The 56,285-nt window shown below is 66.2% G+C and carries 55 protein-coding genes (2 of these 55 cut by a window edge); 45 read left to right on the top strand and 10 right to left on the bottom strand.

Translation table 11 applies throughout. The features are described 5' to 3' along the window. A protein-coding gene (locus AC3FMM_RS00270) for a dihydrodipicolinate synthase family protein (RefSeq protein WP_115712000.1) crosses the window boundary here: on the bottom strand, window positions 1–162 show its beginning. Its footprint begins 771 nt before the window's first position; 162 of the gene's 933 nt are visible here — the first part of the coding sequence; the start codon lies at window positions 160–162; the stop codon falls past the left edge of the window. A gap of 115 nt (window positions 163–277) precedes the next feature. On the opposite strand from AC3FMM_RS00270, the gene AC3FMM_RS00275 reads away from it, so the two are divergent. The 5 genes from AC3FMM_RS00275 to AC3FMM_RS00295 all read left to right on the top strand — a co-directional run bounded on the left by AC3FMM_RS00275 (window position 278) and on the right by AC3FMM_RS00295 (window position 5,290). Beyond that, a complete protein-coding gene (locus AC3FMM_RS00275; RefSeq protein WP_488685932.1) occupies window positions 278–1,234 on the top strand; it encodes a LysR substrate-binding domain-containing protein in 957 nt (318 codons plus the stop codon). A 108-nt stretch (window positions 1,235–1,342) separates the two neighbouring features. Then, window positions 1,343–2,311, top strand: coding sequence for a Bug family tripartite tricarboxylate transporter substrate binding protein (locus AC3FMM_RS00280; protein ID WP_488685933.1), 969 nt, complete (start codon window positions 1,343–1,345; stop codon window positions 2,309–2,311). 15 nt (window positions 2,312–2,326) lie between these two features. Continuing rightward, window positions 2,327–3,349: a 4-hydroxythreonine-4-phosphate dehydrogenase PdxA gene (locus tag AC3FMM_RS00285; RefSeq protein WP_488685934.1), complete on the top strand. Its 1,023-nt coding sequence runs from the start codon at window positions 2,327–2,329 to the stop codon at window positions 3,347–3,349. Between the two features lie 90 nt (window positions 3,350–3,439). After that, complete coding sequence (locus AC3FMM_RS00290; protein ID WP_488685935.1) at window positions 3,440–4,615, top strand: L-rhamnonate dehydratase; 1,176 nt, start codon at window positions 3,440–3,442, stop codon at window positions 4,613–4,615. A 138-nt stretch (window positions 4,616–4,753) separates the two neighbouring features. Beyond that, on the top strand, window positions 4,754–5,290 hold the full coding sequence (locus AC3FMM_RS00295) for a DUF3016 domain-containing protein (RefSeq protein ID WP_488685936.1): 537 nt from the start codon (window positions 4,754–4,756) through the stop codon (window positions 5,288–5,290). A 40-nt stretch (window positions 5,291–5,330) separates the two neighbouring features. On the opposite strand, the gene AC3FMM_RS00300 is transcribed toward AC3FMM_RS00295, so the two are convergent. Further along, window positions 5,331–5,567 carry a hypothetical protein gene (locus AC3FMM_RS00300; protein ID WP_018004736.1) on the bottom strand — a complete coding sequence of 79 codons (237 nt, stop codon included), beginning with the start codon at window positions 5,565–5,567 and terminating at the stop codon, window positions 5,331–5,333. Between the two features lie 207 nt (window positions 5,568–5,774). On the opposite strand from AC3FMM_RS00300, the gene AC3FMM_RS00305 reads away from it, so the two are divergent. After that, a complete protein-coding gene (locus AC3FMM_RS00305; protein WP_326347720.1) occupies window positions 5,775–6,320 on the top strand; it encodes a GNAT family N-acetyltransferase in 546 nt (181 codons plus the stop codon). Between the two features lie 84 nt (window positions 6,321–6,404). Then, the gene (locus AC3FMM_RS00310) at window positions 6,405–7,544 is read left to right on the top strand and encodes an alpha/beta hydrolase family protein (RefSeq protein ID WP_473704687.1); all 1,140 of its coding nucleotides are present in this window, start codon (window positions 6,405–6,407) and stop codon (window positions 7,542–7,544) included. A gap of 118 nt (window positions 7,545–7,662) precedes the next feature. Here the strand turns inward: AC3FMM_RS00310 and AC3FMM_RS00315 are convergent, their stop codons facing one another. Beyond that, window positions 7,663–7,884, bottom strand: a complete 222-nt coding sequence (locus tag AC3FMM_RS00315; RefSeq protein ID WP_018004733.1) for a hypothetical protein — start codon at window positions 7,882–7,884, stop codon at window positions 7,663–7,665. A 313-nt stretch (window positions 7,885–8,197) separates the two neighbouring features. On the opposite strand from AC3FMM_RS00315, the gene AC3FMM_RS00320 reads away from it, so the two are divergent. After that, window positions 8,198–8,743 carry a PadR family transcriptional regulator gene (locus tag AC3FMM_RS00320; RefSeq protein WP_115712013.1) on the top strand — a complete coding sequence of 182 codons (546 nt, stop codon included), beginning with the start codon at window positions 8,198–8,200 and terminating at the stop codon, window positions 8,741–8,743. A gap of 19 nt (window positions 8,744–8,762) precedes the next feature. Here the strand turns inward: AC3FMM_RS00320 and AC3FMM_RS00325 are convergent, their stop codons facing one another. Then, a complete protein-coding gene (locus tag AC3FMM_RS00325) occupies window positions 8,763–9,758 on the bottom strand; it encodes an NAD(P)H-dependent flavin oxidoreductase (RefSeq protein ID WP_115682242.1) in 996 nt (331 codons plus the stop codon). A gap of 69 nt (window positions 9,759–9,827) precedes the next feature. Then, complete coding sequence (locus tag AC3FMM_RS00330) at window positions 9,828–10,259, bottom strand: nuclear transport factor 2 family protein (RefSeq protein ID WP_115682243.1); 432 nt, start codon at window positions 10,257–10,259, stop codon at window positions 9,828–9,830. Between the two features lie 204 nt (window positions 10,260–10,463). Here AC3FMM_RS00330 and AC3FMM_RS00335 point away from each other — a divergent pair, with 204 nt between their 5' ends. Beyond that, the gene (locus AC3FMM_RS00335; RefSeq protein ID WP_115712015.1) at window positions 10,464–11,486 is read left to right on the top strand and encodes a tyrosine-type recombinase/integrase; all 1,023 of its coding nucleotides are present in this window, start codon (window positions 10,464–10,466) and stop codon (window positions 11,484–11,486) included. A 156-nt stretch (window positions 11,487–11,642) separates the two neighbouring features. Further along, window positions 11,643–12,662 (top strand): UDP-glucose 4-epimerase GalE, encoded by a 1,020-nt coding sequence (gene galE / locus AC3FMM_RS00340; protein WP_111521519.1) that lies wholly within the window; start codon window positions 11,643–11,645, stop codon window positions 12,660–12,662. 80 nt (window positions 12,663–12,742) lie between these two features. On the opposite strand, the gene AC3FMM_RS00345 is transcribed toward galE, so the two are convergent. Beyond that, window positions 12,743–13,051 (bottom strand): H-NS histone family protein, encoded by a 309-nt coding sequence (locus AC3FMM_RS00345; protein ID WP_062802319.1) that lies wholly within the window; start codon window positions 13,049–13,051, stop codon window positions 12,743–12,745. Window positions 13,052–13,598: 547 nt separating this feature from the next. Between AC3FMM_RS00345 and AC3FMM_RS00350 the strand changes: the two genes are divergently transcribed. From AC3FMM_RS00350 to AC3FMM_RS00455, 22 genes are all read left to right on the top strand, one after another. Beyond that, window positions 13,599–15,422, top strand: coding sequence for a methyl-accepting chemotaxis protein (locus tag AC3FMM_RS00350; protein WP_116313340.1), 1,824 nt, complete (start codon window positions 13,599–13,601; stop codon window positions 15,420–15,422). A gap of 114 nt (window positions 15,423–15,536) precedes the next feature. Continuing rightward, on the top strand, window positions 15,537–17,510 hold the full coding sequence (locus tag AC3FMM_RS00355; RefSeq protein WP_488685937.1) for a putative bifunctional diguanylate cyclase/phosphodiesterase: 1,974 nt from the start codon (window positions 15,537–15,539) through the stop codon (window positions 17,508–17,510). A gap of 156 nt (window positions 17,511–17,666) precedes the next feature. Next, window positions 17,667–18,059 carry a response regulator gene (locus tag AC3FMM_RS00360; protein ID WP_115682248.1) on the top strand — a complete coding sequence of 131 codons (393 nt, stop codon included), beginning with the start codon at window positions 17,667–17,669 and terminating at the stop codon, window positions 18,057–18,059. Between the two features lie 143 nt (window positions 18,060–18,202). After that, window positions 18,203–18,679 (top strand): chemotaxis protein CheW, encoded by a 477-nt coding sequence (locus AC3FMM_RS00365; protein ID WP_115712022.1) that lies wholly within the window; start codon window positions 18,203–18,205, stop codon window positions 18,677–18,679. 118 nt (window positions 18,680–18,797) lie between these two features. Beyond that, window positions 18,798–20,441, top strand: a complete 1,644-nt coding sequence (locus AC3FMM_RS00370) for a methyl-accepting chemotaxis protein (RefSeq protein ID WP_488685938.1) — start codon at window positions 18,798–18,800, stop codon at window positions 20,439–20,441. A gap of 127 nt (window positions 20,442–20,568) precedes the next feature. After that, a complete protein-coding gene (locus AC3FMM_RS00375) occupies window positions 20,569–22,401 on the top strand; it encodes a methyl-accepting chemotaxis protein (protein WP_488685939.1) in 1,833 nt (610 codons plus the stop codon). 8 nt (window positions 22,402–22,409) lie between these two features. Continuing rightward, complete coding sequence (locus AC3FMM_RS00380) at window positions 22,410–23,144, top strand: DUF4088 family protein (protein WP_488685940.1); 735 nt, start codon at window positions 22,410–22,412, stop codon at window positions 23,142–23,144. 491 nt (window positions 23,145–23,635) lie between these two features. After that, window positions 23,636–23,953 carry a flagellar transcriptional regulator FlhD gene (gene flhD / locus AC3FMM_RS00385; RefSeq protein ID WP_010812713.1) on the top strand — a complete coding sequence of 106 codons (318 nt, stop codon included), beginning with the start codon at window positions 23,636–23,638 and terminating at the stop codon, window positions 23,951–23,953. Beyond that, window positions 23,950–24,555: a flagellar transcriptional regulator FlhC gene (gene flhC, locus AC3FMM_RS00390; RefSeq protein ID WP_018004719.1), complete on the top strand. Its 606-nt coding sequence runs from the start codon at window positions 23,950–23,952 to the stop codon at window positions 24,553–24,555. Before flhD ends, flhC begins: the two co-directional genes overlap by 4 nt. A gap of 119 nt (window positions 24,556–24,674) precedes the next feature. Further along, on the top strand, window positions 24,675–25,538 hold the full coding sequence (gene motA / locus AC3FMM_RS00395) for a flagellar motor stator protein MotA (protein WP_012355101.1): 864 nt from the start codon (window positions 24,675–24,677) through the stop codon (window positions 25,536–25,538). Window positions 25,539–25,571: 33 nt separating this feature from the next. Further along, entirely contained in the window at window positions 25,572–26,546 is a 975-nt protein-coding gene (motB, locus tag AC3FMM_RS00400) for a flagellar motor protein MotB (RefSeq protein ID WP_115712029.1), read from the top strand. 55 nt (window positions 26,547–26,601) lie between these two features. Further along, a complete protein-coding gene (gene cheA / locus AC3FMM_RS00405) occupies window positions 26,602–28,602 on the top strand; it encodes a chemotaxis protein CheA (RefSeq protein WP_488685941.1) in 2,001 nt (666 codons plus the stop codon). A 24-nt stretch (window positions 28,603–28,626) separates the two neighbouring features. Further along, on the top strand, window positions 28,627–29,121 hold the full coding sequence (locus tag AC3FMM_RS00410) for a chemotaxis protein CheW (protein ID WP_111521529.1): 495 nt from the start codon (window positions 28,627–28,629) through the stop codon (window positions 29,119–29,121). A 26-nt stretch (window positions 29,122–29,147) separates the two neighbouring features. Beyond that, the gene (locus AC3FMM_RS00415; RefSeq protein ID WP_488685942.1) at window positions 29,148–30,062 is read left to right on the top strand and encodes a CheR family methyltransferase; all 915 of its coding nucleotides are present in this window, start codon (window positions 29,148–29,150) and stop codon (window positions 30,060–30,062) included. Beyond that, window positions 30,062–30,712: a chemoreceptor glutamine deamidase CheD gene (gene cheD, locus AC3FMM_RS00420; RefSeq protein WP_115712033.1), complete on the top strand. Its 651-nt coding sequence runs from the start codon at window positions 30,062–30,064 to the stop codon at window positions 30,710–30,712. Before AC3FMM_RS00415 ends, cheD begins: the two co-directional genes overlap by 1 nt. 22 nt (window positions 30,713–30,734) lie before the next feature. Continuing rightward, the gene (locus AC3FMM_RS00425; protein WP_488685943.1) at window positions 30,735–31,817 is read left to right on the top strand and encodes a protein-glutamate methylesterase/protein-glutamine glutaminase; all 1,083 of its coding nucleotides are present in this window, start codon (window positions 30,735–30,737) and stop codon (window positions 31,815–31,817) included. 70 nt (window positions 31,818–31,887) lie between these two features. After that, window positions 31,888–32,274, top strand: a complete 387-nt coding sequence (gene cheY / locus AC3FMM_RS00430; RefSeq protein WP_018004712.1) for a chemotaxis response regulator CheY — start codon at window positions 31,888–31,890, stop codon at window positions 32,272–32,274. An 18-nt stretch (window positions 32,275–32,292) separates the two neighbouring features. After that, complete coding sequence (gene cheZ, locus AC3FMM_RS00435; RefSeq protein ID WP_010812703.1) at window positions 32,293–32,928, top strand: protein phosphatase CheZ; 636 nt, start codon at window positions 32,293–32,295, stop codon at window positions 32,926–32,928. Window positions 32,929–33,648: 720 nt separating this feature from the next. After that, window positions 33,649–33,939 carry a hypothetical protein gene (locus AC3FMM_RS00440; protein ID WP_488685944.1) on the top strand — a complete coding sequence of 97 codons (291 nt, stop codon included), beginning with the start codon at window positions 33,649–33,651 and terminating at the stop codon, window positions 33,937–33,939. A gap of 978 nt (window positions 33,940–34,917) precedes the next feature. Continuing rightward, window positions 34,918–37,119: an AAA family ATPase gene (locus AC3FMM_RS00445; protein ID WP_488685945.1), complete on the top strand. Its 2,202-nt coding sequence runs from the start codon at window positions 34,918–34,920 to the stop codon at window positions 37,117–37,119. A gap of 64 nt (window positions 37,120–37,183) precedes the next feature. Beyond that, a complete protein-coding gene (locus AC3FMM_RS00450) occupies window positions 37,184–38,035 on the top strand; it encodes an HNH endonuclease family protein (RefSeq protein WP_488685946.1) in 852 nt (283 codons plus the stop codon). 220 nt (window positions 38,036–38,255) lie between these two features. Further along, a complete protein-coding gene (locus AC3FMM_RS00455) occupies window positions 38,256–39,068 on the top strand; it encodes a PD-(D/E)XK nuclease domain-containing protein (RefSeq protein ID WP_488685947.1) in 813 nt (270 codons plus the stop codon). Between the two features lie 432 nt (window positions 39,069–39,500). Here the strand turns inward: AC3FMM_RS00455 and AC3FMM_RS00460 are convergent, their stop codons facing one another. After that, window positions 39,501–41,081, bottom strand: coding sequence for an isocitrate lyase (locus AC3FMM_RS00460; protein WP_240071482.1), 1,581 nt, complete (start codon window positions 41,079–41,081; stop codon window positions 39,501–39,503). A 473-nt stretch (window positions 41,082–41,554) separates the two neighbouring features. On the opposite strand from AC3FMM_RS00460, the gene flhB reads away from it, so the two are divergent. From flhB to AC3FMM_RS00495, 7 genes are all read left to right on the top strand, one after another. After that, on the top strand, window positions 41,555–42,697 hold the full coding sequence (gene flhB / locus AC3FMM_RS00465; protein WP_488685948.1) for a flagellar biosynthesis protein FlhB: 1,143 nt from the start codon (window positions 41,555–41,557) through the stop codon (window positions 42,695–42,697). After that, on the top strand, window positions 42,694–44,775 hold the full coding sequence (gene flhA / locus AC3FMM_RS00470) for a flagellar biosynthesis protein FlhA (RefSeq protein ID WP_326347706.1): 2,082 nt from the start codon (window positions 42,694–42,696) through the stop codon (window positions 44,773–44,775). Before flhB ends, flhA begins: the two co-directional genes overlap by 4 nt. Window positions 44,776–44,785: 10 nt before the next feature. Beyond that, window positions 44,786–47,125, top strand: a complete 2,340-nt coding sequence (gene flhF / locus AC3FMM_RS00475) for a flagellar biosynthesis GTPase FlhF (RefSeq protein WP_488685949.1) — start codon at window positions 44,786–44,788, stop codon at window positions 47,123–47,125. An 11-nt stretch (window positions 47,126–47,136) separates the two neighbouring features. Beyond that, window positions 47,137–47,928, top strand: coding sequence for a MinD/ParA family ATP-binding protein (locus AC3FMM_RS00480; RefSeq protein ID WP_488686084.1), 792 nt, complete (start codon window positions 47,137–47,139; stop codon window positions 47,926–47,928). 97 nt (window positions 47,929–48,025) lie between these two features. Next, window positions 48,026–48,742 (top strand): RNA polymerase sigma factor FliA, encoded by a 717-nt coding sequence (locus AC3FMM_RS00485; protein WP_115699513.1) that lies wholly within the window; start codon window positions 48,026–48,028, stop codon window positions 48,740–48,742. Then, the gene (locus AC3FMM_RS00490) at window positions 48,742–49,179 is read left to right on the top strand and encodes a flagellar protein FlhE (RefSeq protein ID WP_252678907.1); all 438 of its coding nucleotides are present in this window, start codon (window positions 48,742–48,744) and stop codon (window positions 49,177–49,179) included. The genes AC3FMM_RS00485 and AC3FMM_RS00490 overlap by 1 nt, the downstream gene beginning before the upstream one ends. Before the next feature lie 301 nt (window positions 49,180–49,480). Continuing rightward, the gene (locus tag AC3FMM_RS00495) at window positions 49,481–49,774 is read left to right on the top strand and encodes a hypothetical protein (RefSeq protein ID WP_116313363.1); all 294 of its coding nucleotides are present in this window, start codon (window positions 49,481–49,483) and stop codon (window positions 49,772–49,774) included. A gap of 334 nt (window positions 49,775–50,108) precedes the next feature. Here AC3FMM_RS00495 and AC3FMM_RS00500 read toward each other — a convergent pair whose 3' ends face one another. From AC3FMM_RS00500 to flgA, 3 genes are all read right to left on the bottom strand, one after another. Then, the gene (locus AC3FMM_RS00500) at window positions 50,109–50,570 is read right to left on the bottom strand and encodes a flagellar protein FlgN (RefSeq protein WP_414248427.1); all 462 of its coding nucleotides are present in this window, start codon (window positions 50,568–50,570) and stop codon (window positions 50,109–50,111) included. A gap of 5 nt (window positions 50,571–50,575) precedes the next feature. After that, a complete protein-coding gene (flgM, locus tag AC3FMM_RS00505) occupies window positions 50,576–50,887 on the bottom strand; it encodes a flagellar biosynthesis anti-sigma factor FlgM (protein ID WP_115682268.1) in 312 nt (103 codons plus the stop codon). 163 nt (window positions 50,888–51,050) lie between these two features. Further along, on the bottom strand, window positions 51,051–51,848 hold the full coding sequence (gene flgA / locus AC3FMM_RS00510; RefSeq protein ID WP_488685950.1) for a flagellar basal body P-ring formation chaperone FlgA: 798 nt from the start codon (window positions 51,846–51,848) through the stop codon (window positions 51,051–51,053). A 232-nt stretch (window positions 51,849–52,080) separates the two neighbouring features. Between flgA and flgB the strand changes: the two genes are divergently transcribed. The 6 genes from flgB to flgG form a co-directional block, all read left to right on the top strand. Beyond that, window positions 52,081–52,488, top strand: a complete 408-nt coding sequence (flgB, locus tag AC3FMM_RS00515; protein WP_112774630.1) for a flagellar basal body rod protein FlgB — start codon at window positions 52,081–52,083, stop codon at window positions 52,486–52,488. Between the two features lie 15 nt (window positions 52,489–52,503). After that, complete coding sequence (gene flgC / locus AC3FMM_RS00520) at window positions 52,504–52,911, top strand: flagellar basal body rod protein FlgC (protein WP_115699518.1); 408 nt, start codon at window positions 52,504–52,506, stop codon at window positions 52,909–52,911. A gap of 58 nt (window positions 52,912–52,969) precedes the next feature. After that, entirely contained in the window at window positions 52,970–53,635 is a 666-nt protein-coding gene (flgD, locus tag AC3FMM_RS00525) for a flagellar hook assembly protein FlgD (RefSeq protein ID WP_116313366.1), read from the top strand. A 69-nt stretch (window positions 53,636–53,704) separates the two neighbouring features. Further along, window positions 53,705–54,931 (top strand): flagellar hook protein FlgE, encoded by a 1,227-nt coding sequence (gene flgE, locus AC3FMM_RS00530; protein ID WP_414248425.1) that lies wholly within the window; start codon window positions 53,705–53,707, stop codon window positions 54,929–54,931. A gap of 26 nt (window positions 54,932–54,957) precedes the next feature. After that, window positions 54,958–55,701, top strand: coding sequence for a flagellar basal body rod protein FlgF (locus AC3FMM_RS00535; protein WP_488685951.1), 744 nt, complete (start codon window positions 54,958–54,960; stop codon window positions 55,699–55,701). A 61-nt stretch (window positions 55,702–55,762) separates the two neighbouring features. Next, on the top strand, window positions 55,763–56,285 hold the 5' portion of the coding sequence (gene flgG, locus AC3FMM_RS00540) for a flagellar basal-body rod protein FlgG (protein WP_012355134.1). 263 nt of this gene lie beyond the right edge of the window; only the first 523 of its 786 coding nucleotides appear in the window; it begins with the start codon at window positions 55,763–55,765; its stop codon lies off the right edge, out of view.

The following is a 56,285-nucleotide window of genomic DNA, read 5'->3' on the forward strand; positions in this document are numbered from 1 at the left end:
GGAGAAATTGGCCAGGATGCACAGGCCGTGCGAGCCGGCATCGATCATGAAGTCGATGCAGCGGCGCTGGCCGTCCAGGTCGAGCCCGCCGTGCGCGTCGAAGATGGTGGGCGCCACCGGGAATACGCCGCGGTAGACGGTGGGGGTTGGGCTGCGGGTCATTGGTCTGTCTCCGGGCTGTCAGTCAAATGGTCGGGGCCAATATACGAGCCGCCCGGCGGGCTGTATATTGAAACCTTTCCATCTGGTGATCGCTTTTGCGACTCACCGACCTGTCATGAAATCCACCCTCGAGACCGTCATGGGCCGCCTGCGCGTGAAGCAGCTGCAACTGCTGATCGCGCTCGACGAGCATGCCTCGCTGCACCAGGCGGCCGCGGCCATGGCGATGACCCAGTCCGCGGCGAGCAAGTCGCTGCAGGAGCTGGAAAGCATGCTGGAGGCACCGTTGTTCGAGCGCTCGAGGCGTGGCATGCGGCCCAACGCCTTCGGCCATTGCGTGATCCGGCACGCGCGCCAGCTGGTGGCGGACCTGGGCGCGATGTGCGACGAGGTGGCCGGCATCCGCGCCGGCAGCGGCGGCCGTGTCGCCGTCGGCACCATCATGGGCGCGGTGCCCGAGGTGCTGGTGCCGGCACTGGCGCAGTTGCGCCAGGCGCACCCGGAGCTGGCGCTGGAAGTCATCGAGGACACCAGCCGTCGCCTGCTCGAACTGCTCGACGACGGCCACCTGGACCTGGTGATCGGCCGCTCGCTGGTCAGCGACGAGCCGGCGCGCTACCACTACCACGCGCTTGGCGACGAGCAGGTGGCGGTGGTGGTGGGGCGCTCGCATCCCGCGCCGCGCGCGGCCCCGATGGGGTTTGCCGACCTCGCGGGATATCGCTGGATCACGTATGCCGGCCATATGCCGATGCATGCGCTGCTGCAGCGCGAACTGGACCTGGCCGGCATGAGCTTCCCGGCCAATGCGGTGTCGACCTCGTCGGCGTTCGTCACGGTGGCGATGCTGCAGGACGATCCCCGGCTGGTATCGCTGCTGCCCGCGGGCGTCGCCGCCATGTTCGCGCGCCAGAAGATGCTGCGCATCCTGCCGGTGCGGCTGCAGTCGCGCCAGCAGACCTTCGGCATCGTCACGCGGCGCGGCGGCGGCCTGTCGGCGGCGGCGCGGCAGCTGGTGGCTATCCTGAAAGCGGGCCCGCGCGGACCCGGTGCGGGGGAGGCCAAGGTATAACGTCAGGTGATCGCCAGTTCAAAAAACGTCAGTAGTAGCGAATCGCTGATGCTCCTATAGTCTGGCCATCCGCGCCGCAGAGCCGGACAGCAAACGACGGAGACAGCAATGAAGACATGGATCGCCGGCACGCTCGCCGGCCTCGCCACGATGGCCGCGGCAACGGGCGCGGCATGGGCCCAGGACACGCGGCCGGTGCGGCTGATGGTGGGCGCCGCGCCGGGCGGCGGTACCGACGTGATGGCGCGTATCGTCTCCGACAAGCTCGCCGCGCAACTGAAGCAGCCGGTGGTGGTGGACAACCGCCCGGGCGCGTCCAATACCATTGCCGCGGACATCACCGCCAAGGCGCCGGCGGACGGCAATACGCTGCTGATGGGCGTGGTCACCTCGCAGGCGATCGCGCCGCACCTGCTCAAGCTGCAGTTCGATCCGCTCAAGGACCTGGCGCCGGTGGCGCTGGTGTCGACCGTGTCCAATGTGCTGGTGGTCAACAGCCAGGTGACGGCGCGCGACGTCAAGGCGCTGGTGGCGCAGATCCAGGCGAATCCGGACAAGTTCCGCTACAGCTCGTCGGGGGTCGGCAGCACCCAGCACCTGGCCGGCGCCGCCTTTGCCCGCCAGGTCAAGGGCAAGCTGCTGCATGTGCCGTACAAGAGCAGCAGCAGCGCGCTGGTAGACCTGATGGGCGGGCAGGTGGACATGAGCTTCGAGACCATGCCCTCGGTCATCGGCCATATCAAGGCCGGCAAGCTGCGCGCGCTGGCGGTGACCGCCGACCAGCGCTCGGCGCTGCTGCCCAACGTGCCCACGCTGGCCGAAGCCGGCGTGCCGGGGATCCAGATGAGCGCGTGGTACGGGGTCTATGCCCCGGCCGGCACGCCGCCCGCGACACTGCAGAAGCTGGGCGGCGCGCTGGCGACGGTGCTCAAGGACCCCGACACCGTGCGCCGGCTGGCCGACGTGGGCGCGGTGCCAGGCGCGCTGAGCGCCGCGCAATTCGATGCCTTCTCGCGTGCCGAATATGTGCGCTACGGCAAGCTGATCGCAGAACTGGGCGTCAAGCTCGACCAATAACCTTTCGGAAGCCTCATGCATCCCCGTCCAAGAATCGCCATGGTGCTGGGCGACCCCGCCGGCATCGGTCCCGAACTGATCGCCCGGCTGCTGGCCGATGCCGGCACCGCCGCGCAGGCCGAGATCCTGCTGATCGCCGACCGCGCCGAATGGCGCCACGGCATGCAGCTCGCCGGGGTCGAGCTGGCGCTGGCCGAGACCGATGCGCCCGCCTTCGCCGCCGATGGCCAGCCGCGCCTGTACCACTGGCAGCTGCCCGAAAGCCCGGCCTATGCGCGCGGCGTGGCCAGCGCCGAAGGCGGCCGCTACAGCCTGGGCACGCTGACGCTGGCACTGGAGCTGGCGCAGGCCGGACAGGCCGATGCGATCCTGTTCGGGCCGCTGAACAAGAGCTCGCTGCACGCCGCCGGCATGAGCCACAGCGACGAGCTGCACTGGTTCGCCGAGCAGCTCGGCTACCACGGCGATTTCTGCGAGTTCAACGTGCTGGACGGCCTGTGGACCTCGCGCGTGACCTCGCACGTCGCGCTCAAGGACGTGCCGGCGCTGATCACCCCGGCGCGCGTCGGCGGCGCGATCGACCTGATCGACCAGGCGCTGCGCCGCGCCGGCATGGCCAGCCCGCGCATCGCGGTATGCGGCCTGAACCCGCACAACGGCGACAACGGCGCCTTCGGCCGCGAAGAGATCGACGTGATCGCACCCGCCGTGGTGGCGGCGCGCGAACGCGGCGTCAATGCGCAGGGCCCGTTCCCGGCCGACACCATCTTCCTGAAGGTGCAGGGTGGGCCGTCGCAGCGCCAGTTCGACGCCATCGTCACCATGTACCACGACCAGGGGCAGATCGGCATCAAGCTGATGGGCTTCTCGCGCGGCGTGACGGTGCAGGGCGGGTTGCCGGTGCCGATCACCACGCCGGCGCACGGCACTGCCTTCGATATCACGCAGCAGGGCCGTGCCGATCCCGGCGCCACGCTGCAGGCGTTCCAGCTTGCCTGCCGCATGGGGGCGCAACGGCGCGCCGCCGCAAACGCCTAGCCACTCGTCAATCCATACCGGATCCAGCATGACCGCCCCCGGCGCGGCCGGGGTGCGTTCGCGCCAACGCATTGCCATCAGGAGCTGAACATGAAGATCACCAACGTCCGCGCCCGCGTCTTTGAGTGGAAGGGCAAGACCGTGCCGCCGCAGGCGCATTTCTGCACCAACGCCACCGACATCCTGTTCGAGCGCGGCGACGCCATGGGCTCGTTCCGCTTCCACGGCTGGATGGTGGTCGAGATCGAGACCGATACCGGCCTGGTCGGCATCGGCAACTGCGCGCTGGCCCCGCGCGTGGCCAAGCAGATCGTCGACGAATACCTGGCGCCGGTGGTGATCGGCCAGGATCCGTTCGACAACGAATACCTGTGGCAGAAGATGTACCGCCGCACCCATGCCTGGGGCCGCAAGGGCATCGGCATGGCGGCGATCTCGGCGGTCGATATCGCGCTGTGGGACCTGATGGGCAAGGCCGTGGGCAAGCCGGTGTTCAAGCTGCTGGGCGGGCGCACCAAGGAAAAGATCTGGTGCTATGCCTCCAAGCTCTACAACAACGACGACCGCGATGCCTTCCTGGCCGAAGCGCAAGGCTACCTCGACCAGGGCTTCACCGCGCTGAAGATGCGCTTCGGCTACGGCCCCAAGGACGGCCCCGCCGGCATGCAGAAGAACATCGAGCAGGTGCGGCTGCTGCGCGAGCTGGTCGGCGACGGCGTCGACATCATGCTGGAGTGCTACATGGGCTGGACCCTGGAATACGCGCGCCGCATGCTGCCGCGCCTGGCCGAGTTCAACCCGCGCTGGCTCGAAGAGCCGGTGATCGCCGACGATATCGAAGGCTATGTCGAACTGAAGAAGGCGAGCCCGTTCCCGATCTCCGGCGGCGAGCACGAGTTCACCTCGTACGGCTTCAAGGACCTGCTGGAGCGCCGCGCGGTCGATGTGATCCAGTACGACACCAACCGCGTCGGCGGCATCACCGCGGCGCAGAAGATCAACGCCATGGCCGAGGCCTGGTCGGTGCCGGTGATCCCGCACGCCGGCCAGATGCACAACTACCACCTGACCATGGCGTCGACCGCGTCGCCGATGTCGGAGTACTTCCCGGTGCACGACGTCGAGGTCGGCAACGAACTGTTCTACTACATCTTCAAGGGCGATCCGGCGCCGGACAACGGCTACCTGCAGCTTGACGACAACCTGCCGGGGCTGGGGCTGGAACTGAACGAGGAATATTTCAGCCAGTTCGACATCATCGGCTGATTGGGCGGCAACGGGCGCCGGCTCGCGCCGGCGCCCGTTTGTACCGGATGCGGCATCTTCCAGCCTTGGCAACCCGCGCCCGCCGGCCTTTGCCGGCCTAGAATCAAGAGGCGAAAAACGCTTGTCCTGGAGTTCGCCATGGCCAGATCCCTGCGTCTGCTGGCCGCCTGCGCGGCATCGCTCGCCCTGGGCGCCGTTGCCGCGCCGCCCGCCGGCACCCTGTCGCTCACCTTCGTTCATCCGGAGACCTACACCGACGCCGCTTACCGCAGCGACTACGGCAGCGAGAAGGAGCGGGCGCAGGTGATGAACGATATCCGCCGCCACTTCGACAAGCTGGCGGCGCGTTACCTGCCGGAGGGCTATGCGCTGAGCATCGAAGTGCTCGACGTCGACCTGGCCGGGCATTTCGAGCCGTGGCACAGGCAAGCCTACAATGTGCGCATCGTGCGCGATGTCACCTGGCCGCACATGACGCTGCGCTACGAACTGCGCGGCAGCGACGGTGCCGTGATCGGCAGCGGCGAGCAGCGTATCGCCGACCCGACGTTCAATTTCGGCATCAACATCTACGATCCCTCCGACCGGCTGCGCTACGAAAAGGCAATGATGGACCGCTGGTTCGACCAGGCCGTGACCCGCCGGATCGCGGCGCGCCAGACCGGACAGGGATGAGCCGGCGCTGGCATGACCGGCCCGGACACAACGCGCCGGATCATGGCCGCCGCTTCTTCCACTCGTAGTCGGGCGGCGGATCGGCCGCGCCGGCGCGGCCGACCGAGTCGGGGTTTTCCGAGCACAGCGTGACAAAGCTGACCGCCTCGCCCGCGTGCTGGCGCTGGCGCAGCGCTTCGGTAAAGCGCAGCGCCTCGCGCATCGCGTCGCTGGGGAACGACTGCGCATGCGGCGTCAGTCCTGTGCCGAGGGCTTCGGACCAGTAGACCATGTACATAAGGCTTCCTTTGCTTGCGCGGGGGTGTGCCAGGGCTGCTGCAACCTTCGTTCCCGCTGCCGCGGCGGCGCGCAAGGGAAGGCCGGGTGTGCCGGGGACCACGATTGCAAACCCTTCCTCCGCCTTTTGCAAGCTTTGGCATGGCGCGGGCACAATGGGCGCTTGCCCCATGCGCCTGCGCCTCTGTGCCGTTCCCGTCTCGTTCCCATGCCCGAACTTGCGCTGATACCCGCCACCGCCGCCGATGCCGACCGGCTCGCCGCCATGCACGCTGCCAGCTGGCAGCACACCTATCCCGGCATGCTGCCGGACGCTTACCTGCGCGATCAGGCCTACCCCGAACGGCTGGCAGCCTGGCGCGCGCGCATGCACGACGGCGCCGATGGCCCGGCCGAGGTCACGCTGGCGCTGGTCGACGGCGAGGCCGCCGGCTTTGCCTGCCTGCTGCCGCAGGCCGACCCGCGCTTCGGCATCTACCTGGACAACCTGCATGTCCTGCCCGCTTTCCATGGCCAGGGGCTGGGCAAGCGGCTGCTGGCCCATTGCGCGCAACGTGTCATGCAGGGCTGGCCAGGGCAGCCGCTGTTCCTCTACGTACTCGAGGCCAATACGCAGGCGTGCGAGTTCTACCAGCGGCTGGGCGGCGAGGCCTCTGAGCCGTTCGAGGACGATTTCCATGGGCCCGACCTGCGCGTGATGGTGCGGCGCGTGACGTGGCCAGACGTGGCGGCGCTGGCAAGGCGGCTGGCGTAGAACTGCATGGCGGCGCGGCAGGCGTTGCCATGCCCCGCGCCACTGCCCTACCATCGCCGGCATGCCAACCGGAGACCACCCGCCATGACCCTATCGATCGCTCGCCTGCCGCAGCCCGCCCGTTCGCACCTGGTGCGCGCCCTTGCTGCCGCCAGCCTCGCGGTATTGGCGGGCTGCGCCGGCACGCCGGCCGTGCCGCCTGCCGCCGGCAACCCCGCCGGCCCCACGGCTGCCGCGCCGCACTGGCAGCGCGTGCATCTAGGCGCGGGCGCCGGCTATGACTTCCCGGTCTATGCCAACCACCGGCTCGACGGCGACCTGTCGCGCATTCGCGAAGTGGTGTTCGTCCAGCATGGCCTGCAGCGCAACGGCGATGACTACTATGCCGCGGGCGCCGAACTGCTGAAGGCCAGCGGCCGCAACCCGGACGAGGTGCTGCTGGTTGCGCCCAATTTCCCCGGCACGCCCGACCAGAAGAAGGGCTTTACCGGCATGCCGCACTGGTCGGTGCAGGGCTGGCTCAGCGGCGAGGATGCGGTCGAGGGCCCGGCGCGCGTCAGCTCATTGCAGGTGCTGGACGACCTGCTCGCACGCTTCACCGACAAGGCGCGGCTGCCGCTGGTGCGCAAGGTGACGGTGGCCGGCCATTCCGGCGGCGGGCAGATCGTGCACCGCTACGCGGCGCTGAACCATGTCGACGAACGCATCCGCGCGGGCGGCATCGACCTGCGCTACGTCGTGGCCAATCCCTCGTCGTACCTGTATTTCACGCCGGTGCGGCCGGCTGGCGCCGATGGCAAGTCGTTCGCGCCGTATGACAGCACCCGTTGCCCCGACTACGACAAATACCGCTACGGCATGCAGGACATGGTGCCGTATGCGAAAGGCGCCGACGGCATGGCGCTGTACCGGCGCTATGCCGGACGCCAGGTGACGTATCTGGCCGGCACCGAGGACAACGATCCGAACCATCGCGTGCTCGATAAATCCTGCGGCGCCGAGGCCGAGGGCCCGACGCGGCTGCAGCGTGCGCGCGGCTACCTGCGCTACGAGCGCTACCTCGCCGGCCCGGGCTTGGTAATCCGCCACCAGGCTTATGAAGTGGTGGGCGTGGGGCACGACCAGGCCCGCATGTTCGGTTCGCAATGCGGGGCGCAGGCCGTGTTTGGCATGCCGGAGGCGGCCAATGCTGGCGGCGCGGCCTGCCGCGCGCCGCAGCTCTGAGGCGCGCGCACCGGGTACGGTCATGGCAAGAAAAAACCCGCGAAGCTCGCGGGTTCAAGTCCCTGCCCGCAGGATCGGGCTTGGAGGAGACAACCACAGGGAAAACGGTGGCGCGGGATCAGCTCAGGTTGTATTTGACGACCTGTTCCTCGACGCCGACAAAACGTACCAGCTGGCGCAGGCCGCTGGGATATTCCTTGATATGGTGCCCGTCAGGCGTATCGGGCAGGCGGTAATAGACTGGCGCCTTGTCGTGCACTGGCGCCAGCAGGCCGAGCGGTCGCGCGTCGGCCTCCCAGGGCACGTCGCGGTCTTCGGCAAGCAGGATTCTTCCGGTCATGGACACACTCCAAAGTTCTGCATGGTGCGGCCGGGGGCGGATCGTTTTTGCTCGCACAGCTTCAATGTATGGAATGTATGGCACAGCGGCCGGAAATGCCATTCAGCATTTTTTAATTCTGTCTGGCGGGAAATTTCTTAACTGACAAAATCGACGAATATATCGCTTTGCGCCATATCGCGCGGCCTCTTTCAGGCACCGGCCGGCATTGCGCTACCATAGCGCCAGTTTTTGAAAGTGCGGTGACCGGCGCGCCTGCCGGCACGCTGTGCTGTCCGAATCCACTCCCATCATCCCCGCGCCCAGCAGACGCATGTCGACCCAGCACGCCTTGTTGATCTCCCTGATCGAAAAGCCCTCGTCCGGCTACGACCTGGCCCGGCGCTTCGACCGCTCCATCGGCTATTTCTGGCATGCCACGCACCAGCAGATCTATCGCGAACTGGGCCGCATGGCGGACAGCGGCTGGATTGCCGCCGATGAAAGCGACGCGTCGGAAGGCGAGGGCAACGCCGACCGGCGCAACCGCAAGAAGGTTTACCGGGTATTGCCGGCGGGCCGTGAAGAACTGGCGCGCTGGGTGCTGGCGCCGGGCGCGGGGCTGGACCAGCGCGAGGAGATCCTGGTCAAGCTGCGCGCCGATGCGGTGATCGGCCCGCTTGGGCTGGGCGACGAGATGCGGCGGCTGATCGCGCTGCACCGCGCTCGCCTCGAGACTTACCTGGCGATCGAGCGGCGCGATTTCTCGGCGCCGGACATGGACCGCGCGCAGCAACTGCGCTATGCGCTGCTGCAGCGCGGGATCCGCTTCGAGACCGACTGGGTAAACTGGGGCGAGGCCTTGCTGCCGCTACTGTAGCGGCAGCACGGGCGCGTGCTCAGGCCAGGTCGACGGCGCGCGCGCCGGCCGGGCTGGCTTCGCCCAGTCCCAGGCGGCGGCGCGCCAGCGCGTACTCCTCGGCAAAGCGGCGCACCAGTTCGGCGGCCGGCACCACGCGCTTGATCGCGCCGACGCCCTGGCCGGCGCCCCAGATGTCTTTCCACGCCTTCACGCTGGTCGAGCCGAAGTTCATCTTCGACGGGTCCGATTCCGGCAGCGCGTTCGGGTCCAGCCCGGCGCGCTCGATGCTGCCGCGCAGGTAGTTGCCGTGCACGCCCGTGAACAGGTTGGAATAGACGATATCGTTGGCGCTGCTGTCGACGATCATCTGCTTGTAGCCGTCCTGCGCGTTGGCTTCCTGCGTGGCGATGAAGGCCGAGCCGATATAGGCCAGGTCGGCGCCCGCGGCCTGCGCGGCCAGGATGGCGTCGCCGCTGGAGATCGCGCCCGACAGCAGCAGCGGGCCGTCGAACCACTCGCGGATCTCGTGCAGCAGCGCGAACGGCGACAGCGTGCCGGCATGGCCGCCGGCACCGGCAGCCACCGCCACCAGGCCGTCCGCGCCTTTTTCGATCGCCTTGCGCGCGAAGGCGTTGTTGATGACGTCATGCAGCACGATGCCGCCGTACGAGTGGACCGCGTCGTTGACTTCCTTGCGCGCCCCCAGCGACGTGATCACGATCGGCACCTTGTAGCGCACGCACAGCTCCAGGTCATGCTCGAGCCGGTCGTTGGACTTGTGCACGATCTGGTTGACCGCGAACGGCGCCGACGGGCGCTCCGGGTGCTTCGCGTCGTGTTCCGCCAGTTCGGTGGTGATGCGGTCCAGCCATTCCTCCAGCTTGGGCGCGGGGCGCGCGTTCAGCGCGGGGAACGAGCCGACCACGCCGGCCTTGCACTGGGCGATGACCAGGTCCGGGTTGGAGATGATGAACAGCGGCGAGCAGACCACCGGCAGCGAAAGCCGGTTCTGCAGCTGGGCGGGAAGGGCCATGGGGAAGTCTCCTTGGTAATGTCGATGGATTCGGTGTAGCGATGCGGTGGCGCTGTCGTCCGGCGCGAGTCAGGCGGCGCCGGTCAGCACATCTTTCTGGCTGGCCAGGCGCGCGGCCATGGCGGCGGCCAGCGCCTCCAGGCCGGAGCGCGGGCGCACCATGACCTCGAACTCGGCAATGCGGCCGGCGTCGTCGAAGCGGATCATGTCGATGCCCTTGAGCGCCTTGCCGTCGACGCTGGCGCTGAACTCCAGCACCACGCTGTGGCCGTCGTCGCTGACAAAGCTGCGGTGATAGCGGAAGTCCTGGAACACCTGGTTCACCGTGGTCAGCACCAGCGCGATGGCGGCGCGGCCGGGATACGGCGTGTGCGCGACCGGCGAGCGGAACACCACGTCGTCGGCGACGATGGCATCGAGCCCGGCCATGGAGTGGGTGGCGATCATCTGGTGCCAGGCGTCGAGCGAAGCCTGGGCGGCGGGGAGCAGGGCAGTGGTCACGGGAGGTCTCCTGACGGGCGCTATAGGTTTGCTGCGATCTCTTTCCGGATTTATGCAACCAGTTGCATAGTGCGTCGAAAGGTAGCACGCCGCGTGGTCCGCTGCAAGCTCGGCGCGTGCATGGCGGCGCGCAGTGACGCGTTGTCTACAATAGTCGGGATCGTCCGCTGGCCGCCGGCCTGATGCGGCACAGCAGGAGAATCCGTGACCACCAAGCCCAGCGCCGCCCAGCTCGAGCAGGCGGCCTTGTTCGATGCCGACCTGGCCGCCTGGCGCGACCACCCCGAGCGCGCGTTCGACGGCTGGCTGGCGCAGCACGGTTTTCGCCACGGCACCAGCGTGGTGTACCGTGCCATGTGGGGCAAGCTGCTGCGCTGGTCGGCCGAACGCGGCCTGCCGCCGCTGAGCTGGTCCGCCGAGCAGATCGGCGAATTCCTGGACGCGCAGCAGCTGCACAAGTCGCACCGCTACCGCTATGCGCGGCTGATCGAGCGGGTCTTTCATCACCTGTCGCGCTTGCGCGAGGGCATGCACAACCCGGGCAGCCAGGCGGTGCGCGCTCACCTGGCCGAAGGTGAAAACGACCCCACCGCCTTCCTGCTGCCGGGCGAGCGCGACCTGCTGGTGGCGCGCATCCTCGGCCCGGCCGGCGCCCCGGCTGGCGACACCGCCGCCGCGGCGTCGCCGACGCAATGGAAGCGTGCCCGCGACGCGGCGCTGCTGGCCGTGCTGCTGGGCGGCGGCCTGAAGGTGGCGGAGGCGCGCGCGCTGCGCACCGACGTCATCGCCGACGGCGCGCCTGGACGGATGGCGCTGCGCATGGTGCGCCCGGACAACGGCCGCGCCTACACCGTGCCGCTGTTCCCGCTGGCGCATGCGCCGCTGCGCGCCTGGCTGGCGTTGCGCGAGGCCTCCGGCACGCTCGGCAGCCTGGTGTTTCCGGCCATGCCGACGGGGCGGCCGATGCATGCGGCGTCGGTCTACCGGCGCGTGGAAATCCTGCTGGACGAAGCCGGCGTGCTGGCCGGGCGCAGCGAGCGTGCGTCGCCGCAGACCTTGCGCAATACCTGCGCAGCCATGCATTTCGAGGCCGGCACGGCGCCCGCCGAGGTGGCGCAGTGCCTGGGCATGCGCGACCTGGAATCGGGCTGGCGGCTGCGGGCGGCGTATGAGGCCTGGCAGGCGCGGGCAGGGCTGGTGGCGCCGGCTTCCGCGGCTTCTGACTGAAAGCCGTGACTGGGGCGGCTGTCAGGGCGCCATGGTGCATCGTGGATAATAGCTACCTTCCCGTGCCCGGCATGGCCGTCAAGTTATTTATCGCGCACACAGCGCACCGGCTGCCCTCCGCACAACGCTGAACCGAATCGATCGACGCCAATACCCATGCCTGAAACCTTGCTGCTGACCGGTGCCACCGGCTATATCGCCTCGCATACCTGGGTCGCGCTGCTCAATGCCGGCTACCACGTGATCGGCCTGGATAATCTGTGCAACAGCAGCCCGGCCGTGATCGACCGGCTCGCCACCATTACCGGCCAGGCCCCGCATTTCGTGCAGGGCGACGTGCGCGACCGCGCGCTGCTGGACCGGCTCTTTGCCGAGCACCGCATCAGTGCGGTGATTCATTTTGCCGCGCTCAAGGCGGTGGGCGAATCGGTCAGCCAGCCGCTGGCCTATTACAGCAACAACCTTGATGGCCTGCTGACGGTGTGTGCCGCCATGGGCGCGGCCGGGGTGAAACAGCTGGTGTTCAGTTCCTCGGCCACGGTTTATGGCAATCCGCACACCGTGCCGATCCTGGAGGATTTCCCGCTGTCGGCGACCAACCCCTATGGCCAGACCAAGCTGATGGGCGAGCAAATCCTGCGCGACCTGGAAAAATCCGATCCGGCCTGGCGCATTGCCTATCTGCGTTATTTCAATCCGGTCGGCGCGCATGAAAGCGGCCTGATCGGCGAAGACCCGCGCGGCATTCCCAACAACCTGATGCCTTATGTAGCGCAGGTGGCGGGCGGGCGCCGCGACCAGTTGATGGTATTCGGTGGCGATTACCCGACCGTCGACGGCACCGGCGTGCGCGACTATATCCATGTCTGCGACCTGGCCGACGGCCACCTGGCGGCGCTCAATTATCTTGGCCGGCAGGGCCGCGGCATGACCGTGAACCTGGGCACCGGGCGTGGCTACAGCGTGCTGGAAGTCGTGCAGGCCTACCAGCGCGCCAGCGGCAAGCCGGTGCCGTACCAGATCGTGGACCGCCGCCCCGGCGATATTGCCGCCTGTTATGCCGACCCGGCACTGGCCCATGAGCTGCTGGGCTGGCGCGCGCAGCATGACCTCGACCGCATGTGCCAGGACTCGTGGCGCTGGCAGTCGATGAACCCGCACGGCTTCGACGCCTGACCCGGCCGGTTTTCCGCCACGCAAAACAAAAACGCCACGGAAGTCTCCGTGGCGTTTTGCCGTCGGCCGGATCGCGCGCTTCAGCGGATCAGGAAGTCCTCGACCGATTTGCCCTGGGCCAGGGCCTGGGTCAGCCAGCCCGGGCGCTTGCCGCGGCCGGTCCAGGTATTGCCGGCGTTGTCGCGATAACGTACCGGCACCTTGCGGTTGGCCGCCTTCTTGCCGGCCGGGGCCTTCGCGCCAAAACCCAGGTCTTCCGCGGTCAGGCCATATTGCTCGATTTTCTCGCGAATATCCGCGATCACGGCGGATTGTTCGCGCGCCTTGATTTCCTCGGCTTGCTTCTGCAGTTCGCTGATTTTCTGAACGATTTCCTGATACGTCGCCATTGCGTCCTCGGTTTCCGGTGATTGAATTGCGCTGGGTGCGCTGGTGGGCGGGGAAAATGCTGAAAACAATTATAACGGGCCGGCTGCCGGCTGCAAATCCTGGTCGCGTAATCCCGGACGGTTTTTGCGAAAATTCTTGCTGCTGATAATTGTGTGAACTTTCAGTGTCAGGGCGAGTCACCGCGGATTTTTCCGCGTCCCAGCGGTATTGCGAGTGAGGGCGGCAGTGCCGAAATCCCGGCGGTATTCCCGACCGCACCGGGCTGTCGTCGTTGTGTGCGGATACCGGCCATGACATTAATCGCGCCGGCATTTACGGACAGGCCGCCACCCCCGTTTCAGGCCATCCCCGCCCACGCAACCCCTCTACGTGGCTGATATCCGACATGGCGTTTATCGCCGATTCACCATAACCGTGCGCGCCGGACGGCGACTCAAGGATGAAGGGGGCGCGCCGTTATCCGGGCAGGGCGGATCAATGCGGTAACGATCCTGCCGGACCGGGGCAAGGGGTGTGTCCCGCGGATTGCCAGTGTCTTAATTCATCATGTCCTTCCACAACAATATTCAGATCAAGACCCTGCTACGGGGCGCCATGGGAATCCTGTCGCTGCTGCTGTTGCTGGTCGGCGGCGCCGGCCTGTACGGCATCTCGCAGAGCAACGACGCGCTCAAGGATACTTATGCCAACCAGCTTGGCTCGACCGTCGCGCTCAGCGATGCGATGCTGGCCACCACGCGCATGCGCCTGGCGCTGGACCGCAACGTGATGCAGGGCGAGCAGGACGATCCCAAGGTCAACGTGGATCGCTCGCGGGTGTTCGTGGAGGCGTCGGACGCGGCCTGGAAGCGCTATATGAGCTTGCCGCAGAATGCCGAGGAACAGGCCCTGGCGGCGGAACTGGGCAAGCAGCGCCAGGCTTTCATGGAGCAGGGCGTGCTGCCGCTGCAGGCGGCGTCGCTGGCGGGCAACCAGGAAGAGGCGGTGCGGCTGGCGAAGAAGGTGCTGCCCGACCTGCAGCGCAGCATGTCGAGCGCGCATGAAAAACTGCAGAAATTCCAGATGGCGGCGGGCGAGGCCAACTTCGGCACGGCACAGGCAAGTTTTGCCCGCATCCGCATGCTGTCGATCGTGATGATCGTGCTGGGCCTGGCGATTGCCGCGCTGTGCACGGTCACGCTCAACCGCGCCATCGTCGCGCCGGTGCAAGAGGCACTGGCGGTGTTCGAGCGCATTGCCCGCGGCGACCTGACCGCGCGCATCACCAGCATCTCGAAGAACGAGATCGGGCGCATGATGCAGGCCCTGGCCGCGATGCAGTCGAGCCTGTCGGGCATCGTCGCCGAAGTGCGCAGCGGCGCGGATTCGATGGCGTCGGCCACGCAGCAGATTTCCACCGGCAACCTGGACCTGTCGCAGCGCACCGAGGAACAGGCCTCGTCGCTGGAGGAAACCGCCGCGAGCATGGAAGAACTGACCACGGTGGTGCGCCAGAACGCCGACAATGCGCGCCAGGCCGGCGTGCTGGCGGGCGAGGCCTCGCAGATCGCGCTCAAGGGCGGCGAGGTGGTGGGCCGCGTGGTCGATACCATGAACGAGATCAACGGCGCCTCGCGCAAGGTGGTGGAAATCATCAGCGTGATCGAGGGCATCGCCTTCCAGACCAATATCCTGGCGCTCAATGCCGCGGTGGAAGCCGCGCGCGCCGGCGAACAGGGACGCGGCTTTGCCGTGGTGGCGGGCGAGGTGCGCAGCCTGGCGCAGCGCTCGGCGTCGGCCGCCAAGGAGATCGAGGCGCTGATCAGCGAGTCGGGCCAGCGCGTGGAGAGCGGCACCCGGCTGGTGGCCGAAGCCGGCCAGACCATGGGCGAGATCGTGCAGGCCGTGCGCCGCGTCACGGACATCATGAACGAGATCGGCGCGGCGTCGCAGGAGCAGACCAGCGGCATAGATCAGGTCAGCCAGGCTGTGACCCAGATGGACCAGGTCACGCAGCAGAACGCCGCGCTGGTCGAAGAGGCCGCGGCGGCGGCGGGTGCGCTGGAAGAGCAGGCGCAGAAGCTGAAGAACGTGGTCTCGGTGTTCACCGTCAACACCGCGGCGGCGCCGGCCATCACGGCCCGTGTCGGTGGAAGCGCCGCAGCAAAGACGGCGGCAAAGGCGGTGGCACCCGCCACGCCGGCGATCCCCGCCGTCGCCAGCGACAGCCTGGCCACGCGCACCACGACGGTGCGTAAGGTGCCGGTTGCCACGACGGCGCGGGCCGCGGCCAGGCCGGCGAGCAGCCCGGCAATCCCCCCTGCGGCGCGCTCCGCGGCGCGTCCGGCCGTGACCGCGGCCGGCGGTGACGATGACTGGAGCGCGTTCTGACCCCTGCGTTGGAGTCATTGCCTTGTTCACACGGCGACTGCAAGATGACATGATGCGGGGTTTGCCCCGCGTCCTGACCGTCTTCGCGCATCTTCATCATCATCGCGCAGCCCAATGATTGCCCTGAGTTCCGTCCTGTTGCTGCTGGCCGCCCTGCTGGGTGTAGCCGCCGCCCTCGGCGTTCGCGCCGGGCGCGCGGACCAGCCGGCCGGCAGCCGGTCGCTGCGCGTGCTGACGTGGTCGGCGGCGCTGCTGTCGCAATTGAGCATCGGCATGCCGGTGCTGGTGGTGGGCTTGTCGGGCAGCGTACCGGCCGTCAACGACACCGCGCAGCTGGCGGCCAGCTTTGCCGCCGCGGCGGCGGCCACCACGGCAGTCAAGCTGCTGGTGCAGTGGCTGCGCCAGGGCGCGCGCCTGTGGCGCGGCGCGGCTCTGCTGGCGGTGGTGGCCGGGGCGGGGCTGGTCGCGGCCGCCGGCACGCACCTGGGCCGCTCGTGCGGCGCCGGCACCGTGACCGCGCGCGAGTGCATCGACGCCGCCGGGCTGCCGCACCCGGCCTGGCTGGCAGGCGGCCTGACCGCGCTGTGCGCGCTGCTGTTCGCCGTCCACCGGGCGCAGTCGCGCGGCTGGCTGCCGGCGCCGGCGCGCGCCGACGCCACGCTGGCCGACGAACTTGCCGATGACCTGCCGGTGCTGCACCGCGGCGCCGAGCCGCGGCTGGCGCGGCGCGGCGCGCGCATCCCCGGGCGCCCGGGCCGGCTGACCGTGCGTGCCGCCGCGCGCGGCCAGGACACGGTGGGCGAGTACAGCGTGGCGACGGTGATGCCGGACCGCGTGGCGTTCGGCCGCTGGCTGGACCAGGCCATCAGCCAGGCCCGGCTGGCCGAGACCGGTTGCGCCGTGCTGCTGATCCATATCGCCGATTACCGCGAAGTCGACGAGGTGTTCGAGGTCCGTGCCGACGATATCCTGGCCCAGGACGCCGGCGCGCTGGCGCAGGCCGTGCTGGAACCGCACGACTTCCTGGCGCGGCTGGCGCGCGACGAATTTGCCGTGGGCGTGCCCGAACTGGTCCACCACGGGCGCGCGCAGGAACTGGGCTCGCGCATGCTGGGCTCGCTGGCGGAGTTCATTGCCGCGCGCGGGCTGCAGATGCAGATCGGCGTGAACATCGGCATCGCCATCTATCCGCGCGACGCGCAGACCTCGGAGGCGCTGATGCAGGCGGCCCGCGTCAGCCTGGCCGAAGCCCGCCAGAGCGGCTCGAACCAGGTGCGCCTGTTCAACAGCGCCGCCGGCGAACGTGCGCGCCGCACCCGCGTGATCCGGCGCGACCTGTGGGTGGCGATCCAGGACGATACGCTGTCGCTGCAGTTCCAGCCCAAGTACGACGCGCGCCGCCGCACCGTGGTCGGCGCCGAGGCCCTCTGCCGTTGGCGCCATCCCGCGCTGGGGCAGGTCAGCCCGGCCGAGTTCATCGCCGTGGCCGAACAGTCCGGGCAGATCGACAAGCTCGACGACTGGGTGTTGACGAGCGTGTGCCGCCAGGTGCGCCAGTGGCGCGACGCCGGCGTGCCGACCGTGCCGGTGGCGATCAATGTCTCGGGGCTGCGCTTTGCCAGCCGCAACTTCCCGCAATACCTGCTGGAGCAGATCCACCAGCACGACATCCCGCCCTCGGCGATCACGCTGGAAATCACCGAGACCGCGGCGATGAAGGACATCGGCAAGTCGCTGGAAACGCTGGCCGAGCTGCAGTCGCTCGGGATCCAGGTGGCGCTGGACGACTTTGGCAGCGGCTATTCCAGCCTGGGCTACCTCAAGCGGCTGCGCGTGGGCACGCTCAAGATCGACCGCACGCTGATCGGCGGGCTCGATACCGATGCGCAGGGCCGCGCCATCGTCGGCTCGATGGTGGCGCTGGCGCACGAGCTGCGCATGAAGGTGGTGGCCGAAGGGGTGGAATCGGCCTCGCAGCTGGACATCCTCAACCAGATGGGTTGCGACGAAGTGCAGGGCTACCTGCTGTCGCTGCCGCTGGACGCCGCCGGTTTCGGCGATACCCTGCGCGCGCAGTCCGTCGCCTGACGCCTAAAGCCCGGCCGCCGCGCCGCCGATAACCGATCTGGCAGGCTGGCCCGCGTGGGCCCGGCCCTGTGCCGGCCCGTCCGTCGCCGGCCGCGTGGCCGATGCCATCGATGTTCCTGGCGGACCCAACCCGTTCCCGCACCTCCGGAGGCGCCCATGTCATTGCCCAGCATCCTCGTCGTCGACGATTCGCCCTCGCTACGCCGCATGATCGGCGCCTGCCTGCGCGCCGGCGGCTTCGACGTGACCGAGGCCGCGGACGGCGACCAGGCGCATGCGCTGGCCGTCGCCGGCAGCTTCGGCATGCTGGTCACCGACCAGGTCATGCCCGGCATGGACGGCCTGACGCTGATCCGCAGCCTGCGCGCCACGCCGCGCTACGCGCGCATGCCGATTTTGATGCTGACCACCGAGCAGGACGGCAGCATCCGCGAACAGGCCCGCGCCGCCGGCGCGTCGGGCTTCCTGCCCAAGCCGTTCGACCCGGACGGGCTGATGCAGGCCGTGGCCGCGCTGCTGGACGCGGCACCCCCTACGTCGGAAGGGTAAGGAAAGACCCGGCGTCGCCCTTCAGTCACCCCCGGATGCTGCCGTAAACACTGGTGGGCGATGTCATGCCCCGGCGCAGCCAGCGGCCCCGGCCGCTGCGGCGCCAGAGAAACCAGCATGAGCCAAACTTGGGGGGCTAGACGATGCAGCACATCGACAAGGCAGACGGCGCGGGCGAGGAGTTCCTGGCCTTTACCCTGGGCCGCGAGGAATACGGCGTCGATATCCTGAAGGTGCAGGAGATCCGCGGCTACGAGTCGGTCACCCAGATCGCGAATGCGCCCGACTACATCAAGGGCGTGGTCAACCTGCGCGGCATCATCGTGCCGATCATCGACCTGCGCATCAAGTTCCGCCAGCCCAATGTCAGCTACGACCAGTACACGGTCGTGATCATCGTCGACCTCAACGACCGCACCACCGGCATCGTGGTGGACGGCGTTTCCGACGTGCTGACGCTGAGCGCCGCGCAGATCAAGCCCACCCCGCACTTCTCCGGCGAACTGGCGACCGACTACATCCGCGGCCTGGGCTCGGTCGAACAGCGCATGCTGATCCTGGTCGACATCGAGAAGCTGCTCAATACCGAAGAACTGGCCGCGCTGGAAGCGGTGTCCTGATCCTGCAGTAGCGCCCCCCGCCGTCCGCCACGCGCCACCCGCGCGCCGGACCGAACCCGCCCGCGGTGCGGCCGCATGGACCCATGCGGCGCGCCACAGGCAAGCAGTGCAGACTTAGATGCGAAACAACCAACCCGTCACGCAGCGCGAGTACCCGCTGTCTCCTTCCGACTACCTGATCTCGCGCACCGACCTCAAGGGCCGTATCACCTTTGCCAACCGCACCTTTATCGAGGCCAGCGGCTTTGCGGCGGAGGAATTGCTGGGCGCGCCGCATAACCTGGTGCGCCACCCCGACATGCCGCCAGAGGCGTTCGCGGACTTGTGGCAAGACCTGCAGGCCGGACGCACGTGGATGGGCGTGGTCAAGAACCGCCGCAAGAACGGCGACTTCTACTGGGTCAATGCGACCGTGACGCCGACGCGCGTCGACGGCCGCGTGGTGGGCTACACCTCGGTGCGCTCGATGGCCACGCGCGAGCAGGTGCAGGCCGCCGGCGCCGCCTATGCGCGCTTTCGCGCGGGACGTGCCGACGGGCTGGCGATCCGCCACGGCGCGGTGGTGCGCACCGGCCTGCGCGGCCTGGTGCAGGGACTGCTGCGGCTGAACCTGAAGCGCCGCATCCTGTGGGCGCAGGCCGGCGGCCTGGCGTGGTTCCTGGCCGCGCTGGTCGCGGTGGAGGCGCTGGGCGGCACGGCTGCCGCGAGCTTGCGCCCGTGGCTGTGGGGCGGCTTTGCGCTGGCGCTGGCCTCGTCCTTCGCCGCCGGCACCATGCTGCTGGCGCGCGTGGAGCGGCCGGTGCGCGACATGCTGGACTTCGCGCTGCGCATGGGCGCGGGCGACCTGACCACGCGCTTCGAGCACCGCAGCGCCGACGAGATCGGCGCGCTGGCGCAGGCGATGCAGACCATGCAGCGCAGCCTGCTGTCGGTAGTGCATGAGATCCAGGAAGGCATGGCCAGCATCTCGACGGCCACGCGCCAAGTGGCGGCGGGCAACAACGACCTGTCGCAGCGCACCGAGCAGCAGGCGGCATCGCTGGAGCAGACCGCGTCGAGCATGGAAGAGCTGACCAGCACGGTGCGCCAGAACGCGGACAACGCGCGCCAGGCCAGCGGGCTGGCGGCCAATGCTTCGGACACGGCATTGCGCGGTGGCGAAGTGGTGGGCCGGGTGGTGCAGACCATGGACGAGATCAACGATGCGTCGAAGAAGATCGTCGACATCATCGGCGTGATCGAAGGCATCGCGTTCCAGACCAATATCCTGGCGCTGAACGCCGCGGTGGAAGCCGCGCGCGCCGGCGAGCAGGGCCGCGGCTTCGCGGTGGTGGCGGGCGAGGTGCGCAGCCTGGCCCAGCGCAGCGCCAACGCGGCCAAGGAGATCAAGGGCCTGATCGGCGACACGGTGGCGCGCGTGGACAACGGCTCGGCACTGGTCGGCCAGGCCGGCCAGACCATGGAAGAGATCGTGCAGGCGGTCAAGTCCGTCACCGACATCATGGCCGAGATCAGCGCGGCGTCGGCCGAGCAGAGCTCGGGCATCGAGCAGGTGAACCAGGCGGTGGCGCAGATGGACGAGGGCACGCAGCAGAACGCGGCGCTGGTGGAAGAAGCCGCCGCGGCGGCCGGCGCGCTCGAAGAGCAGGCGCTGCGGCTGCGCGATGCCGTGTCCACCTTCCGCGTCAGCATGCAGGCGGAGGTGCGGCCGCAGCGCCAGCCTGCGCAGGCGCGCGGCGATGCGGTGCCGGCACGGGCCTAGACCCGGGGGCGGCGCGGTAGCCGCACGGTCGGGATCGAAGTGAAGGCGGGCGCGGCATGCCGCGCCGCCAGCGTACACAGGGTGCGGCAGGCCGTGCCCGAGGCTTCAGTTACAAGGGGGAGTTGCTATGCATTGGTTCAATCAATTGCGCGTCACGACCAGGCTGGTTGCCGGATTCCTGGTCGTTGCCGTGATCGGCGCCGTGATGGGGCTGCTGGGCGTCGTCAACATGGGCCGCATGGCCGACTGGACCGGCAAGATCTACAACGACGACCTGCGCGCGCTCAAGGCGGTGCAGGACGCCAACATCAACCTGGTCTACGCCAGCCGCTCGCAGATCGCGCTGCTGTCGGCATCGACCATGGGCGAGCGCACGATCGAGAAGGAGCAGATCGCCAAGTCGCTGGCCGCGATGGACGAACGCATCCGCCAGGTGGCCGGCGCCTTCGAGAAGCCCGAGGGCAAGGCGCTGGTCAAGCAGTACCAGGACCTGTCGCCGGCGTTCCGCGCGCGCATGGAAAAGTACGTCGAGCTGGTCAGCAAGCAGCCGCTCGATACCTCGCAGTTCGAGAGCCAGGTGTTCTCCGAAAGCGCCGACCTGCTCAAGGACAGCCACGCGCTGGAAGCCGTGATGCTGCAGATGGTCAAGCGCCGCGACGACCGCGCCCGCAACAACATGGAAGAAGCGCGCAGCGTCTACGATGAAACGCGCCTGTGGATGCTGGGCCTGGTGCTGGGCGGGCTGGCGCTGTCGGTGCTGCTGGGGGTGCTGCTGGCACGCGCGCTGTCGCGCCAGCTGGGCGGCGAGCCGGCGTATGCCGCGGCCATCGCCGCGCGCATTGCCGAGGGCGATTTCTCGCAGCCGGTGGCCACGCGCGCCGGCGACAAGGGCAGCCTGGTCTTTGCGATGCAGCAGATGCAGCAGCAGCTGTCGCGCATGGTGCGGGATTTCAAGGCCTCGGCCGAATCCATCGGCAGCGCCTCGCGCGAGATTGCCGCGGGCAACAACGACCTGTCGCAGCGCACCGAGCAGCAGGCGGCGTCGCTGGAGCAGACCGCGTCGAGCATGGAAGAGCTGACCAGCACGGTGCGCCAGAACGCGGACAACGCGCGCCAGGCCAGCGGGCTGGCGGCCAATGCTTCGGACACGGCATTGCGCGGTGGCGAAGTGGTGGGCCGGGTGGTGCAGACCATGGACGAGATCAACGATGCGTCGAAGAAGATCGTCGACATCATCGGCGTGATCGAGGGCATTGCGTTCCAGACCAACATCCTGGCGCTGAACGCGGCGGTGGAAGCGGCGCGCGCCGGCGAGCAGGGCCGCGGCTTCGCGGTGGTGGCGGGCGAGGTGCGCAGCCTGGCGCAGCGCAGCGCCAACGCGGCCAAGGAGATCAAGGGCCTGATCGGCGATACGGTGGCGCGCGTGGACAACGGCTCGGCGCTGGTCGGCCAGGCCGGCAAGACCATGGACGAGATCGTGCAGGCGGTCAAGCGCGTGACCGACATCATGGGCGAGATCAGCGCGGCGTCGGCCGAGCAGAGCTCGGGCATCGAGCAGGTGAACCAGGCGGTGGCGCAGATGGACGAGGTGACGCAGCAGAACGCGGCACTGGTGGAAGAAGCTGCCGCCGCAGCGGGCGCGCTCGAAGAGCAGGCCGGCCGCCTGCAGTCCGCGGTGGCGACCTTCCGCCTGGCCGCGGAGGACGAGCGCGCGGAGCGCTTCGAGGTAATGCCGGCCGTGCCCGCCAAGGCCCAGCGCACCGCGGGCACGGTGCGTGCCATCGCCGCAAGCAAGCGTGCGGCCAAGCTGCCCATGGCCAAGGCGGAAGCCGCCAGCGCCGATGAAGCCCCGCACGACGCGGCCGAGCCGGCGCCAGCAAAGCCGGCGCCGCGCGCCGCGGCCATGACGCCGCGACCCGCGCTTGCCGCGGCCGATAACGGCGACTGGAGCGCGTTCTGAGTGTTGCCATGACGACCGATATCACCCTGGCCTTGCCGCAAGAGGAAGCGGCCAGGCTGCGCAAGGAATTCGACCAGTTCATCGGAGTCTCGACCGGGCTGGACCGCGAGTTCCTGCCGCCAGAGTTCCATGACTTCCTGCGTGCGCGGTTGCTGCAGCATGACGGCCCGCTGACCGAGCGCGCGGTCTCGCGACTCCTGTCCGGGGGTGAGTACGGGTGGGCGCGCCGCGTGTTCGACAAGCAGTTGCCCAATGCGCTCGCGGCGCTGATGCGCGACGCCCAGCGCTTCGGCTTCGGCCTGGCGGTGCAGCCGGGCTGGAGTGGCGAACAGCGCCTGGCGCATGCGCGCGAATGGGCGGCGCAGGTGCTGGCCGAGTGCGGCGCCGATACCGCCTATACCGAGGCCCTTGCCACCCAGGTGGCGGCCTCGGCGGAAGATTTGCGCGCGCTGGAAGAGCGCATGCGCACGCCGGCATGGCGCCTGGCTGAAAGCCTGCGCCAGCGCGCCTACGACCTGATGTACGCGCTGCAGACCGAAGACAACGAAGCCGCCGGCCGCGCGCGCGTGGGCGAGTTGCGCGGCATGCTGGGGCTGGCGCTGGAATACGGCTCGGTGCAGCCGGAAGAGGCTTCGCGCGTGCTGGAGCAGGTGGAGCGCGTGCGCCCCGCATTGTTTCGCGAAGCGCCCGACGACGTGTTCGCGCGGCTCGCGAACTGGCTGCGCCGATTGTTCGGACATTGACGCTGGCACCGCCGCCTTGCGCCGGTTCACGCCGATTCACGCCGGATATTTTGGACAGTATTACGCACACCGCGCGCGGCGATACACTCCGCGCGGCTGTCGTCAATAGAGGAATCCAGCAGGCTACCAACGTCGTGCCCGCGCGTTTGATGCAGAGGGCATTTGCTCGTGCCGTCTTGAACCAAATCAAACGTCAAACGTGTGACTTGTTACAAAATGTGCGGCGCCAATGTCTGTTTCATGCGACATTTGCTTCCCCCCCGCGTAAGTAGGGATTGGCATTGCGGGGCGATTGCCGATATAAACGTAACGGTCTTGCTTACACTCTGTAACACTTGTAACGGAGTTGATTACAGTTGGACTTGGGCGTAGTTCCTTAGTCGTACGTTGTACCCGCCCAGCCGCAAACAAACGATCTGGTCGCCGGGCCCGCAGGGCAACGGTAAGCGCCGGACAAGCGGCCACGGTGGGTTTTTGGTAGCGGGGATAAATTGGAAAGCAGTGAAGTTCTCCAGGAGATCAGGGAGGTTAACCTCGCCTATCTGCTGCTCGCGCAACGCCTTGTGCGCGAAAACCAGGTCGAAGCCATGTTCAGGCTCGGGGTCAGCAAGGAAATCGCGGATATCCTTGCCAAGCTGACCTCGGCGCAACTCGTCAAGCTCGCGGCATCCAACATGGTGCTGTGCAGGTTCCGCTTCGACGACCATGCACTTCTGTCTACTCTCACCCACACGGCCAAGAGCCATGACATGCAGCAGATCCACGCCGCGATCCTGCTCGCACGTCAGCCTGTGGAGTCGCTCAATTGACCGCGCTCCTGCAGGCCGAGCCAAACCGGAGCTACACGGCCACCTCCGTTCCCAGCCGCAAGAGCGTGCTCCAGGACGCCAACCAGACCCAGCTCGCGATCGAGCTGATCGGCCTGGGCGCGCGCCTGCAGGTGCTTGAAGCCGAGACCACGCTGTCGCGTGACCGGCTGATCCGCCTGTACAAGGAGCTGCGCGGGGTCTCGCCCCCCAAGGGCATGCTGCCGTTCTCGACCGACTGGTTCACCACCTGGCTGCCGAATATCCACTCGTCGCTGTTCTTCTCTGCCTACCAGTTCATGGTGCAGGAAGGCGAGACCGTGGGCATCCGCGCGGTGGTGGCCGCCTACCGCCTGTACCTCGAGCATGTTTCGCTGCTCGGCGGTGAAATTGTCTTAAGTTTCACGCGGGCCTGGACGTTAGTACGGTTCTTCGAGAGCAACATGCTGCAGCTGTCCCGGTGCACGTGTTGCGGCGGACAGTTTGTCACGCACGCGTATGAGCCGCACGCGAACTTCGTGTGCAGCCTGTGCCGTCCGCCGTCGCGCGCAGGGAAAGTGAAGAAGCTCTCGAAAGACGCCGCCGCCGTGCAGACCAACGCCTGATCCTGGTCAAGGTCCGCCGGCTGGCAAGCTTGCTGCGCTGGCGGACGGATTCTCTCCGTGCGCCCGTGCCGCGGGCCAATGAGCGTGGCTGACGCGCGTTTTTAGACGGGGATCCGATCGTGCTAGTAGTTCTTGGCTATGTCGTCGTGGTAGCGGCGGTGCTTGGCGGTTACGCCATGACCGGCGGCCATATGGGCGCGCTGTATCAACCTGCCGAAGTGGTGATCATCGCGGGCGCCGCCATCGGCGCCTTCATCGCCACCAATACCGGCAAGGCCATCAAGGCCACCGCGCGCGCGCTGCCGGGCCTGTTCAAGAGTTCCAAGTACAAGAAAGAGCTGTACCTGGACGTCATGTCGCTGCTGTACGTGCTGCTGTCCAAGGCACGGCGCGAGGGCATCCTGTTCCTGGAAAAGGAAATCGCCGACCCCGCCGCCAGCAGCGTGTTCAGCCAGTACCCGCGCATCCTGTCAGATCCGGTGGTGATGGAATTCCTCACCGACTACCTGCGCATGATGGTCAACGGCAACATGAATGCGTTCGAGATCGAGGCCCTGATGGACCACGAGATCGAGACCTTCCGCCATGAAGCCGAGATCCCCGCCCATGCGCTGTCGCGCGTCGGCGATGGCCTGCCCGCGTTCGGCATCGTCGCCGCGGTGATGGGCGTGGTGCACGCGCTGGGTTCGGCCGACCTGCCGCCGGCCGAGCTGGGCGCGCTGATCGCGCACGCCATGGTCGGCACCTTCCTCGGCATCCTGCTGGCCTACGGCTTTATCTCGCCGCTGGCCGCGCGCATCGAGCTGCAGGTGTCCGAGAACGTCAAGGTCTACGAGTGCATCAAGGTGGTGCTGCTGGCCTCCCTGAACGGCTATGCGCCGCTGGTGGCGGTGGAGTTCGGCCGCAAGGTGCTGTACTCCACGGTGCGACCGTCGTTCCTGGAGCTCGACGACCACGTGCGTGAAGTGAAGAGCCTGAACTAAGCAGCCGGCAACGCACGCAGCAAGGGGCACCACATGAGCAGCGCACACGATATGCGTCCGATCATCGTCCGCCGGGCGAAATCGCACGCCAGGCCGCACGGCAACCACAGCTGGAAGATTGCCTACGCCGACTTCATGACGGCGATGATGGCGCTGTTCCTGGTGCTGTGGCTGCTGTCCAGCGCCAACAAGAAAACGCTGGAAGGCATTGCCGAGTACTTCCGCATGCCGCTCAAGGTCGCCATCGTCGGCGGCGAGAAGAGCAGCCAGTCGCCCAGCGTGATCCCGGGCGGCGGCATGGACGTGATGCGCAAGGACGGCGAGATCATGCGCGCGCATGACAACGACCCCAGCGACGAACAGCGCCGCAACGAGCAGCAGGAAGCGCAGCGGCTGCGCGCGCTCAAGCAGCGCCTGGAACAGATCATCGAGAACAACCCGGTGCTGCGCCAGTTCCGCCCGCAGTTGCTGCTGGACATCACCAGCGAAGGCCTGCGCATCCAGATCCTGGATACGCAGAACCGGCCCATGTTCCGCACCGGCAGCGCCATCGTCGAAAGCTATATGCGCACCATCCTGCGCGAGATCGGCCCGGTGCTGAACGAGCTGCCCAACAAGGTCAGCCTGTCCGGCCATACCGATGCGGCCAACTATTCCAACGGCGAGCGCACCTACAGCAACTGGGAGCTGTCCGGCGACCGCGCCAACGCCTCGCGCCGCGAGCTGATCGCGGGCGGCATGCAGGAGGGCAAGGTGCTGCGCGTGCTGGGCCTGGCCGCGACCATGCCGCTGGACAAGCAAGACCTGCTCGCGCCGGTCAACCGCCGCATCAGCATCGTGGTGCTGAACCAGAAGGCGCAGGCCCGCTTCGAGGCCGAGAACGCCAGTGCCGCCGAGGTCACGGTGGCGGCGCAGGCCGGCAAGGCCGCGCAGGAAATGCAGGCAGGGCTGGCGGCGTCGGCACCGGCCGCGGCACCGGCAGCGCCGGCATCGGGCAGCAAACCATGACGCAGGGCCGCTGCCGCAGCGTGCCGTGCGCCGTAACCAAGTGACTCAGGACGCCATGTCTGTCGATATCGATATCACTCAGTTTTACCAGACCTTCTTCGAGGAAGCGGAAGAGCTGCTCGTTGAAATGGAGCAGCTGCTGCTCGGCCTGGACATCGAGGCGCCCGATGCCGAGCACCTGAACGCGATCTTCCGTGCCGCGCATTCGATCAAGGGCGGCGCCGCCACCTTCGGCTTCGCCGCGCTGACCGAGACCACCCACATCTTCGAGAACCTGCTGGACCGCACGCGCCGGCAGGAGCTGGCGTTGACCAGGACCATCATCGACACCTTTCTGGAAACCAAGGACGTGTTGCAAGACCAGCTCAACGCCTACCGCAACGGCACCGAACCCGATCCGGAAACGCTGGCGCGCATCTGCGCCGTGCTGCAGCAGCTGGCGCAGGAAGCCGCCGGCCATGACGCGGCCCCGGCACCCGTAGCGGCGCCGGTGCCCGCGCCTGTCGCGGCCGCCGCAGCCGCGCCCGCCGGCGGCGGTCTGAAGATCCGCCTGATCAAGGTCTCGGCGTCCGACCAGGCGCTGCTGCGAGAAGAACTGGCCAACCTGGGCGAGATCACCGGCCAGCAGGAAACCAATGGCGAACTGGTGGTGTGGCTCAACACCCAATGCAGCGCCGACGACATCATCGCGGTGTGCTGCTTCGTGATCGATGGCGACCAGATCGTGATCGAAGCCGCGGCCGATGCGCCGGCGCCGGCGCCGGCCCCGGCAGAGGTTGCCGCGCCCGCGCCAGTGGCTGCTGCGCCCGCACCGGCCCCCGCCGCCCGCGAGAAGGCCAAAGCCGCCCCGGCCCCCGCACCCGCGCACGGCGAAGGCTCGATCCGCGTGCCCACCGAGAAGGTCGACCAGATCATCAACCTGGTAGGCGAGCTGGTGATCACGCAGTCGATGCTGGCGCAGACCGCCTCGTCGCTGGACCCGGTGCTGTTCGACCGGTTGTTCTCGGGCATGGGCCAGCTCGAGCGCAATGCGCGCGACCTGCAGGAAGCGGTGATGTCGATCCGCATGATGCCGATGGACTATGTGTTCTCGCGCTTCCCGCGGCTGGTGCGCGACCTGGCCAGCAAGCTCGGCAAGCAGATCGACCTGGTCACGTTCGGCAAGGCCACCGAGCTCGACAAGAGCCTGATCGAACGCATCATCGATCCGCTGACGCACCTGGTGCGCAACAGCCTGGACCACGGCATCGAAACCCCGGACAAGCGCGTCGCCGCCGGCAAGGACGCGACCGGCCAGCTGATCCTGTCCGCGCAGCACCATGGCGGCAATATCGTCATCGAAGTCAGCGACGACGGCGGCGGCCTGAACCGCGAGCGCATCCTGGCCAAGGCCATCCAGAACGGCCTGCCGGTGTCCGAGACCATCACCGACGAGGAAGTCTGGCAGCTGATCTTCGCGCCAGGCTTCTCCACTGCCGAGGTCGTCACCGACGTCTCCGGCCGCGGCGTGGGCATGGACGTGGTCAAGCGCAACATCCAGGAGATGGGCGGGCACGTGCAGATCAGCTCGCGCCCGGGCCTGGGCACCACCATCCGCATCGTGCTGCCGCTGACGCTGGCGATCCTGGACGGCATGTCGGTCAAGGTGGGCGAGGAGACCTTCATCCTGCCGCTGAACTGCGTGATGGAGTCGCTGCAGCCCAAGGCCGAGGACGTGCATACCGCCGCCAACTCCGACCGCGTCATGCACGTGCGCGGCGAGTACCTGCCGCTGCTGGAGATGCACCGCGTGTTCAACGTCGCCAACGCGCTGCAGGAGCCGACGCAGGGCATCGCCGTGATCCTGCAGGCCGAAGGCAAGCGCTTCGCGCTGCTGGTGGACCAGCTGATCGGCCAGCACCAGGTGGTGCTGAAGAACCTGGAAACCAACTACCGCAAGGTGCCGTGCATTTCGGCGGCAACCATCCTTGGCGACGGCAGCGTGGCGCTGATCGTCGATGTCGGCGCGCTGCAGCGCACCGGCGTGCGCCGGCAGGAACCGGCGCTGCAGCAGTAATCGATCACAGGAGAACAAGCCATCATGGCCGGCATCGGACACATCGATACCCCCGGAAGCGACGCTTCGGGCCAGGAGTTCCTGGTCTTCACGCTGGGGTCGGAGGAATACGGCATCGACATCCTCAAGGTGCAGGAGATCCGCAGCTACGAGACCGTCACGCGCATCTCCAGCGCGCCTGACTTCATCAAGGGCGTGACCAACCTGCGCGGCGTGATCGTGCCCATCGTCGACCTGCGCCTGAAGTTCCGCCTGGGTAACGTGCGCTACGACCACCAGACCGTGGTGATCATCCTCAACGTGGCCGGCCGCGTGGTCGGCATCGTGGTGGATGGCGTGTCGGACGTGCTCACGCTGACCGGCGACGCGATCAAGCCCGCGCCGGAGTTCGGCGTGTCGATCTCGACCGAGCACCTGACCGGCCTGGGCACCATCGACGGCCGCATGCTGGTGCTGATCGACATCGAGAAGCTGATGACCAGCCCCGAGATGGCACTGGTCGAAGCCGAGTACGCCTGATTTCCGCACTGCCGAAGCAACAGCCCATGACGCCGTTCCGCAACGCCGCCCCCGCGCACACCGGCCCGGTCGCCGCGCCGGCCGCCCTGCTGCGGCGCGACGACGCGCGCGACTTTTTGCTGACCGAGCGCGACTTCGAGCAGATCCGCACGCTGATCCACCGGCGCGCCGGCATCTCGCTGGGCAGCCACAAGCGCGAGATGGTCTACAGCCGGCTTGCGCGCCGGCTGCGCACGCTGCAGCTGACCGACTTTGCCTCATACCTGGCGCTGCTTGAAGCGGACGACCGCTCGGCGGAGTGGGAGTTCTTCACCAACGCGCTGACCACCAACCTGACCTCGTTCTTCCGCGAGGCGCACCACTTCCCGCTGCTGGCGGAGCATGCCAAGCAGGTTGGCCGGCCGTACAGCGTCTGGTGCTCGGCCGCGTCCACCGGCGAGGAACCGTACTCGATCGCCATCACCCTGGCCGAGGCGCTGGGCGACCGCGCCGGCACCGTGCTGGCCACCGACATCGACACCCAGGTACTGGCCAAGGCCCGCAGCGGCGTCTATTCGGCCGAGCAGGTGGCGCGGCTGTCGCCGGAACGGCTCAAGCGCTTCTTCCTGAAGGGCACCGGCCCGCGCACCGGCTCGGTCAAGGTCAAGCCCGAACTGGCCGCCACCATCGCGTTCGAGCCGCTGAACCTGCTCGCGCCCGACTGGGGCATCCGCGAGCAGTTCGACGCCATCTTTTGCCGCAACGTGATGATCTACTTCGACAAGCCGACCCAGGGGCGCATCCTGGAGCGCTTCGTGCCGCTGCTCAAGCCGCACGGGCTGCTGTTCGCCGGCCATTCGGAGAACTTCTCCTACGTCACGCGCGCGTTCCAGCTGCGCGGGCAGACCGTCTATGAACTGGCACCGGGCGCGCTGTCCGCGGCCGGCCGGGGCAGGCCGTAATGCGCACGCCCCACCTGCCCGAAGCGCTGGCCACGCGCACCTACTTCGACCGCGAGTTCGGCAAGCAGGCCATCAAGCTGCTGCCCAACGAGTACTACGTGACGCGCGACGACGTGGTGCTGACCACCGTGCTGGGATCTTGCGTGGCCGCCTGCATCCGCGACGAGGTGGCCGGCGTCGGCGGCATGAACCACTTCATGCTGCCGGACGACGACGGCAGCGCCGATCGCATGCTGTCCGCATCGATGCGCTATGGCAGCTACGCGCTGGAAGTGCTGATCAACGAACTGCTCAAGATGGGCGCGCGCCGCGAGCGGCTCGAGGCCAAGGTCTTCGGCGGCGGCGCGGTGCTGGCCAACATGACCACGCTGAACATCGGCGACCGCAACGCGGACTTCGTGCTGCGCTATTTGAAGGCGGAAGAGGTACGCGTGGCGGCGCAGGACCTGCGCGGCCCGCATGCGCGCCGCGTCAGCTATTTCCCGATCGGCGGGCTGGCGCTGGTGCGCCGCCTGACAAGGCAGGACGACCAGGTTTCGGTGGCGCGCGACGAACGCGCGCTGGCGCGGGCCATTGCCACGTCGGCGCGCGAACCGTCGCGCTCGCCGGAACTGTTTGCGCGGCAGGTGCCTTCGCGCCAGCTTCCCTGAACCCCTACAAGCACGACCAATCATGACTGCCGCCAAGATCAAGGTGCTGTGCGTGGATGACTCCGCGCTGATCCGCAGCCTGATGACGGAGATCATCAACAGCCAGCCCGACATGGAAGTGGTCGGCACCGCTCCCGACCCGCTGGTCGCGCGCGACCTGATCAAGCGCCTGAACCCCGACGTGCTGACGCTCGATGTCGAAATGCCGCGCATGGACGGCCTCGACTTCCTGGAGCGGCTGATGCGGCTGCGGCCGATGCCGGTGCTGATGGTGTCGTCGCTAACCGAGCGCGGCTCCGAAATCACCATGCGCGCGCTGGAGCTGGGCGCGGTGGACTTCGTCACCAAGCCCAAGCTGGGCATCCGCGACGGCCTGCTTGAATACACCGACACCATTGCCGACAAGCTGCGCGCCGCATCGCGCGCCCGCGTGCGCGCGGCCACGCCAGCGGCCGCGCCCGCAGCCACCGGCACCGCGCCCGTGCCGATGCTGCGCAGCCCGCTGCTGTCGACCGAAAAGCTGATCATCCTGGGCGCCTCCACCGGCGGCACCGAGGCGATCAAGGAATTCCTGATGCCGCTGCCGCCCGACAGCCCCGCGGTGATGATCGTGCAGCATATGCCGGCCGGCTTCACGCGCTCGTTCGCGCAGCGGCTGGACGGCCTGTGCCGCATCACCGTGAAGGAAGCCGAGCACGGCGAGCGCGTGCTGCCGGGCCACGCGTATATCGCGCCGGGCGACTCGCATCTGCTGCTGGCACGCAGCGGCGCCAACTACGTCGCGCACCTGTCGCAGGAGGCGCCGGTCAACCGCCATCGCCCGTCGGTGGACGTGCTGTTCGATTCGGCCGCGCAGCACGGCGGCAAGAACGTGATCGGCGTGATCCTGACCGGCATGGGCCGCGACGGCGCGCGCGGCATGCTGCGCATGCGCGACGCCGGCGCCTACAACCTGGCGCAGGACGAGCAAACCTGCATCGTGTTTGGCATGCCGAAGGAGGCGATCGCCGCCGGCGGCGTGCATGAAGTCGTGCCCTTGCCGGCGATGACCCAGCGCGTGATGGCGCGCCTGGCCACGTACGGCACGCGCGCGCAACGCGTTTAGTCGAGCCGGCAAGCCCAAACAACAAAGCCGGACCAACAAGTCATTACTGCATTTACCTGGAGCCCTTAAAGTGGACAAGAACATCAAGATCCTGGTCGTGGACGATTTCCCGACCATGCGCCGGATCATCCGCAACCTGCTCAAGGAGCTGGGTTTCGTCAACGTCGAGGAAGCCGAGGACGGCGCCGCCGGCCTGGAAAAAGCCAAGGACGGCAGCTTCCAGTTCGTGATCTCGGACTGGAACATGCCCAACATGGACGGCCTGTCGATGCTGCAGGCCATCCGCGCCGACGCCAACATCGGCAAGATCCCGGTGCTGATGGTCACCGCCGAGGCCAAGAAGGAAAACATCATCGCCGCGGCCCAGGCCGGCGCCAACGGCTACGTGGTCAAGCCGTTCACGGCCGCCACGCTGGACGAGAAGATCACCAAGATCTTCGAGAAGCTCGGCGGCTGAGGCGGAGGCGCGTTTGTCATGACCCCCACCCTGAGCAACGATTCCGCCGAACAACTGATCCTGCGCATCGGCAACCTGACGCGCATGCTGCGCGACAACATGCGCGAGCTCGGCCTGGACAAGGAAATCGAGCGCGCCGCGCAGGCCATCCCCGACGCGCGCGACCGCCTGAACTACATCGCCGCGATGACCGAGCAGGCCGCCGAACGCACGCTCAACGCGGTCGAACTGGCCCAGCCGATCCAGTCCGACATCGAACAGCAGGCCGAAACGCTGGATAAGCGCTGGGCCGCCTGGTTTGAAAAGCCGGTGGAACTGGCCGACGCCCGCTCGCTGGTACTGGACACCCGCGCCTTCCTGTCCGAGGTGCCCGGCCAGGCCCGCGCCACCAACAGCCACCTGCTCGACATCATGATGGCGCAGGACTTCCAGGACCTGACCGGCCAGGTCATCAAGAAGATGATGGACATGATCCGCACGCTGGAGCAGGAACTGCTGCAGGTGCTGATCGACAACGTGCCGTCCGAGCGGCGGGTGGAAGTGCAGGCGCCGTCGACGCTGATGAATGGGCCGCAGGTGAATCCGGAAGGGAAACCGGATGTGGTGTCGGACCAGGCGCAGGTGGATGATTTGTTGGCTAGTTTGGGGTTTTGAGGGTTTGAATAGCCTGCGGCATTTCGCGATGCCGCGTGTTTGCTCCCCTCTCCCGCTTGCGGGAGAGGGGCGGGGGTGAGGGCCGGCGCTGGCAATAGCGACAGCCTTCACTTCGTAGATGTTCCGGCCCTCACCCCAACCCTCTCCCGCGGGCGGGAGAGGGAGCACGCAATCGGGGCTTGAATAGCCTGCGGCATTTCGCTGTGCCACGTGTCTTCTCCCCTCTCCCGCCTGCGGGAGAGGGGCGGGGGTGAGGGCCAGCGCATCCACGAAGTCAACCGCATGAACATGCGCACCGCTTCATCCCGGCAATCCGTCGCTGAACGCTTTTTAAGAGTTTGCCCATACTCGCCCTTGCTGCCCCTCTTCATACTGGGTTCGTCGCTGCGTCGTGGCGATCGGGTTTAGCAGCCCGGAGAGAGAGCCGAACGTTTGCCTTCTGGCGGTATCCTTACGTCCGCTGTGCCTGCGCACGCCCCTTCTTTGGGCGGGCCCTGGCAGGGGAGCCTTCGGGCTCGCCGGCTTTCGGCTCTTTCCCGGTCTGCTAACCCTGCCTTGCGCCCGCCCACCCCTATCAGCAACCGGGGAGCGGGACTGAACCTGTATGGTTAGGGGGCATTCCCATGCTTCAGTTCTTACTTGCCCGTTCTGGGCGATTGGCAATCTCTAGTACCTACACAAATCAGCAGCGCACGCGAAACGCGTATGTGGAGGTGTGCCATGTATAGCCATAGTCATCACGGTATTACGGCGGAACACAATGGTGTCGATATGCTCGTCACCGCCCACAGCCCAGGGGAGAATCCGTTGAGTCTTGCGGTGCAACGGGCGGCGCAGCTTCATGGGCTATTGCTTATGGCTAGTGAGCATGGGGCTGTTAGTTTTGAGGCGGTGGATTTGGAGCAGGGGGTTTGGGAGGGCTTGCTTTCCCTCGCGGCTACGCTGGCGCATGAGACGCAGGTTTTGAGTGAACTGGCGGTGGTGGAGGGGCAGGAGTTGGAGGTGGAGTGACGTTGGGCGAGACGGCAGCCGTGAAATTGGCTGCCGTGCTATCTGGACGCATGGGGGATTCGATCGTGGAACGAGAGACACGATGAAGACAAGGAAAGCGCGACGATCACCTATGTCAAGTTCGACGGGAAATACTACGCTCTAACATGTGCGCACGTCGCTGATGACCGTGAGGGTGGACTTAGAGTAGCACCTTACTTGGTTCTAACGGTTTGGGGACCTTCAGGAAATAGCTTTTCCTTTCGAATTGGCTCTGAAAATTCGTTGGCGGGTGAGTTTCTATCTTTGGGGCAGCGTCGCCTTGGGAACCGACCCCTAGATATCGCTATTGCACCGCTAAGTGATGTCTTCATTCATCTGCATATGCGGACGAAGGGTAAGGTTCCTCTTAATTTGGATAAATGGGAAGAACTGGACTAGAGTTCAGTTTAGAACATGGGCCACTTGGGGGTTTCCAACTCGGCAGAAGTCCTCTTCTGGGGCGGTCGTAAGCGCTAAACTGTGGACGACGATACTTGCGCTTCAATCTCAACCTATGTCCTTTGATCGCGATGAGTTCTTACGGGCATCCAGCCTTCCAAAGTCTGTGGGCATGTCTTTTAGTGGACTCAGTGGCTCCGCAGTATACTGCCTTCATAGCGATGGATGCATGACTCCAGTTGGAATCATCTACGAAGGGGTACCCGGTGACCCCCATTTAGCCCCAAGTTTTAAAGTTGGCTCGAAATGCTCGATTCGTCCCAGCACAGCTAGCCAGCGATGCAGCAACTGACATCCAGTTGGTGCGAGACGAACGGCCCCTCTGGCACCGATGAACGGCCGCTCGTGAGGGCGGTTCTTAGTTCGATAGCGACCGGCGGGATGGGCTCAGAGCGTTGACCAAGGTTCCCCGTTTAATGGGTGACAAACGGTCTGGTAGCCTTCAAGTAATTTGCTTGAAATTCCCTATCCAAGGGATATGAGAAAGAAGGATGGAAAGTGTTAAGGATCAGAAGAAAAAGACCAGACCATCGCTTCTTTGAAGTGATTGAACCCGCTCGGGACAAGCTATTGCGATGGGCTAGTCGAGCCTCGGACGAGCGTAGGCAACGCCGCGCTCCGATCGATCATGACATCTTCCGATCTGGGCATGTCGTTGACGCGGTAGTGTCGGATTTCGAGGGGCGCTGCGCATATTGTGAAAAGGAAATAGGGACGTCTGAGGGAATTGGTCACTATCGACCTCTTAGTATCGCCTACGAAGCCGGCGAAGATAACTTCGCCGACCACTATGCGTGGCTTGCCTTTGAGTGGCTTAACCTATTCCTAATTTGTCAGCGCTGTCAGAAGGCGAAGGCCGACCACTTTCCCGTCATGGGCGGCCGCCGTGCACCCCATCTCGCAACACTCGACGAGGCGAGAAGTGAAGAAAGGCCGTACCTAATCGATCCAACTATCGACAACCCATCGACGCATATTTCCTACTTGGCGACGGGGGAATGTGTCTCCAAGAGAAATACACGAAAATCTATTACAACGATAGATATTTTCCGTTTAAACGACGAGTATCTTGTAGCTGAACGTCGCAGGTCCATTGCGAAAGCATTGCAGGTCTGGCGCAAGTCATTGGAAACTCGCTCTCCGCTTCCGGAAGGTTTTTTGTTGGGAGGATCGTTTCTTGGCGCGCGTCGTGAGGTGGTATTGCGAACATTGGGCGAGTACGGCACAGAAAGCCTGTCTATCAATCGTGGAATGGCGCTCAGAAGCCATCTTCATACTTTAATCGACGACGGTGACAGCAACGAACACGAACGCTTGATTGGCGCCATCGAATTGTTGGAGACGTCCGATAAGGCGCGGCTAATCACATATCAGAAGCGTGAGAGAAATTCGCTTGATGCAACGACACGGTCTTCTCCAAGCGTACGACCCGTTGAATTATGGTCGGCCAGGGGAGTTCTCAAGTCCGTACACGTTTCCAACTTTCGTGCGATCGATGATGCGCGAATACCGTTCCCGAGATTGAGGTCGACGAAGGCGGGAGCACCATGCTTGCTTTTGCTTGGCGAGAATGCGGTCGGAAAGTCAACCTGCCTATCGGCGATGGCACTCGCTCTTCTCGGAACCAAGCAAGCGCAAAAGCTGCAGCTGCCTTATCACGAACTTGCCCGGAGTACGGATCGAAAAGCCTGGAATGTATGGGGAAAGGAAAGCCTTGAGGTGGTTGTTGAAATCCATGATAGCCGCCAGGCCGCAGTCTTTTCCTACGATCCTGTAAGAGGCCGTCTCGACGGCACGGAGGACCAGTCTACCGTGGTACTTGGCTATGGCCCACACCGCTATTTCGCGAGCGCGCGAGGGCGACGGGGCGCGAAATCAGCAGAGAGAGTTCGCAGTCTTTTCGATCCTAGTAGGCCATTGCCCGATCCTTCAGAGTGGCTGAAGGAATTGTCGGGTCGACAGTTCGACGAGGTTACCCGTACCATCCGCACCATTCTGCCGACCGGAGACGACGACCATTTAGTCAACGACCGGAGGGCTGGGATATGCGTCCTCGCCCAAGGGCAATTGACGCCGGTCAGTCATCTCAGTGAGGGCTATCGTTCCATCTTCGCGATGGTTGCGGACATGTGTCGCTCTCTGCTCGATCACTGGAGAAATCTGGAAACGGCGCAGGGCGTTGTCTTGATCGATGAGATCGAGACCCATCTACATCCCAGGTGGAAAATGCGAGTGATGTCATCACTTCGACAGGCATTCCCCAACGTGCAGTTTGTTGCGACTACGCACGACCCGTTGTGTGTTCGCGGTATGGATGCCGGAGAGGTGATAGTACTTGCTCGGAACGAGCAGGGCGGAGTGCAGCTTGTCGATGACCTTCCCGACATATCAGGCATGAGCGTAGAGCAGATACTAACTTCGGAGTATTTTGGACTGTTTAGCACTGTAGACCCGGAAGTTCATCTCGAGATCGCGCGCTTAGCTGAAGCCGAGCTGACGCACGACATTGGTGAAGAAGCGAGGGCCCTAGTGTCCAAGCTCACAGTGGGTGACAGCGCCGCGGCACAGATCATCCATGAAGCACTCTCGAAATACTTGCGCGAGCGCGAGCGGCCGCTTGACGGCCTTTCGTCGAGGGCGCGCAGTGATGCCGTAGCTGCGGTCTTTAGGGCCCTCCGATCTTCAAGAGCTGGTCGGTAACATGCGCAAGCTAGATCGGGGGAGCGTAGGCGTTCCGAACTCTCTGAATAGGCCATATGCTGCTGTGAGTACCGAAAAGGCCGATGCCGTCACCTATTACGGCGCGCGAGTCCCTTGGGAAGCAACTTACAGTTCTTTTACTTTTAAGCATTACAAGGGACGAGACGTTAAGGCTGCACTGCGGAAATTGGCTGGAGGAAATTGCGCGTATTGCGAAAGCAAAATCGGTGGCGTTGGGGCTCGAGAGGTCGAGCATTATCGTCCCAAAGGTGGTATCAAGGGTTTGACCAACCACCCCGGGTATTGGTGGCTGGCGCATGATTGGGAAAATCTACTCCCGACGTGCCGAGACTGCAACAAGAGCCTGAGGCAACATATTGTCACACCAGTGATGACGAAGTCTCAAGTGGAGGAGTTGCTCAGCAAGACTCCGAAGGATAGTTACGGAAAAGCGACGCAATTCGATATTCGCGGAAATCGTGCGATAGGCGACTCCTGCTCACTCATGGCAGAAGATCCTCTTCTCATCGATCCATGCAGGCGCGATCCAGCGAACGAATTAAGTTGGACCTTTTCGAGCGAGCTCATACTGATGGTGCCCAAGCAGGGGGGGAATGGTCCTAGTCCATACGGAGACTACACTATTCGTACCTGCGCGCTCAATCGAGCGGAGCTTGTGTTGGATCGCATTTCTGCGCTCCGCTCAATGAGGATGTTACGGACCCACATCATGAATCGCCTGGAAGATTGGAGCGGTTCGCCAAAGGAGTTAATCGACATTATGGAGGAGGTTAAGGTCCTGGTGAGCCATGCAGAGCCTGATCAAGCGTATAGCGGCATGGCAGCCGCATTCGTAAAGGATTTTGAGGAAGAACTCGACCGTTGGCGCGTAGCGCGCGGTCTACCTCCGTTCTAAGCTTGGGAAGCCGCACCGTACTTATGCAAATAGGGCTTCCCATTGCATTGCATGGAGAGCTGCTACATCTAAGTTGAGAATCGTCTGAGACCGGATTTGAAATTTCTTCTCACTACGCCTTCTTTGTCTACCAGGAGATCTTTTGGAAGACATAGGCGAAGTGTGTGAGATGAGTGAGTTCTGAGACGGGCACCTTATAAAAAGATATGTATAAATCACAATGAAACAAGATCAATTCATAGTGACTCTAGAAGCTTATGCTTCAGAATTGAACGAGATGCTAGCCCGCTTCAAAAAGACTCGTGAGGGTCTTTACATGGGCGATGGGGATGAGGGACGCTTCAGGGAGATAGCTCTTGAACTTATTGACTTGTTCAAAGATGAACTCGTGGATGGACTCCATCACGCAAGAATCGTCGCAAATTACTTCAACGACAGCACGCAAAACTACCTAGGTTCTCCTTCATATCGAGGGGTGGAGAATCTGCGCGGTGTTGTCAATGCCGTGCTTTCTAGGGTGTGTAGAAGTCCAGCTGCTCTCCGAGACGCCCAGGCCGAAGTTGGAACGCCAAGCGAGCCGCAACGTGTTGAAGCGTTGTATCGAATCGGTGAGCGGTTTCATTTGGTCGCTCGGCAGTTGCGTGTTCGGCGTCAGGGTCGTCCAACTTTGGACGTGGACGACGAGTACGACGTCCAAGATCTTTTCCATGCTTTGTTGAGGATAGCCTTTGATGACGTGCGCCCCGAGGAGTGGACCCCGAGTTATGCAGGTGGGGCAGCAAGGGTGGACTTTCTACTACCTGAAATTGAAGCAGTGGTGGAGATTAAGAAGTCCCGTTCAGGTCTAAGTGCACGTGAACTAGGGGAGCAACTAATTGTGGACATAGCGAAGTATAGGAGGCACCCAGACTGTCGGACGCTTTTTTGTTTTGTGTACGATCCAGACGGTCGCATCTTGAACCCCCGGGGAATCGAGAATGATTTAAATGCAAATCAAGGTGATCTTACGGTCAGAGTCCTTATAGCCCCGTGAGCCAGCACGATTCCTATGATTTCTCAATCTCATCTGGGAGCCTTTATCCGGGTTTCGACACTCTGACGAGCGAGTTGCGATTTCTAAACTGAACCGGACCGATGAGCAGAGCAGCGTGGTCCGTCCGTGGAAGTCGGCTGTTTGATCCAGAACCGCCGCTCGGATGACCGTGCTACGGTGATGGCGAGTGGCGGAAATTGGCCAGTTACTGCCGCCCGTTCCATGGAAGCAATGGCCTGCACGCCAGCCTTTTACGCATCGCTGAGCGGCTTGTATCAAGACTTCTCATAGATTGTGAGAAGTCTCAGTGCAAGGCGCCTGCATCGGTGGCCTGTTCGGTAACCTTCAAAAGAAGCACTCTGCGAGAAGTCCTGCCACATAAAAAAACGCCAACCCCTCCGGGTTGGCGCTCTTGCTTTAGCCCTACCAGAATCAGAACTGATTCATAGTATTGTCCTTCCCCGCCGCCTTCAGCGCAGCCTCCCCGCTGAAATACTCCTTGTGGTCATCCCCAATATCCGACCCAGACATATTCTGGTGCTTCACGCAGGCAATGCCCTGCCGAATTTCCTTCCGCTGCACCCCAGCCACATAACCCAGCATCCCCTGGTCACCAAAGTATTCCTTAGCCAGGTTATCCGTCGACAGGGCAGCAGTGTGATACGTCGGCAGCGTAATCAGATGATGGAAGATCCCAGCCTCACGCGACGCATCAGCCTGGAACGTCCGAATCTTCTCGTCGGCCAGCTTCGCCAGTTCGCTGTCGTCGTATTCCACGCTCATCAGCTGTGCGCGGTCGTAGGCCGACACGTCCTTGCCCTCAGCCTTCATCGCGTCATACGCTTGCTGGCGGAAATTCAGGGTCCAGTTGAACGACGGGCTGTTGTTGTACACCAGCTTGGCGTTCGGGATGACCTTGCGAATCTCGCTGACCATGCCGCCGATCTGGGCGATATGCGGCTTTTCGGTTTCGATCCACAGCAGGTCGGCGCCGTTCTGCAGCGCGGTCACGCAGTCCAGCACGCAGCGTGCTTCGCCCGTGCCGGCGCGGAACTGGAACAGGTTGCTGGGCAGGCGCTTGGGACGCAGCAGCTTGCCGTCGCGCTTGATGATGACATCGCCATTGCCCAGTTGGTCGGCCGACAGTTCTTCGCAATCGAGGAACGAGTTGTATTGGTCGCCGAGGTCACCCGGCGTGTTGGTCACGGCGATCTGCTTGGTCAGGCCGGCACCCAGCGAGTCGGTGCGGGCGACGATGATGCCGTCGTCCACGCCCAGTTCCAGGAAGGCGTAGCGGATGGCGCGGATCTTGGCCAGGAAGTCCTCATGCGGCACGGTGACCTTGCCGTCCTGGTGGCCGCATTGCTTCTCGTCGGAGACCTGGTTTTCGATCTGGATGCAGCACGCGCCGGCTTCGATGAATTGCTTGGCCAGCAGGTAGGTCGCTTCGGCGTTGCCGAAACCGGCGTCGATGTCGGCGATGATGGGCACGACATGGGTGACGTGGTTGTCGATCTTCTGCTGGATCGCGGCCTTTTCGGCGCCGGTGGCGGCGTCGAGCTGGCGGAACAGGCCGCCCAGCTCACGGGCGTCGGCCTGGCGCAGGAAGGTGTACAGCTCGCGGATCAGCGCGCTGACCGAGGTCTTTTCGTGCATCGACTGGTCCGGCAGCGGGCCGAACTCGGAGCGCAGCGCGGCGACCATCCAGCCGGACAGGTACAGGTAGCGGCGCTCGGTGCTGTTGAAGTGCTTCTTGATGGAAATCATCTTCTGCTGGCCGATAAAGCCGTGCCAGCAGCCCAGCGACTGGGTGTACTTGGACGAGTCCGCATCGTAGGCGGCCATGTCGGCGCGCATGATCTTGGCGGTGTACTTGGCGATGTCCAGGCCCGTCTTGAACTTGTTCTGCGCGCGCATGCGGGCAGCGTACTCGGGGTTGATGGCATTCCAGGCGCTGCCCTGGGTTTCTTTCAAAGCAGCCACTGCCTTGATGTCGTCTTGATACTGGGCCATGTCAGTTTCCTAAGATAAGGCGCGTTTGAGAAAAATCGTTTGGCGTGCCGACCGTGGGTCGAAGCAAACAGCGTGACCTCATTGTAGGGGGATCCAACGCCGTTGCGGCCATGTCTTATATAAGACATAAGACTTTGTTTTTCCTTATTTTTCAATGGGATAGATGTCAATTTTCACGATACGGAACGTTTTTTCGCAGAACGAAAGCGGATGCGGCGCTGCGCAACGCCGAAATCCCACGATGTGAAACGTGCTTTCAGTGAGGCGGGCAAAGGCCGCTTCGGCGCACCCCGGTTCGGCGGCTTCGTCACTTTCCCGCTAAAGACTCCTGACGCCTGCGCCGTTAACCCCAACAGTCCCTCATTTCCCAAACAGCACCCAATTCCCCCGCCTTTTCGCGCGAATGGGAATCCCACCCCGCTTCGATAATCCCCGCTGACGAATAGCGGCCTGCCGCTTCGCACGGAGCGTGGATGTCCGAAGAAAGCGATCTCGAGAAAACCGAACCCGCCTCACCCCGGCGCCTGGAAAAGGCGCGCGAGGAGGGGCAGGTGGTGCGTTCGCGCGAGCTGGCCACGTTCGTGATGCTGATTGCCGGCGTGACCGGCCTGTGGACGCTGGGCGGCCACCTGGGCCGCAGCCTGAACCAGGTGATGCAGGGCGCGTTGCGCTTTGAGCCGGCCACGGCGTTCGATCCGTCGCGCATGCTGTCGCGCTTTGCGCTGATGGTGTGGGACAGCCTGCTGGCCTTTCTGCCGTTGCTGCTGCTGTTCGGTGTGGCCGCGCTGGCCGCGCCGCTGCTGCTGGGCGGCTGGGTGTTCTCGGCCAAGTCGTTCGCGCCGCAGTTGTCGCGGCTGTCGCCGATTGCGGGGCTGGGGCGGATGTTCTCGGCGCATTCCTTGGTGGAGCTGCTCAAGGCTGTGGCCAAGTCGCTGCTGGTGGGCGCGGTCGGCGCCTGGGTGCTGTGGCGCCGCTTGCCCGAGGCCATCGCGCTGATGAATGCGCCGGTGCAGGAGGCGCTGCTGCACATGGTGGACCTGGTGATGTTCTGCTGCCTGGTGGTGTCGCTGTCGCTGCTGGTGGTGGCAGCCATCGACGTGCCGTGGCAGTACTGGGAGTTCTTCAAGAAGCTGCGCATGACCAAGGAAGAGGTCAAGCAGGAATTCAAGGAGAGCGAGGGCGACCCCCATATCAAGAACCGCATCCGCCAGCAGCAGCGCGCCATGGCGCGCCGCCGCATGATGACAGAGGTGCCCAAGGCCGATGTGGTGGTGACCAACCCCACCCACTTTGCGGTGGCGCTGCGCTATGAGGAAGGGCGCATGGGCGCGCCGCGCGTGGTGGCCAAGGGCACCGGCGACGTGGCCGCGCGCATCCGCGCGCTGGCGGCGGAGCACCGCGTGCCGCTGATGTCGGCGCCGCCGCTGGCGCGCGCGCTGCACCGCCATGTTGAGCTGGGCCAGGAAATCCCGGCCGGCCTCTATACCGCCGTGGCCGAAGTGCTGGCCTGGGTCTATCAACTGAAGCACTGGCACTACTCGCAGGGCCCGCAGCCGCAGGCGCCGGCGGACCTGCACGTGCCCGATGAACTCGCCGTACCGGAAATGCGCGAATGAATGCTCTGAGCAACCTCTTCAACCTGCCCGGCCTGCGCTCCGCCGGCCAGTTCAAGGCCATGACCGGGCCGCTGCTGATCATCATGATCCTGGGGATGATGATCCTGCCGCTGCCGGCCCTTGTGCTGGACCTGCTGTTCACCTTCAATATCGCGCTGGCGATCATGGTGCTGCTGGTCAGCATGTATACGCAGAAGCCGCTGGACTTTGCGGCGTTCCCGGCGGTGCTGCTGTTTACCACGCTGCTGCGGCTGTCGCTGAACGTGGCGTCCACGCGCATAGTGCTGCTGGAAGGCCATACCGGCCCGGACGCGGCCGGCAAGGTGGTGGAGGCCTTCGGCCACTTCCTGGTGGGCGGCAATTTTGCCGTGGGTATCGTGGTGTTCGCCATCCTGGTGGTGATCAACTTCATGGTGATCACCAAGGGCGCGGGGCGGATTGCGGAAGTCGGCGCGCGCTTCATGCTGGATTCGATGCCGGGCAAGCAGATGTCGATCGACGCCGACCTGAACGCCGGCCTGATCGACGAAGCCGCCGCCAAGAAGCGCCGCGCCGAGGTGGCGCAGGAATCTGACTTCTACGGCGCCATGGACGGTGCCAGCAAGTTCGTGCGCGGCGATGCGGTGGCGGGCCTGCTGATCATGTTTATCAACGTGGCCGCGGGCATGGTGGTGGGCATGGTCCAGCATGACCTGGACTTCGGCACCGCCGTGCACAACTACACGCTGCTGACCATCGGCGATGGCCTGGTGGCGCAGATTCCGGCGCTGGTGATCTCCACCGCGGCCGGCGTGATCGTGTCGCGCGTGTCGAACGAGCAGGACGTGGGCGAGCAGCTGACCGGCCAGCTCTTCGCCAACCCGCGCGTGCTGTACCTGACCGCGGGCATCATCGGCCTGATGGGCATCATCCCGGGCATGCCGCACTTTGCCTTCCTGCTGCTGGCAGGCGCGCTGGTTTGGATGGGGCGCTATATCGCGCGCCGCGCGGCCACGCAGGCGCAGACCAAGCAGCGTGAGGAGCGCACCCCGGCGGTGGCGCCGGAATCGACCGAAGCCAGCTGGGACGACGTCACGCTGGTGGACCCGCTCGGCATGGAGGTGGGCTACCGCCTGATCACGCTGGTGGACCGCGCGCAGGACGGCGAGCTGCTGGGCCGCATCAAGAGCATCCGCAAGAAGGTGGCGCAGGAGATCGGCTTCCTGGTCCCGGTCGTTCATATCCGCGACAACCTGGAACTGAAGCCCAACGCCTACCGCATCACGCTCAAGGGCGTGGAGATCGGCCGCGGCGAGGCCATGCCCGGACAGTGGATGGCGATCAACCCGGGCCAGGTCAGCGGCACGCTGCCCGGCGCGGCCACGCGCGATCCGGCCTTCGGCCTGCCGGCGGTGTGGATCGATGCCGGCATCAAGGAACAGGCGCAGGCGTACGGCTATACCGTGGTCGATGCCAGCACCGTGGTGGCCACGCACCTGAACCACCTGATCCACATGCACGCGGCCGAGCTGCTGGGCCGCCAGGAAGTGCAGGCGCTGCTGGACCGCATCGCCAAGGATTCGCCCAAGCTGACCGAAGACCTGGTGCCGAAGACGATTTCGCTCACGGCGCTGCAGAAGATCCTGCAGAACCTGCTGGACGAAGGCGTGCCGATCCGCGACATGCGCACCATCCTGGATGTGGTGGCCGAGCACGCGCCCAAGATCAGTGATCCGAACGAGCTGACCGCGATGGTCCGCGTGGCGCTGGGCCGCGCCATCACGCAGCAGCTGTTCCCGAACAATGCCGACCTGCAGGTGATCGGCCTCGACGCCGGCCTGGAGCGCGTGCTGTCGCAGGCGCTGACCAACGGCGGCGGCATCGAGCCGGGCCTGGCCGACGCGCTGCTGCAGCAGACCCAGGGCGCGGTCACGCGCCAGGAGCAGATGGGCATGGACCCGGTGCTGCTGGTGCCGTCGCAGCTGCGCCCGCTGATGGCGCGCTTCCTGCGCCGGACCATGCCGCAGCTGCGCGTGCTGTCGCACGCCGAGGTGCCGGACAACCGCAATATCCGCATCACCGCCATGATCGGCGCGTGAGGAGTCAACGATGAGCGTAGCCAAGTTTGTCGCGGCCAACGGCCGCGAAGCCATGCGCCAGGTGCGCGAAGCCATGGGCCCGGATGCCGTGGTGCTGTCCAACCGCACCGTCGAGGGCGGGGTGGAGATCGTCGCCATGCGCGATACCGATCTGGGCAGCGTGTCGGCCGGCGCGCAGGTGTATGTGCCGCCGGCACCGGCGCAGGTACCGGCACCGGAGCCCGCGGCCATCGGCGACCTGCGCGGCGAGCTGCAATCGATGCGGGCGATGCTGGAGCGCCAGCTGGCCGGCATCGGCGCCGCGCCGGGCGTGGCCCCGAGCGCGGCAGCGCACGGCGTGGCCGCGAGCGACCCGCTGCGCGAATCGCTGTTCGAATGGATGGTCGGCGCAGGCTTCTCCGGGCAACTGGCGCGCACGCTGCTGGCGCGGCTGCCGCTGGGCTATGACCGGCCCGCGGCCATGGGCTGGATCCGCGGCGAACTGGCCAGCAAGCTGCCGGTGCTGGGCGACGAGGACCACCTGTTCGCGCAGGGCGGCGTGCTGGCGCTGGTGGGCCCCACCGGCGTGGGAAAGACTACTACCACGGCCAAGCTGGCGGCGCGCTACGTGCTGCGCCACGGCGCCGACAAGCTGGCGCTGCTGACCACCGACAGCTTCCGGATCGGCGCCCATGAGCAGCTGCGCATCTACGGCGACATCCTGGGCGTGCCGGTGCATGCCGTGAAAGACGCCGCCGACCTGCGCTTCGCGCTGGCGGCGATGAAGGACAAGCATTTGGTGATCATCGACACCGTCGGCATGAGCCAGCGCGACCGCAGCCTGTCGGAACAGATCGCCATGCTGGCCGGCGTGCCTGCGCCGGTGCAGCGCGTGCTGCTGCTCAACGGCGCCAGCCATGGCGATACCCTCAACGAGGTGGTGCACGCCTACCGCCACGACGCCGCGCCGGATGGCGGCAGCATCGACGGCTGCATCATCAGCAAGCTGGATGAAGCGACGCACCTGGGATCGGTGCTGGACGTGGTGATCCGCCACCGGCTGCCGGTGTTCTATGCCTCCACCGGCCAGCGCGTGCCCGAGCATCTGGAGCTCGCCAACAGCACCGCGCTGGTCGAGCGCGCTTTCCTGACGCCGCGCCGCGGCTCTGTTTTCGCCGATGCCGATGCGGCGCGCCGTGCGGCAGCTGGTGCGGGTGAAGAGACAAGCGCGCGCGGTGGCGCCACCGATGTGCTGCGCTCGCTGACCGATAGCGCCGACGCGCTCGGCCAGTGCGTGGCCGAACTCAACGGCGCGGGCCTGGGCTTCGACCTGGCCCGCTCGCTGTGGCAGCAGCGCGGCGCCGGCGCGCCAGCCCTGCGCGCGATGTCGCAGCAGGTGCGCGAAGCGGTGTGCCGTGACGTGACGCGCCAGTGCGACCAGTACGTGCTGGCCGTCGCCGCCACGCTGCAGGTGGCCGTGCCCGGGCGCCGCTCGCCCCAGCCGGTCCAGCACACGCTGTGGCTGGCCGACCGCAACGGCATGCCGCTGGCCGCCACCGTGACGCCCACTGGCCGTGCCGGCCAGCCGCTGGGTGAAGCCGAATCGGATGCCGCCAACCTGCGCGCCGCGATGAGCGCCGCGCGCAAGGTGGTCAACCTGATCGAGGCAGTGCCGTCCGCCGCCACGCTGGCGCGCTGGCAGCTGGCCGGCGAGCGCTGGGTGGCCAGCGCGCGCAAGACCGCGCGCGTGGTCAGCGCCGGCACCGCGTGGAAGCTGGATGCGCTGGCGGATACGCTGACCTTCCATGCCGTCGGCGAAGACACCGTGCGCGAGCGCGATGCCGTGCGCTGGCTGGCAACCGCCGAGGTGCGCGTGCCGGACAGCCCGGTGCGCGGCAAGGGCACGCCCGACGGCGGCATCGACGCCTGCCTGGTGGTGGCCCGCCTTGCCGACCGCGCCACCGGCGAGCTGCTCGATACGCGCTACCTGCTGTGCGATCCGGCGCTGGCGCAGGATGCCGCGCAGGTGGCCCGCTGGGCCTTGTGGACCGACGCGGCCGAGGCCGGCCTGCGCACGCTGCGCCACGCCATCGACCATTTCGCGCAGGACGCAGGGGATGCGCCCGATGCCGCCGCCGTGGCCGCACTGCAGCTGGGCTTGTCGGTGCTGCGCCTGGAACACGCGCCCACCGCGGCCGCGCCCGCGTTCCTGGCGCGCCTGGCCGGCCGTACGGTGCGCCCGGGCGTGCCGGTGCCGGGCACCGTGCTCAATGAAGGCATGGGCCGCATGCTGGCGTTGCTCGACGTGCTGGAAAACTATCCGGGCCGCGGCAACGCCGCGCCCGCTGCCGCCGCGGAGGCCCTGCAGTGAGCACCCTCGCCATGGACCAGGCCGCGAGCCTGCGCCGCATGCTGGCGCCGCGCACCACGCGCCGCATCGCCGTGCTCGCCAGCGAACGCGGCGCCGGCGCGACCACCGTGGCGCTGGGTTTGTCGCATGCGCTGGCGATGCAGGGCGAGCGCGTGCTGCTGGTCGACGAAGACGCCAGCGCCCCTGCCACGCGCTGGTCCGGCGCCAGGCCGGCGGGCACGCTGGCCGACGTCCACGCGGGCCGGCTGTCGCTCGATGCGGCGGCGGGCGTGAGCCCGCAAGGCGTGCTGTCGGTGCTGCCGGCGGGCCGGCCGGTGCCGGGCACTGCCTTGCCGCAGGCGGCGACGAACGATTTCCGCAGCGTGCTGGTCGATGCCGGCGTTGACGCAGACGGCGCGCTGTCGCCGCTTGCGGGCGATGCGCACAACGTGCTGGTGGTGATGCGCCCTGAGCTGGCGTCGATCACCGCCGCCTACGCCTGCATCAAGCGGCTGCACCACCTGTATGCGTGGCGCCAGTTCCACCTGATCGTCAACCTGGCGGGCAGCGAAGCCACGGTGCAGGCCATCCTTCGCAACCTGGCGCGCACCGCCAGCCAGTACCTCGGCGTCGAAGTGCTGTGCGCGGGCTGGCTGCCGGCGGATCCGCTCGTGGCGCGCGCTGCGCAACTGGGCCGCTGCGTGGTCGATGCCTTCCCGGCCGCGCCGGCCACCGCGGCCCTGCGCCGCAGCGCCGGCGGTATCGGCGCCTGGCCGTTGCGCGCGGATGCCGCCGCGCCAGCAGCCGCGCCCGCCATGGCCTGAGCCTGCCAGCCATGCCACCTAAAACCACCACACCCTGAGCCAGCCGGCACGCCAAGGGGTACCGGTCCAGCCATCCAGCAGTCACGAGAATTGCACCATGTACACGATCCAGGGAAAGCTCGAACAGGCCGATGTGGTCAAGGCGCACGCCCAGCTGGTGCGCCGCATCGCGCTGCAGCTCGCCGCGCGGCTGCCCGCCAGCGTGCAGATCGACGACCTGATCCAGGCCGGCATGATCGGCCTGCTCGACGCCGCCAAGCGCTATGAAGACACCCACGGTGCGCGCTTCGAGACCTACGCCAGCCAGCGCATCCGCGGCGCCATGCTCGACGAGGTGCGCGCCAACGACTGGCAATCGCGCAGCCTGCGCCAGTTCACCCGCCGCATCGAACGCACCCAGCGCAACCTGGAACAGAAGCTCGGCCGCACGCCGATCGACTCCGAAGTGGCCGAGGCCATGGAGATGCCGCTGGACGAATACCAGCTGCTGCTCAACGAGGTCTATGGCTGCCAGCTGCTGCACTATGAAGACTTCGAGCGCTCCGGCGAAGAAGACTTCCTCGACCGCCACCTCGGCGGCAGCGACGACGGCAACCCGCTGACCGTGCTGATGGAAAGCGGCATGCGCGAGGCACTGGTCCGCGCCATCGAACGCCTGCCCGAGCGGGAAAAGCTGGTGCTGTCGCTGTGCTACGACCAGGAACTGAACCTGCGCGAAATCGGCGCCGTGCTCGAGGTGACCGAGTCGCGCGTATGCCAGATCCGCGGGCAGGCCATCAACCGGCTGCGCAGCCAGTTGCGCGGCTTGCTGTGATGCCAGCAAAGGCGCGCGCCGCGCGTGGCGCTTGCTGGCTGCTGGCCGCGGTATCGGCGTGCGCGTGGGCCGCGTTCGACGCCGGCACCCGCCACGCCTGGACCGGCTCGGTCAACGGCCCGGCCTTGCACGGCCGCGGCCAGCGCGCGGTATCGCCGCCAATCCTGCCCACTGGCGTATTGCCGCAATCGGAAGGGGTCATTACCTCGGTGCGCTGGCGCTACAGCTTCGCCAAGACGCCGCCGGCGGAACTGCAGGCCTACCTGTGCAATGCGCAACGCTGCGTGTTGCTGACGCAGGCCGAGGGCAAGACCGATGCGTTCTTCGGCGACGATGCCACCAAGGGGTTTGTGTTTGCGTTCCGGGTGCCGGGGCAGGGGAGCCTGGTACCGGTGTTGCAGGGGCGGAGTAATGAGGTGGTGGTGGGGTTCAGGTAGGGATGAATGTTCCGTTTTTTCGTCACTTATCAACAAGTGACGAAAAAATGGAACATCAGGCGATCCAGGGAAAGCCGTGTGAAAGCGGGCAATGAAATATGATCTTCTCAAGAATTCATGCTCGACGAACACCGCTCAAGCATTGGAGAACATCGGCATCCTGGCACATGACCCACGCAACATACAGACGCCCATTACGCCCGCCGAGCTACTATCGGTGGTTAGTAAATCCAATCGTGTCGTGGAAAGAAGGCTATACCCGAAGGGCTGGAGGCATGGCGCATCCACGAACTGGTAGATCATGAGGAAGGCATTTATTGTCTTGGCATTGCTTGCCCTTATGGCTGCGGCATACGTATTTGTCACTGGTGTGCGCATTAGTTTTACGCCAAGCGTGACCATTACTGCCGTCAAGCTCTACGCTACCGAGAGGGATGCCAGTGCTCAGAGCGAGAACTTCCAGATGTTGCCAGTCAATACCAAGTGCTATCTAACCAAGGTCGGGAGCAAGCACAACACTATGCGCGTGCGCTGCGAAGAGCCGGCGGTTGAGGGTTGGATTTGGGACTTCCACCTATTTGAGCCACCGCTTTGAGCTGCGAATCATATCTGCCACCACGACGGTGGCGTGGTCCCGCGCACGATTTGTGTACTCCCTCTCCCGCTTGTGGGAGAGGTTAGGGGTGAGGGCGGGAATATCAACGAAGTGAAGGCCGTCGCTATTACCACCGCCGGCCCTCACCCCCGCCCCTCTCCCGCAAGCGGGAGAGGGGGAAAACCTGCAGCGTCATCATTGCCTCGAGCTTTCCAATTCCCGCTTGTGTACTCCCTCTCCCGCTTGCGGGAGAGGGTTGGGGTGAGGGCGAGCGCATCAACGAAGTGAACGCGCACGCTATTGCCATTGCAGAAAGCGCACAGCAACCGAACCCCTACCCGGCCGCCAGACTAACCCCACCCACACCCGCCGCCGCCTTCCCATCCTTCCCATACAACCCCGCATCCCCGCCACTATGCTGGCGCAGCGCCTGGATGGCTTCACGGGTGAAGTCGAGATGGGCGTCCACCACCGCCCCGTTGAGCGCATTGGCGTCACGCGCGGTGCGGGCCGCAAAGATCAGCCCGCGCCAGGCATCGGCCACGGCCGGTTCGACCTGGCGGCCGAGCAGCTGGCCTTGCGGGCCCGCGCGCAGGCCCAGCGCGCCCATCTGGGCTTCGCGGGCCTTGAGCTGGCGGGACAAAGCCTGGCCCAGTTCGACCTTGCGCGTCAGCAGCCCGCTCAGGGACTGGAAGTCGCCCCGCTTGAGGGCGTCGCGCTCTTCGGCGAGGAGTTGGCCGAAGGCCTGGATGCCTTCGGTTTCGCGCTGCAGGGACTGGATCAGGCTCTGGCTCATGGTGGCTATTTGGGGTCGGCCTGGCCGAGCTCGCGCAGGGTGGCGAGCAGGCCATCGGCAATCTTGCCCGGGTCGATGCGGATCCGGCCTTCGGCGATGGCCTGGCGGATCTCCTCGACCTTGGCGGTATCGATATCGTCGTCAGCCGGCTGGGCCAGGCGGGCGCTGATGTCGCGCACCTGGGCGGCCAGCGGGCTGACGCTCAGGCCGGCGGACGGCGCGGCCGCATCGGCGGCGGCCGGGGCGGCATGGGGCCGGGCGGCGTCGCCAGCGGCGGCGTCGGCCGGACGGGACGAGGTGGAGTGGTTGATCTTCACGGGGCGATCCTTGCTGGTTTCCTATGGCATTACGGACGCGCCGGCGAATTCTTTAGGGCGCCTGGCCCGGATTCGCTGCACGGCGGCTGGGGCGGCATTTTCGCACGCCGCCTGCCCCGGGATTCCAGTCAACTCAGCCACGATTACAGCACCTGGCGCACGGTCATTGCAGCACCACGGTGTCGCCGCTGCGCACCAGGCCATTGACCACCTGGCCGTTGCGCAGCCGTACCTGCACGGTATTGCCGGTGGCGGCGTCGGCCAGCACCTTGCCTTCGCTGGTGATCTGGAAGGCCTCGCCCTCGACCGCCACGGTGACGGTCTGGCCCTGGCGCACGGCGATGGCCTTGCGCAGCAGGTCGGTGCGCAGCGGCGAGCCGGCGGCGATGCGGTTGGCGGTGACGGCCCCGGCAAGCTGCGCCGGATCGGTGATCACCGCGCGCGGCAGCGCGCCCAGGTCACCCTGGCGGATTTCCACATCGGCCTGGCCGACCGGCTCGCCCGGGCCCAGCGCGCGCGCGGCCACGTAATAGTCGGTCAGCACGGAGACGCGCGCCTGCATGTAGCGCACCCAGGGCCGCTCGCCGCCGCAGCGCACGCCTACCGAGACGCGTCCCCACGGGGAAGCGCCGGCGGGCAGGAACGGGTCGGGCGCGATGCATTCGGGCGCGCGCCCGCCTGACGGCGGCGCCACCTGCACGCTCACCTTGCCTGGCAGGCCGGCGGCCTGCTGCTGCAGGAAGCGCTCGACGGCCACCCGCGCGGGGTCTTCGGTGAAGGGGCTGGTCGCGGCGGGGGCGGGGCTGCCGGGACCGTGCGCGGCCGGCGCCTGCATGGCGACCGGCGTGATCTGGGCCGGCGCGGCGCCCGCGGCACCAGGGCCAAGCAGGCAAGCGCCAAGCAGGCAAGCGCCCAGCGGGGCTTGCACCAGGCGGCGCGCGTTGCGGCAATGCTGTTTCATCTGGACTTCCCGGCAAGGACGGCGCACGGCCCCGTGACTGGCTGCGCGCGCCGTATACATCTGTCATCGGGGCCCATTGTAGGCAGCGCCTCGCGCGCGGGCGGGCCGAAATGCGCGGATTTCCCGTCCTTATTCATCCGATTGGCGTGACAGGTCCCCGCCTAAGATGCCAACCCTGAAGAACCCCGGTTCGCCCCGCTTATGGGGGCGCCTTGTCAGCAGGGAGATGCAGATGATTGACAGACTCGACGCGGCGCTACGCTTCCAGCAGGAAGCGCTGAGCCTGCGCAACCAGCGGCAGTCGGTGATTGCCTCGAACATCGCGCACGCGGACACGCCCGGCTACAAGGCGCGCGACTTTGATTTCTCCAGCACGCTGGCGCAGACCGTGGAGCGCGGCCACCGCAACGAGGGCATGTCGCTGTCGACCACGTCGGTGCGCCACCTGCCCGCGCAGGCGCCCGGGCGCGAGGAATTCGACCTGGCCTACCGCATCCCGCTGCAGTCCAGCGTGGACGGCAACACCGTGGAAATGGACACCGAACGCGTGGCCTTTGCCGACAACGCCGTGCACTTCGAGTCCGGCCTGACGGTGATGAATTCCAGGATCAAGACCATGCTGGCGGCAATCCAGCAGTAACGCAGGAGCGAACCCATGCCGGCAATGAACATCTTCGACGTCGCGGGCTCGGCCATGGCCGCGCAGTCGCAGCGCATGAACGTGACCGCGTCCAACCTGGCCAACGCCGACAGCGTGGTCAGCCCCAACGGCCAGGCCTACCGCGCCAAGCAGGTGGTGTTCGGCATGGCGCCCACGCCGGGACAGACCGATATCGGCGGCGTGCAGGTGCAGGGCGTGAGCGAGGACCCGTCGCCCCCGCGCATGGTGCACAACCCCACCCATCCGATGGCCAATGCGCAGGGCTATGTGGTGATGCCCAACGTCAACCCGGTGGAGGAGATGGTCAACATGATCTCGGCCTCGCGCTCCTACCAGGCCAACGTGGAGGTGCTCAACACCGCCAAGAACATGATGCTCAAGACGCTGACGATCGGCCAGTGACACGCGCCGGCCCATCACGGCAACGGCTCCATCCGCACCTCGCACACAAGCAACTGACATGACCACCACCCCGCCGGTAGGCAGCAACACGCAAGGCATCAACGACGCGCTCAAGAGCGGCAGCGCCAGCGCGTCCGAGCTGCAGAACAACTTCCTGACCATGCTCGTCACGCAGATGAACAACCAGGATCCGCTCAACCCGATGGACAACGCGCAGCTGACCTCGCAGCTGGCGCAGATCAGCACGGTCAGCGGCATGCAGACCATGAACGCGACGCTGTCGCAGCTGCTGGGGCAGGTCAGCGCCAGCCGCGCCATGGATTCCGCGGCGCTGATCGGCCGTACCGTGATGGTGCCGGGCAAGCAGGTCTCGGTGGAAGGCGGCGTGCCGGGCAAGATCGGCGTGGACCTGCCGTCGACCGCGGACGCGGTCACCGTCGACGTGCTCGACAAGGACGGCAACGTGGTGCGCACCATCGACATGAAGGGCCAGACCGCGGGCGTGCACAACATCGCGTGGGACGGCAAGAACAACGCCGGCGTGGCGGTGGCCGACGGCGACTACACCTTCAAGGTGAGCGCCACCGCCAACGGCACCTCGGTGAAGCCGGTGGCGCTGGTGTACGGCAAGGTCGAGAGCATCAGCGGCGACGCCAGCGGCGTGCTGGTGGACCTGGGCGACGGCCAGACCGCCAACGTCGACGACGTGCGCCGCATTCTCTAATACGCAGGTGCCGGCAGCGCGCGGGCGCCAGGCCGGCTTCAACCACAGCCTAGATAAAAGGAAGCAATCATGGGTTTCGGTCAAGGGGTAAGCGGCCTGAACGCCGCCGCGTCCAACCTGGACGTGATCGGCAACAACATCGCCAACGCCAACACGGTTGGCTACAAGCAATCGGCCGCGCAGTTCGCCGACGTCTACGCGGGCACCAAGATCGGCCTGGGCGTGCGCGTGAACTCGGTGGTGCAGTCGTTCAACCAGGGCAATATCGAGGCCTCGGGCCGGTCCCTGGACGTGGCCATCACCAACGGCAACGGCTTCTTCCGCATGACCAGCCCGGAAGGCGCGGTCTACTACTCGCGCAACGGCCAGTTCCAGCGCCAGGAAGACGGCCGCATCACCAATATGCAGGGCTTGCAGGTGACGGGCTATCCGGCTGGCGTGGCCGGCGGCGCGGGCGTGCAGCCGCAGCCGCTGGTGATCAGCAACGCGCAGATGGAGCCGCGCGCCACCAGCAGCATCACCGCCAAGTTCCAGCTCGATTCGCGCGCCACCGTGCCGACGCAGGCGTTTGCCAGCGCGCCCGGCGTGCCGCCGACCAGCAACATGTTCAACTACAGCACGGCGATCAACGTCTATGACTCGCTGGGCAACAAGCAGCAGCTGATGGCGTACTTCGCCAAGTCGGGCGCTGCGCCCACCGTGCCGGGCGGCACCGACTGGCAGATGTACGTGACCGACGTCAACGGCAACACCGTCGGCGGCGCGCCGGTCACGCTGTCGTTCGACAACGCCGGCGCGCTGCAGGCGCCGGGCGCGGGCGCGGTCACGCTGACCCAGCCGGCGGCCAACGGTGCCCAGGCCATGGCCATGCGCCTGGACCTGACCGGCACCACCCAGTTCGGCGCCGACAACGACGTCAAGCAGCTCAGCCAGAACGGCTATACCTCGGGCAGCCTGCTGGGCTTCTCGGTCAACGGCGACGGCACCATCACCGGCAACTATTCCAACGAGCAGACCAAGCCGCTGGGCCAGATCGTGATGGCCGCGTTCGGCAACGTCGAAGGCCTGAAGCCCGAGGGCGACAACGTGTGGTCCGCCACCGGCTCGTCCGGCCAGCCGCTGCTCGGCGTGGCCGGCGGCAGCCTGGGCACGCTGCGCTCGAACGCGGTGGAAGCCTCCAACGTGGACCTGTCCGGCCAGCTGGTCAACCTGATCGTGGCCCAGCGCAACTACCAGGCCAACGCGCAGACCATCAAGGCGCAGGACACGGTCATGCAGACCCTGGTGAACCTGTGACCGCCACGCTGAGCTGAGCCGCCGCCATGGACCGCATGATCTACACCGCCCTGTCGGGCGCCAAGCAGATACTCGACCAGCAAGCGGCGGTATCGAACAACCTCGCCAACGTCTCGACGCCGGCGTTCCGCGCCCAGGTCAACCTGTACCGTGCGGTGCCGGTGGTCGGGGCGGAGGCCGGCACGCGCGCCTTCACGCTGGCGTCCACGCCGCGTGCCGACATGCGCGCCGGGCCGCTGACCTACACCGGCCGCGCGCTCGACGTGGCGCTGCAGGGCAACGGCTGGCTGGTGGTGCAGGCGCCGGACGGCAGCGAGGCCTATACCCGCGCCGGCGCGCTGCAGGTGGCGCAGGACGGCCAGGTGCAGACCCTCTCCGGCCTGCCGGTGATGGGCGACGGCGGTCCGCTGGCGGTGCCGCCGGGCTCGCAGGTGACCATCGGCACCGACGGCACCATTACCGCGCGCGGCCCGGGCGAGGCCTCGGCCGGGCTGGCGCAGGTGGGCCGGCTGCGCGTGGTCAACCCGCCCAACGACGCCATCGCCCGCGGCGATGACGGCCTGTTCCGCCTGCGCCCCGGCGCGCAGCCGCTCGAGGCCGATCCCACCGTGCGCGTGATCTCGGGCGCGCTCGAAGGCAGCAACGTCAACCCGACCGAAGCCATGGTCGAGATGATCGCCAATGCGCGCCGCTTCGAGATGCAGATGAAGATGATCCAGGGCGCCGACGGCAACGAGCAGCGCGCCAACCAGCTGCTCTCGACCAACTGAACCGAATGACCGGCCGGCACGGCGCTGTCGTGCCGGCCCACAGCACCCACCAAGGACCCACATGATCCGCTCTCTCTGGATTGCCAAGACCGGCCTCGATGCGCAGCAGACGCAGATGGACGTGATCTCGAACAACCTGGCCAACGTGTCGACCAACGGCTTCAAGCGCGGCCGCGCGGTGTTCGAGGAACTGATGTACCAGACCATCCGCCAGCCCGGTGCGCTGTCGTCGGACCAGACCACGCTGCCCTCGGGCATGCAGCTGGGCACCGGCGTGCGCCCGGTGGCGACCGAGCGCATCCACACCCAGGGCAATCCGCAGCAGACCGGCAATGCCAAGGACGTGGCCATCCTGGGTCAGGGCTTCTTCCAGGTGGCGCTGCCCGACGGCACCACCGCCTATACCCGCGACGGCTCGTTCCAGGTGGACCAGAACGGCCAGCTGGTCACGTCCAGCGGCTTCGTGATCCAGCCCGCCATCACCATCCCGGCCAACACGCTGTCGATGACCATCGGCCGCGACGGCACGGTGTCGGTGACGCAGCCGGGCTCCAGCGCCAACGTGCAGGTGGGGCAGCTGCAGC

Source organism: Cupriavidus sp. 207A1, from assembly GCF_057798955.1.

Bases quoted from the DNA above. Each gene is read 5' to 3' on its own strand.
- AC3FMM_RS00275 (WP_488685932.1), top strand. From the start codon at position 278: ATGAAATCCACCCTCGAGACCGTCATGGGCCGCCTGCGCGTGAAGCAG.
- AC3FMM_RS00280 (WP_488685933.1), top strand. From the start codon at position 1,343: ATGAAGACATGGATCGCCGGCACGCTCGCCGGCCTCGCCACGATGGCC.
- AC3FMM_RS00285 (WP_488685934.1), top strand. From the start codon at position 2,327: ATGCATCCCCGTCCAAGAATCGCCATGGTGCTGGGCGACCCCGCCGGC.
- AC3FMM_RS00290 (WP_488685935.1), top strand. From the start codon at position 3,440: ATGAAGATCACCAACGTCCGCGCCCGCGTCTTTGAGTGGAAGGGCAAG.
- AC3FMM_RS00295 (WP_488685936.1), top strand. From the start codon at position 4,754: ATGGCCAGATCCCTGCGTCTGCTGGCCGCCTGCGCGGCATCGCTCGCC.
- AC3FMM_RS00300 (WP_018004736.1), bottom strand. From the start codon at position 5,567: ATGTACATGGTCTACTGGTCCGAAGCCCTCGGCACAGGACTGACGCCG.
- AC3FMM_RS00305 (WP_326347720.1), top strand. From the start codon at position 5,775: ATGCCCGAACTTGCGCTGATACCCGCCACCGCCGCCGATGCCGACCGG.
- AC3FMM_RS00310 (WP_473704687.1), top strand. From the start codon at position 6,405: ATGACCCTATCGATCGCTCGCCTGCCGCAGCCCGCCCGTTCGCACCTG.
- AC3FMM_RS00315 (WP_018004733.1), bottom strand. From the start codon at position 7,884: ATGACCGGAAGAATCCTGCTTGCCGAAGACCGCGACGTGCCCTGGGAG.
- AC3FMM_RS00320 (WP_115712013.1), top strand. From the start codon at position 8,198: ATGTCGACCCAGCACGCCTTGTTGATCTCCCTGATCGAAAAGCCCTCG.
- AC3FMM_RS00325 (WP_115682242.1), bottom strand. From the start codon at position 9,758: ATGGCCCTTCCCGCCCAGCTGCAGAACCGGCTTTCGCTGCCGGTGGTC.
- galE (WP_111521519.1), top strand. From the start codon at position 11,643: ATGCCTGAAACCTTGCTGCTGACCGGTGCCACCGGCTATATCGCCTCG.
- AC3FMM_RS00345 (WP_062802319.1), bottom strand. From the start codon at position 13,051: ATGGCGACGTATCAGGAAATCGTTCAGAAAATCAGCGAACTGCAGAAG.
- AC3FMM_RS00350 (WP_116313340.1), top strand. From the start codon at position 13,599: ATGTCCTTCCACAACAATATTCAGATCAAGACCCTGCTACGGGGCGCC.
- AC3FMM_RS00355 (WP_488685937.1), top strand. From the start codon at position 15,537: ATGATTGCCCTGAGTTCCGTCCTGTTGCTGCTGGCCGCCCTGCTGGGT.
- AC3FMM_RS00360 (WP_115682248.1), top strand. From the start codon at position 17,667: ATGTCATTGCCCAGCATCCTCGTCGTCGACGATTCGCCCTCGCTACGC.
- AC3FMM_RS00365 (WP_115712022.1), top strand. From the start codon at position 18,203: ATGCAGCACATCGACAAGGCAGACGGCGCGGGCGAGGAGTTCCTGGCC.
- AC3FMM_RS00370 (WP_488685938.1), top strand. From the start codon at position 18,798: ATGCGAAACAACCAACCCGTCACGCAGCGCGAGTACCCGCTGTCTCCT.
- AC3FMM_RS00375 (WP_488685939.1), top strand. From the start codon at position 20,569: ATGCATTGGTTCAATCAATTGCGCGTCACGACCAGGCTGGTTGCCGGA.
- AC3FMM_RS00380 (WP_488685940.1), top strand. From the start codon at position 22,410: ATGACGACCGATATCACCCTGGCCTTGCCGCAAGAGGAAGCGGCCAGG.
- motB (WP_115712029.1), top strand. From the start codon at position 25,572: ATGAGCAGCGCACACGATATGCGTCCGATCATCGTCCGCCGGGCGAAA.
- cheA (WP_488685941.1), top strand. From the start codon at position 26,602: ATGTCTGTCGATATCGATATCACTCAGTTTTACCAGACCTTCTTCGAG.
- AC3FMM_RS00410 (WP_111521529.1), top strand. From the start codon at position 28,627: ATGGCCGGCATCGGACACATCGATACCCCCGGAAGCGACGCTTCGGGC.
- AC3FMM_RS00415 (WP_488685942.1), top strand. From the start codon at position 29,148: ATGACGCCGTTCCGCAACGCCGCCCCCGCGCACACCGGCCCGGTCGCC.
- cheD (WP_115712033.1), top strand. From the start codon at position 30,062: ATGCGCACGCCCCACCTGCCCGAAGCGCTGGCCACGCGCACCTACTTC.
- AC3FMM_RS00425 (WP_488685943.1), top strand. From the start codon at position 30,735: ATGACTGCCGCCAAGATCAAGGTGCTGTGCGTGGATGACTCCGCGCTG.
- cheZ (WP_010812703.1), top strand. From the start codon at position 32,293: ATGACCCCCACCCTGAGCAACGATTCCGCCGAACAACTGATCCTGCGC.
- AC3FMM_RS00440 (WP_488685944.1), top strand. From the start codon at position 33,649: ATGTATAGCCATAGTCATCACGGTATTACGGCGGAACACAATGGTGTC.
- AC3FMM_RS00455 (WP_488685947.1), top strand. From the start codon at position 38,256: ATGAAACAAGATCAATTCATAGTGACTCTAGAAGCTTATGCTTCAGAA.
- AC3FMM_RS00460 (WP_240071482.1), bottom strand. From the start codon at position 41,081: ATGGCCCAGTATCAAGACGACATCAAGGCAGTGGCTGCTTTGAAAGAA.
- flhB (WP_488685948.1), top strand. From the start codon at position 41,555: ATGTCCGAAGAAAGCGATCTCGAGAAAACCGAACCCGCCTCACCCCGG.
- flhA (WP_326347706.1), top strand. From the start codon at position 42,694: ATGAATGCTCTGAGCAACCTCTTCAACCTGCCCGGCCTGCGCTCCGCC.
- flhF (WP_488685949.1), top strand. From the start codon at position 44,786: ATGAGCGTAGCCAAGTTTGTCGCGGCCAACGGCCGCGAAGCCATGCGC.
- AC3FMM_RS00480 (WP_488686084.1), top strand. From the start codon at position 47,137: ATGGACCAGGCCGCGAGCCTGCGCCGCATGCTGGCGCCGCGCACCACG.
- AC3FMM_RS00485 (WP_115699513.1), top strand. From the start codon at position 48,026: ATGTACACGATCCAGGGAAAGCTCGAACAGGCCGATGTGGTCAAGGCG.
- AC3FMM_RS00490 (WP_252678907.1), top strand. From the start codon at position 48,742: ATGCCAGCAAAGGCGCGCGCCGCGCGTGGCGCTTGCTGGCTGCTGGCC.
- AC3FMM_RS00495 (WP_116313363.1), top strand. From the start codon at position 49,481: ATGAGGAAGGCATTTATTGTCTTGGCATTGCTTGCCCTTATGGCTGCG.
- AC3FMM_RS00500 (WP_414248427.1), bottom strand. From the start codon at position 50,570: ATGAGCCAGAGCCTGATCCAGTCCCTGCAGCGCGAAACCGAAGGCATC.
- flgA (WP_488685950.1), bottom strand. From the start codon at position 51,848: ATGAAACAGCATTGCCGCAACGCGCGCCGCCTGGTGCAAGCCCCGCTG.
- flgB (WP_112774630.1), top strand. From the start codon at position 52,081: ATGATTGACAGACTCGACGCGGCGCTACGCTTCCAGCAGGAAGCGCTG.
- flgC (WP_115699518.1), top strand. From the start codon at position 52,504: ATGCCGGCAATGAACATCTTCGACGTCGCGGGCTCGGCCATGGCCGCG.
- flgD (WP_116313366.1), top strand. From the start codon at position 52,970: ATGACCACCACCCCGCCGGTAGGCAGCAACACGCAAGGCATCAACGAC.
- flgE (WP_414248425.1), top strand. From the start codon at position 53,705: ATGGGTTTCGGTCAAGGGGTAAGCGGCCTGAACGCCGCCGCGTCCAAC.
- AC3FMM_RS00535 (WP_488685951.1), top strand. From the start codon at position 54,958: ATGGACCGCATGATCTACACCGCCCTGTCGGGCGCCAAGCAGATACTC.